Genomic DNA, 54,677 nt, shown 5'->3' with positions numbered 1-54,677 from the left:
TAGGGCTCACTTCCCTGGCGCTTGTCGAATTTGTCGCCCGACGGGGCTTCGCCCTTGCCACCTTGCACCTTGTAGCGGCGCTGGCGATTGTATCCGGTGCCCTTGGATGGCTCGTCTCCGCTCTTGGAACAGAGCATCAGGATGCCCTCTCCCATTTCATGGTTTTTGGCACCGTGTTTATCCTCGGTGCGAATTTGTTCTTCAACTTCCGGTTTTGGCTTTCGGCCATTGCCTCCGCGACAGTCGCCGCAAGCTTTGTGTGCGCCGCGCTCTTCTTCCTCCAGGGCGACATCGTGGGCCGGGTCGTGCTGTCGGCCTATTTCGTGAATTGTCTGGTGTTGTCGCTGTATCTTTCCTGGCGACTTAGCCTGGAGCGGTACCAGACTTTCCTGCACGCACTTCGGGCACAGTTCCAGGAGCAGGCTGCGATAAGGAAGGGGCAGAAGCTAACCGAGATCGCGGACACGGATCCGCTCACGGGGATGAAAAACCGGAGAGCGATCATTCGAGAGTTCTCGGAGCTGCGCGAAGACTGGGTCGCGGACGACGACGAGATAGGCCTCATTCTGATCGACGTCGACTACTTCAAAAGGTTCAATGACGGACTTGGTCATCAAGCCGGCGACGATTGTCTGATCAAACTCGCCCAGGTCCTTTCCGAAATAGCGGCTTCGAACAACGCCGTCGCGGCACGCTATGGCGGAGAAGAATTCGTCATTCTCTGCAAGGTCACCGGACGGGCTCACCTTCACGAAATAACGCAGCAATTTTGTCGCGCTGTGGAGGACTTGGACATCTACCACCCTGATCGGGGTGACAAGCTCAACATTGTCACGATCAGTGCCGGAGCCTCGTTGACGCGCGCCGATCAGAGCATAGAACTTCGAATCCTGCTGCAGGAAGCTGACCGCGCGCTCTACGCGTCCAAGTTTGCGGGTCGGGCTACGTTCACAATTTACGACCCGCACGCCACCGGCCGGGATCGCTCCGGCGAAAATCTCTCGGAACTGCTGAAGCTGGCAGTTTCCAATCAGCTCGTTTCTGTCGCCTACCAGCCAATTTGCGACCTGGCGTCTGGACGAGTGCTGGGCCACGAGACGCTGATGCGGGTATGTGACTTCGACGGTACCATGATCAGTCCGTCCGTATTCATACCCGTTGCCGAGCAAACTGGCGCGATAGTGGAACTGGGTACGTGGCTGGTCGATCGAGCCTGCGGTGACATGGCCGAATACGGATTGGGCTCGGTCGTGACCGTGAACGTATCTGTTTTTCAGCTCAAGGTTCCTAACTTTTCACTCCGGATCACCGAAATCCTTGGTCGGCACGGCCTCGCGCCACAGAAACTGGCCATCGAAATTACCGAAGGCAGTGACATCTTTCTGGAGGCGCAAGCGGTAAGAAACGTGGAGCGGCTGCGAAAATTGGGCGTTCAAATCTGGCTGGACGACTTCGGAACGGGATTTGCTGGCCTTACATGGCTCCGCCGTTTCAAATTCGACGTGGTCAAGATCGACCGCAGCTTCCTCCACGATTGCCAGACGTCTCATGGCCTTAGCCTGTTGAGGGACATGGTCGGACTGCTTCGCAATCTCGGCCATGTCGTGCTCGCCGAGGGCGTTGAAACGGAAGAGCAGTACATATTGCTGCAGCGCCTGGGGGTAGATTTGATGCAGGGCTTCCTCACCGGGCATCCGGTCCCGATCGAAGAGGTAAACCAAATCAGGCAAGGCCTCGTCGCCTAGCAAGCGCCGATCGGGCGCTGGCTGCTACGCAACAAGGCGTCACTGCCGCCCGGTCATTTCGGGCCATAGCTCGACAAGTAGGAAGGGCTTTCCCGCGGTATGGCGTTGCAGTGCATGGCGCCCACAGGCGGGCACACCGGGATGCGCGGAGGGCTTCGCGGGCGTAGGAGCCCCGCCGGCCGCCTGGCGGGCCTATTGCGCCCTCTGTCTCTTGGCTTGTGCGGCAATAGCGCAGAGGAAAGCCAGTGCGGCAGCGTCGCATGCCGTCCGCGACGGTCCTTTGGCGAAGAGCACGGCGTCCGCAATTGGGATCGTAAGGCCGTACTTTTGGGCGAAAGAGGTGATTTCGTACGGCTGATCGTCAGACGGATGGCGGATGTCGAATTCGAAATCCATGTGTCTAGTTCCTCCCAGTTCGTGACCCTTCCACTCCTTGGCCTGATGCAAAAATTAAACTACCGACGCATCGCGCGAGTCCAGCAATTGGAAATTGAGTAAAACGATACACTTTCCGGTCGCGCCAACATTGGCAGACAGCGGTCGGCATAAATGCGCGCTGGCGAGGCTACCGGCGGCCCAGCGGTCAAGGGCGGGGGGCTTGGGGTTTGACCACCGGGCCTAACCGGCAATGGGTGCCGGCTGGCAAGAGATCATACGCCGATATAACGTGTTGTAGAATGGGCTCCTTCCGTTCTGCACGCAAGCCGGTTCCCCCGACGGGAGAGCTTTACGATTTCGGCAAGGTAGCGGGGGAAATCCTGCTATAATCCCGCATGGCCGTCCGAATAGTGGCTGTCTTGGCGCTTCTTTTCGCCTTCGCCTACGGATTCGCAAAACTGGTGGAACGTTATGGCGGAGTTGGCGATCGGCCTCCTGCGTGTGAGCAATTGTCTGATTGCCCCGACCCGAACGCGCCGCCTCCTGAACCTGGGCTTAAGCCTTACTGAAGCCTGACGTCTGCTGCCCTGAGTGACAGACCGTGCTTCTCGGCAAAATCCGCCGTGTCGTACGGGTATTTGAGGCAGGATCGGTAGAACTTTGGGGCTTGCTCATTGGGACTTCTTTCTTGGAGGGAGACCTAAGCCGGTCCGCTGAACCTCGGCGAAAGAGCGAGCGTAGAATTCACTCTCAAAACTGCTGATACTTGCTTTGCCGTTTCGCACGACGAGGACAAACCACTCGCCGTGGCAATCGGTGATCTCAACGGAATCAGGACCTGGGTCCGGGGCAACTTCAACCATGGCTTTCTATCCCTGGCGGGGCGAAAGCACCTGAGTTGGCTCCCAAGCGTCCACATGCCGGTGGAAGCGGACGACGAGCGACCTTACACCCTCAACAGCATGATCGCAGCATCATTTGTTATGCGGGAGTCCAAGGCACGGGGACCGTCCTCATCTGTTCGGCCGATGTGCCGGGCAAAGGAAGGCGTTAAATTGCACATGTGATCCTCCCCGGGTCACACCGCCGAACAGCCCTTCAGCTAGTCCCTAAGTGGGCTGTTCCAAGAGCCCCACCGGCTGATTCCGGTGGGGCATCTTGCTATCCAGGCCTCAGCCAGGCGGCGCGTCAATATTTGATTTTTCTCGATCCCATAGGGCCAATCCCATCCGACACACGTCTCGCGACGTCCTGACCAAATGATGGATCGCACTCGGCTCATGCGTCGCGTATGCCGTGAAGAATTCCATCGACTGTGCGACCTGATAAATCTCGCGGAGGTTCTGGGACATCAGCTCGTCATTATCGTCGAACGGATTCAACATGACATGTTCCATTCGCTCCACGGCGTCCGGGAACCTCGCGACGTAGGCTTTTAGGAATTCCTCGATCTGTTCGTCGCGGAAATGCTTGCCCATGGTCTCCTCACGAAAAGGCGCCAGCGAAACAGCATATGGGCGCCCATGCCGGCCATCAGGAGGCAAGCGGCTGCTCCGAGCGGGACGAGGTTCAATCGTCAACCAAGGACGTTAGCGCGAAAGTGATCCACGATCTGAGCCGTCCTCACTGCGATCGCCCGAGTCGTCTGATCGTCGCTCAACGCCATGGCCTCAGACGGCTGAGCCGCGAGATCAAACACCTGCTCCAAAAACTCGCGCGACGTGCCAGACTTTTTCAGCATGATGAGAAGCGCCTGAAGGATCTGTTGCGCTCCTGTTGCCAGCGCCCAAGCATTTGCGAGTATCTCGTGCTCACGTTCGGTCATCGCCGCCGCCTCCCAAATTGATGCGCTAAAGCACGATGGGCAAGCTTCGCCCCCGCAAGGGCGCGCTTGGCGATTTCAGCCCCGGCAGCGACAGGGCGCCGAGCCTATGGCTCGCTACAGGGCCAATCTTCAGGCTTCGTCAAGCCAGAAGGCAACTTGGTCCGGGCGTCTCCGCAAGCCATGTTGAGCTGCCACTGGGATAGACCCGCCGAATTGGAAAGATCGAGGCCCTCGATACGGGTCAGAAAGAAAAAAGCGCGGTCAAAGTCTATCGGCGCGGTGAACGTCGCTCCTCGGAAGTCCGCCCGCGCGAGATTGGCAAACGAAAAGCGGCTGCCGCTGATATCGGCGTCATGGAACTGCGCTCGCCCCAATTCCGCCTTTGTGAAATCAACATTGGTCAGATTGGCGTCCTCGAAATTCGAACGCTGCACTTCCGCGCCCGTAAACACAGCGCCCTGCGCGTCCATATGGCTGAAGTCGGTCCTGTAGGCCTCGATTTTGTCGAACCGGGCGCCTTTGGCGGTCGAGTCGGCCAGGGAAGCACGCACAAGCGTTGCCTTCTCAAAATTTGCCGCAAGGAGGTTGCTGTTCCTGAGGTCGGTCGAAGTGAAATCAACACCGATCAGGTTCGCCCCGCTCAGGTCCTCTCCTTTTAGGATGAGAAGCTTTTTGTCACAGTCCTGCCAATTGACGCCAGGCGTCGCGGCTGCGTCGCAATTTTGAGCGACAGCGGCGTTCTGCCAAGCAAATACAATGCAAACCGCTAGAACCAAGCCGGATGTGCCGTAGGCTCTGGTTCGTCTCAAAGTCATTGTGCTGGACCTCTGCTACTCGCCGACAATCAACCTTACCACATCTGCTGACACTCGAAAGCGATGGCATTTTGCCCGCTAATCCCGCTAGTCCCCACCGCCAAATGAAAAGCCCGCAACCGTTGAGGCAGCGGGCTAAAATGGTGGGCGTCGGACCTATTGAATGCAAGTGTCATTTCCAGTCCTCCTTCGGGTTGCAGTCAATTGGGAACTGCATTGGGAAGGAGGCATGTGGCGTCGAAAACTATCCTACAAAATCAATCTGTTAGGAGAGAAATCTGGCGGAGCTGGCGGAGAGGGAGGGATTCGAACCCCCGATGGGCTTGCACCCATGCCGCATTTCGAGTGCGGTGCATTCGACCACTCTGCCACCTCTCCGCGGTCATGGTCGGCCGTTGCCGGCGCGGCGCACTAGATAACGGCTGGACGGGCAGGTTACAAGGCCAAATCCGCGGGGAAATTCAGCTTCCTGTGCGGGCCTTGCCTGATCAGGCATTGGCGGCGTCGACAGGCGGCGTCAGCCCGCGTTCTGGAGCAAGGACCGGAGCAGCAGGGAATCGGGCCGTTTGCCTTGACTTCAGCCAAACCTTCGGTTAGGGGAAGCGCGCAATCGGCGTGGGGGGTTCTTCCGCGCCGCTTGTTTTTTGAACCCGCAGACTGACAAAAAGACGGCCGAACCGCCAGAGGCGGTTCATCAAGGCCGACCGAACAGCGAAAGGCAAAAAATGTTCGCAGTCATTAAAACGGGCGGTAAGCAGTATCGCGTTGCCGCCAACGATCTCCTGAAGATCGAAAAGCTCGAAGCCAATGTCGGCGATATCGTCGAAATCGGCAGCGTTCTCGCGCATGGCGAGGGCGAAAATGTCACCTTCGGCGCACCGTTCGTCGATGGCGCTCTGGTCACGGCGGAAGTCGTCGAGCAGGGCAAGAACCGCACTGTCATCGCTTTCAAGAAGCGCCGCCGGCAGAATTCGCGCCGCAAGATCGGCCATCGCCAGCTTCTGACCACGGTCAGGATCGCCGAGATCCTGCTGGGTGGCGCCAAGCCTTCCAAGAAGGCCGCAGCCAAGGTCGAAGCCAAGGCGCCGGAAGCCAAGGCAGAGGTCGCACCCGAGGCGAAGGCCGAGGCCGCGCCGAAGGAAGCCAAGGCCAAGAAGGAAGCCAAGGCAGAGGCTGCCCCGAAGGCAGAGGCCAAGGCCGAGACCGCCGTCGCTGCGCCGCTGTTCAAGGCGCCGAAGGGCGAGCCGGACGACCTGACCGTGATCAAGGGCATCGGCCCGGTCGCCGCCAAGGATCTGGCCGAGCAGGGCATCATCACCTTCGCGCAGCTGGCCAAGCTGACCGACAAAGATGTCGCCAAGATCGACGAGCACATGCCCTTCAGCGCCGACCAGATCAAGGACTGGCGCGAGCAGGCCAAGGAACTGGCGAAGAAGTAATTTTTCCGGCGACAAGATCGCCGGATCGGACTTGAAACGGAACGCGAACGCGTTCATAAGACCATTCAAGCGCCTCTCGAGGCGCATCGGAGTTAGTTAGATGGCACACAAGAAAGCTGGCGGCTCGTCGCGCAACGGTCGCGACTCGCATTCCAAGCGCCTGGGCGTGAAGAAGTTCGGCGGCGAAGCCGTCATCCCGGGCAACATCATCATCCGTCAACGCGGCACCACCTGGCATCCCGGCGTCAATGTCGGCATGGGCACGGACCACACCCTTTTTGCGCTCGAGACCGGCGCAGTCACCTTCAACAAAAAAGCCAACGGCCGAACCTACGTATCGGTCAATCCGATTACCAAAGCCGCGGAGTAGCCGGTTCCGCACTACAAAACCGGCGCCCATCTCGGGAACCGGTGTCTGGCCAACCAGTGAATGGATCAGCCAGGAAAAGGATCAGGGGAGATGGGTTTTCCATCTCCCCTTTTTTCTTGCCTGGAGGACTAAAATGGTTGCCGAAGCGGAAGACACCGAAGACGAAAGTTACGCGATAGACTGCCCGGTCCTGGCCACCGAGCGGCTGGTGATGCGGGCGCCCTGCGAAGCCGATATCGCGCAACTGATCGAGCTTGCCGACAACCGTCACGTCGCCGAAATGCTGGCCCGCATGCCGCACCCCTATGGCGAGGCCGAGGCGCGCGCCTTCCTGGCCATGACAAGATCACGCCGGGCCGGTATTGCCTATGCCCTGACGCTGGCCGGTACCGACACCTTCGTCGGCTGCGCCGGCCTCAACATGACCGACCGCGGGCTGGAACTCGGCTACTGGATCGGCGAGCCCTACTGGAAGCGCGGCTATGCGACGGAGGCAGCGCACGCGTTGGTCGACCTCGCCTTCCAGCGGACGTCGACGCAGGTGCTGCAGGCCTCGACCCGGGTGATCAATCCGGCCTCGCGCCGGGTCATCCACAAGTGCGGCTTCCAGTATGCTGGCCAGGGCATGCTGAACTCGATCGTCGCCGGTCAGGTGCCGGTCGAGCGGTACAGGCTGGATCGCAAGACGTGGATAAGTCTGCGAAACTGGGTCCACTTCTAGGTGTATTGATATTCAGGTGAGGCCGGTCTGCGAATGGCGGCTTCCTGTGCTTCCGGTGCTCACGTACTTAAGTACGCTCCGCTCCGGTTCTCGGAAGCCACCATTCTCGACTCGGCCTGACCTGAATCTCAACACACCTAGGCGTGTGGCTCCAAACGACAGGTTTGGAAACGTCGGTTGTGGATCGGGCTTAGCTCAGCCCATTTCGACCCAGACCGGAAGGTGGTCCGACCCGACGGCTTTCTGGTCGACCCACAAGCGCTTCAACGATCCGGCGAGCGAGGCCGAGGTGAAGATGTAGTCGATCCGCTTGTGGCGGCTTGTGTCTTGCGGCCGGTTGGGATCGACCCAGGTGACGATGTCCGGCGCGTTGAGGCGCTGGGCGACATCGACGGCGAGATCGGCGGTCAGCGGCATGCCGAACTCATGGTCCGGGCGGCCGACGAGTTCGACATACTCCGAGGAGCCGGGCAGCATGTTGAAGTCGCCCATGACGATGAAGGCTTCGGGATAGGGCAGGTCCGGCAGGCCGATCTCGGGGATGCCGGAGAGACCGCCGCCTTCGAGAGCATAGTTCAACAGGCGCTGGCGCAGAAAACGGATCTGGCTGGCGCGTTCAACAGGACTGCGATGGTCGAGATGGGTGGAATAGAAGCGGACGAAGCCGAGCGGGGTCTCGATCAGCGCCTCGAGCGCGCCGCGCTGGAAGTTCATCGCCTCCAGGCTGCGGCTGCGTGGCAAAAGCAGATTGCGCGACAGTTGGATGGGTGTCTTCGACAGCACCATGTTGCCGAGCTGGAAGGTGGTGGTGATGGCGCGGCCGGCTTCCAGAAGCGAGCCGACATTGACCTCGAAATTGCTGCCATAGGCGGCAAAATACTCGGGCAGCGCCTCGCCGATCTCGGCCACCATGTCACGGTTGCCGTTCCGCGGGTTGTTGCGGGTCACTTCCTGCAGCGCGATGACGTCGGCGCCGCGCACCGCATCGGTGATGCGGTCGAGATCGTAGCGGCCATCGAGACCGATGCCGTACTGGATGTTATAGGTGACAACCTTCATTCCCGCGCCCCCCACGCTCCGTCCCGCGCACACTGCTACCGCGTCCCCGGCAAAAGGGCATCCGGCGCTTTAGTCGCAAATCGGCCTCGCCCTTCGGTCCGCCTTGGTTTAGAGCAAGGCGCAAGGTTAGAGCAAAGCCGCAAGGCCAACGGCAGAAACTGCGTAGTCCAATGAAATTTCTCGATCAAGCCAAGGTCTATATCCGCTCCGGCGACGGCGGCGCCGGTTCGGTGTCGTTCCGGCGCGAAAAATTCATCGAGTTCGGTGGCCCGGATGGCGGCGACGGCGGCCGCGGCGGCGATGTCTGGCTGGAGGCCGTCAACGGGCTGAACACGCTGATCGACTATCGCTACCAACAGCATTTCAAGGCCAAGACCGGCGTCCACGGCATGGGCCGCAACATGACCGGCGCCAAGGGCGCCGACGTGACGCTGAAAGTGCCGGCCGGAACCCAGGTGTTTGCCGAGGACAATGAGACGCTGATCTGCGACCTGACCGTGGTCGGCCAGCGCTTCCTGCTCGCCAAGGGCGGCAATGGCGGTTTCGGCAACCAGCATTTCAAGACCTCGACCAACCAGGCGCCGCGCCGCGCCAATCCCGGCCTGCCCGGCGAAGAGATGAATATCTGGCTGCGGCTGAAGCTGATTGCCGATGCCGGGCTGGTCGGCTTGCCCAATGCCGGCAAGTCGACATTCCTGGCTGCGGTGACCGCGGCCAAGCCGAAAATCGCCGACTATCCTTTCACCACGCTGCATCCCGGCCTCGGCGTCGCCCGCATCGACGCGCGCGAGTTCGTCATCGCCGACATCCCGGGCCTGATCGAAGGCGCGCATGAGGGCGTCGGCATCGGCGACCGTTTCCTGGGCCATGTCGAGCGCACGCGGGTTTTGCTGCATCTGGTCTCGGCGCAGGAGGAAAACCCGGGCAAGGCCTACAAGACCGTGCGCGCCGAGCTCGAGGCTTACGGAAACGGTTTGACTGACAAGGTCGAGATCGTCGCGCTCAGCCAGGTCGATATCCTCGACGCCGATGCGCGCAAGAAGAAGGCGGCGTCGCTGAAGCGCGCCGCCGGCCGCGCGCCGATGCTTCTGTCGGCCGTCACCGGCGAAGGCGTCGAGGCGGTGCTGCGCGCGCTGATGGCGGTGGTAGGCGAAGCGCGCGACAGGGCCGCAGCTCCCGTCGAGACCCGCTGGAATTCATAACGATGACGGCGCAATCGCTTAAGAAATACCGGCGCATCACGGTCAAGATCGGTTCGGCTCTGCTGGTCGATCGCGCCAGCGGCCTGAAGCGCGATTGGCTGGCCTCGCTGGCCGACGACATTGCGGTGCTCGCCAATGGTGGCGCCGAAATCCTGGTTGTGTCGTCCGGCGCCATTGCACTCGGCCGCACCATTCTCGGTCTCGGCAAGCGGGCATTGAAGCTTGAAGAGAGCCAGGCGGCGGCCGCCGTCGGGCAGATCGCGCTGGCCGGCGCATGGTCGGATGCACTCGGCAAGGGCGGGCTGAAATCGGGCCAGATCCTGCTGACGCTCGGCGACACCGAAGAGCGCCGCCGCTATCTCAATGCGCGCGCGACCATCTCGACCCTGCTCAAGATGAAGGCGGTGCCGGTCATCAACGAGAACGACACGGTAGCGACCTCCGAAATCCGCTATGGTGACAATGACCGGCTGGCGGCGCGGGTGGCGACGATGATGGGCGCCGATCTTCTGGTGCTGCTCTCCGATATTGACGGGCTCTACACCGCACCGCCGGCGCGCGATCCGCAGGCGAGGTTCATCCCCGTGGTCGACCGTATCACGCCTGACATTGAGGCGATGGCGGGGGCGGCCGCGTCCGAACTGTCGCGTGGCGGCATGCGCACCAAGCTCGACGCCGGCAAGATCGCTACCGCCGCCGGCACCGCCATGATCATAACCTCGGGCACCAGGCTGTCACCGCTGATGGCGATCGAACGCGGCGAGCGCGCGACCTTCTTCAGGCCGAGCGCCAATCCGGTCAAAGGCTACAAGACCTGGATCGCCGGCCAGCTCGAACCCGCGGGGCGGCTCACCGTCGATGCCGGCGCCATCGGCGCGCTGCTGTCAGGCAAATCGCTGCTGCCGGCCGGCGTCAGGCTGGTCAGCGGCAATTTCTCGCGCGGCGACACGGTGGCGATCCTGTCGCCCGAGGGACGCGAGATCGCGCGCGGGCTGGTTGCCTACGATGCCGCAGATGCCGTAAGGATCGCTGGCCTGAAGACAGCCGAGATCGAAACCGTGCTCGGCTACGAGGCGCGCTCGGCGATGATCCACCGCGACGACCTTGTGGTGAGCGGCGCGGGTGACCAGATACGGGCTGCCGATCCGCTATGGGCCGGAGGCGACGTGAGCGGAGGATGAGCCATGCTGAAGCTGCATGAAAAATCCGGGGATGACACCATCGCGCTGATGGCCGATATCGGTCGCCGCGCCCGCGCCGCCGCCCGACCGTTGGCCATCGCCACCACCGCCGCCAAGAACGCAGCGCTTCTCGCCATGGCCGACGCGATCACCGCGCGCCAGCAGGAGATTCTCGACGCCAACGCCATCGATGTCTCGAACGGCAACGAATCGGGCTTGTCCGGTTCCTTCATGGACCGGTTGAAGCTCGATCCGGCGCGCGTCCGCGCCATGGCGGAAGGCATCCGTGAAATCGCAGAACTTAGGGATCCGGTTGGCGATGTCATCGCCGCCTGGGACCGTCCCAACGGCCTGCAGATCGAGCGCGTCCGCACGCCGCTCGGCGTCATCGGCGTCATCTATGAGAGCCGGCCGAATGTGACGGCCGATGCCGGCGCACTCTGCCTCAAGGCCGGCAATCCGGTGATCCTGCGCGGCGGCTCGGACTCGCTCAATTCATCCGCCGCCATCCATGCCTGCCTGGTCGAGGGGCTGAAAGCCGCCGGGCTGCCGGAAGACGCCATCCAACTGGTGCCGACCACAGACCGCGCCGCCGTCGGCGAGATGCTGAAGGGTCTCTCCGGCAATCTGGACGTCATCATTCCGCGTGGCGGCAAAAGTCTGGTCGGGCGGGTGCAGAGCGAGGCGCGGGTGCCGGTCTTTGCCCATCTCGAAGGCATCTGCCATCTCTACATCGACCGCTCGGCCGACCTCGACATGGCGGTGAAGATCGCCGTCAACGCCAAGATGCGGCGCACCGGCGTCTGCGGCGCCGCCGAGACGTTGCTGGTCGACCGTGCCGTGGCGTCGACCCATCTGGTGCCGATCCTCGACGCGCTGCGTGCGGCCGGCTGCGAAATCCATGCCGATCTCGAAGTGATGAAGCTGTTCTTCGACGCCAAGCCGGCGACCGATGCCGACTGGGTGACCGAATATCTCGACGCCATCATCGCGGTGAAGCTGGTCGACGGCATTGCCGGCGCCATCGACCATATCGAGACGTTCTCCTCGCATCACACCGAGGCGATCATCGCTGAAGACGCCAGGGCGGTGGAACGCTTCTTCAACGAGATCGACTCGGCGATTCTCTTGCACAATGCCTCTACCCAGTTCGCCGATGGCGGCGAGTTCGGCATGGGCGCCGAGATCGGCATCGCCACCGGCAAGATGCATGCGCGCGGACCGGTCGGCGTCGAACAGCTGACCTCGTTCAAATACCGCGTGCGCGGGTCGGGACAGGTGAGGCCTTGAGCGCTGGCCTTACCCTCCCCCTTGTGGGGAGGGTGGCGAGCGCAGCGAGCCGGGTGGGGGTACGACGCTGAATTCTGCAACACCCCCACCCCGCTCCGCTTCGCGGATCGACCCTCCCCACAAGGGGGAGGGTGGCGCGCCTATTTCTTCCCGCTACCTGCGCATGCCCCACGCCGAGAAGGGCCTTGCCGTCGGCCTGTTCGGCGGCTCGTTCAACCCGCCGCATGCCGGCCACGCGCTGGTGGCCGAGATTGCGCTGCGGCGGCTGGCACTCGACCAGCTGTGGTGGATGGTGACGCCTGGCAATCCGTTGAAGAGCACCAGGGAATTGGCGCCGCTCGCCGACCGGCTGGTTCAGTCGGAGCAGATCGCCAAGAACCCGAAAATCAAGGTCACGGCTTTCGAGGCGGCGCATCATATCCGCTTCACTGCGGACACGCTGGAGCTGGTCAAGGCGCGCAATCCCGGCGTCGATTTCGTCTGGATCATGGGCGCCGACTCACTTCGCGATTTCCACCGTTGGCAGCGCTGGCGCCAGATCGTCATGACCTTCCCGATCGCTGTCATCGACCGCCCGGGTGCGACGCTGTCCTTCCTGTCCTCGGTTGTCGCCAAGACCTTCGACTATGCCCGCGTCGACGAAGGCGATGCGCCCAGGCTTGCGCGGATGAAGGCGCCGGCCTGGACTTTTATTCACGGCCCGCGCTCCTCGCTGTCGTCGAGCGCTATTCGCAGGTCTGCGAAGGAGGGCTGACCTCCCTTTCTCCCACAGGGGAGAAGGGAAGACCTGCCGATGTCGCTTTTGCGGCGGCCTTTCGTTGCCGCGTAGGCGATGCTCTGCGGATATGGCCACGTTCGCAAGGACCCACATCGACCCGGACCATGGCGCCCCGCCGGCGCCGGTGATCGCCATTGCCAGTGTCGTCGTGTCGATGGCGCTGATTGCGGTCGGCAATGGGTTGATGTTTGCCTATATCCCGGTCCGGCTCGGTGTGGAGCATTTCGATCCGACATGGGCCGGGTTGATCATCACCGGCCTGTCGGCCGGTGGCCTTGCCGGCTGCATCTTGACAGGACCTCTCGTCAGAAGGGTCGGGCACGCCCGCGCGTTCATGGTGCTGTCGGCGCTGATTGCGCTCTCCAACGCCGCCATCGGCGCCGGCACCTTTCCGCTGCTGTGGATCGCGGCGCGCGCGCTTTACGGCTTTGCCATATGCGGTCTGTTCATCGTTGCCCAGAGCTGGCTCAACGATGCTGTAGCCAACGCCATTCGCGGCCGGGTGATGGCGGTGTTTTACGTCGCCTATGTCGCCGGGCTCGGCGTTGGCTATGCCCTGCTTGCGGCGGTCGACATCGCGTCGGCGCAGGCGCCGCTGATCGGCATTGCCTTCACCGCGGTGTCGATCCTGCCGGTGGGGATGACCCGTCTAGCTCAACCGCCACCACCTCGCGCGGCCTCGGTGGCGCTTGGGCGCGCCTGGCGAATCTCACCGGTCGGCGTGGCCGGCATGTTGGCCGTCGGCGGCCTGTCGATGGCGATTTCGGGCTTCGCGCCGATCCACGCCACGGCCAAGGGCTACAGCCAGGCCGATGTGGCGCTGCTGCTGTCGGCCATGCCGGTCGGCACGCTGATTCTGCAGATCCCGCTCGGTTGGATCTCCGACCGCACCGACCGCCGCTACGTGCTGGCCGGCGCTGCAGCACTCGCCATCGTCGCCGGCCTGCTCGCCATCGGCTTCGACGGCGGCGCGCTGGCGGTGCTGGTGGTGATCTACGTGATCTGGGACGGCGCGTCGGAATCGATCTATTCGCTGGCCAGCGCGCATGCCGCCGACCGCGCCGGCAAGGACGACATGGTGGCGTTGTCGAGTTCGCTGCTGTTTGCCTGGTCGCTGTCTGGTTTCATCGTGCCGGGCATCGTGACGGCGCTGTCGGCTGTCTATGGAACGCAGGCCTTCATCTATGTGGCGATCGTCATCGCCACGGGCTTCTGCCTGTTCGTGCTGTGGCGGGTGGCGACGACGCGCGCCGTGCCCGCCACGGAGACCGGCAGTTTCGCGCCAATGTCGGCACAGGCGCCGTTGCCGGTGGACCTCGCTTTCGCCCCTGAAGAGCAGCGCTAGACCGGTTCCACAAACCTACTGTCGGGTGGCGGAAGCCTCCTGCCGGGCCTCCGGCGGCGGCGCCGGAACCGAGATGGCTTCGGCATCGAACGCCTGCTTGACGCGTTTGGTGAGATCGATCTGGGTGGCGAAGAAATCCGCCGCTGACGTCCAGTAGCGCAAGGTGATGGCGACACTGGCGTCGCCCACGGTGGCGACGAAAGCGATCGGCACCGGCTCGCGTTTGATGCGGCGCTCGCTGCCAGCGACGCCCAGCATCGTCTTTTGCGCCAGGTCGATGTCGTTCCATGAGCCGATGCTCATCGTGATGTCGGTGCGGCGCACGCCGTTGCGGGTAAAATTGCGAACCGGCTGGTTCCACAGGGTCGAATTGGGCGCCAGCACGTAGACGCCGTCCGTCGTGCGCAGTCTGGTGGCAAACAGGCCGATCTCCTCGATCGTGCCAGCTATCGGCCCGACCTCGACATATTCGCCGATGCGGAATGGCCTGAGCGCCAGGAGCATGATGCCGGCGGCGATGTTCTGCAGCGTGCCTTGCAGCGCCAGGCCTATGGCAAGGCCTATGGCGCCGATCGCGGCAATGATCGAGGCCGTCTGCACGCCGAACTGGCCGAGCACCATGATGACGACCAGGATCAGGACGGCGTAGCGCACGATCTTGGAGAAGAAATGCCGCAGCGTCGCGTCGAAGCCATGGATATGGCCGAGCCCAGCTGAAATCGAGCGTTCGGCGAGACCAGCAACGAGGTAGCCGACAACCAGCAGGATGACGGCGCCGATGGCGGAGAAAGAATAGGAAACGATCAGGGTGCTCAGTTGCGCAAGGCCGGCCTGCACGGTGAGAAGCGTGTTTTGGGGGTCGATGGGCATCGGGAGAATCCGGTTGGGCGATGGGTCGATAACCCCTGCGGACGCCATGGGTTCCGATTTTTTTGAAGCCCGGCGGAACCGCAAGGTGGGCGCCACGTTCGCGCTGGCAGAGCCTGCGTCTTGAAACTGCAACCGAACTCTGCCTATCTATGGGGTGTCACCTGATTTTCATGGGTGATTTGGTTGTTCTTGCTGCGAAAGGAAATACACTGAGAACAGCACTGCGGAAGAAGGCCGACATCGTGCCTTCGCCGGCCAGGATCAGCGTAGACGACGCCGTATCCCGTGCCATCAAGACAGTCCTTGCCAGTCTGGAAGACTCCAAGGCCGAAAATATTGTCTCAATCGACATTCAGGGGAAATCGAGCCTCGGCGACTATATGGTCGTCGCGTCGGGTCGATCGCACCGTCATGTCTCGGCTGTCGCCGACCATCTCCTCAAGGCGCTCAAGGATGCCGGCCTCGGCATGGCGCGCGTCGAGGGGTTGTCCGGCGCCGACTGGGTCCTGATCGATTCAGGCGATATCATCGTCCATGTCTTCCGCCCCGAAGTCCGCGAATTCTACAATCTTGAAAAGATGTGGCAGGCGCCGGATCTCGAGGAAGAGACCCTCCACTAAGCCGCTCGCGCGGCTTATAGAGGCGCGATGAAAGTATTCGTTCATGCCGTGGGCCGGATGAAGACCGGCCCCGAGAGAGAACTCGCCGACCGCTATTTCGAGCGTTTCGCCAAGAGCGGCCCGGCGATCGGGCTCGAATTCTCCGGTGTCACCGAGATTGCCGAGGGACGCGCCCAGAACGCCAATGAGCGCCGCCGCGAGGAAGGCCAGAAGCTGCAGGCGCAGCTACAGCCGGGCACGGCGTTGTTCCTGCTCGACGAACGCGGCAAAAACTTGTCTTCAGACGATTTCGCCAGCCGCATCGGCCAGCTGCGCGATGGCGGCCGCAAGGCGCTGGTCATCGCCATTGGCGGCGCCGACGGACACGACCAGCCGCTGCGCGATCAAGCCGATCTGGTGCTGTCGTTCGGCGCGGCAACCTGGCCGCACCAGCTGGTGCGCGTCATGCTGGGCGAGCAGCTTTATCGCGCGGCGACAATTCTCTCGGGCCATCCGTACCATCGGTCGTAAACCGGTGGACGCTATCACCGTCATACCGATTTCCGCCCCAATGCACGGCTGTCTTATGCTAGGCTTCGGTTTCGATCATGGTTGATGGTTCGTTAACGAAGCCACGCATAGAGTCGGGCTTCAATGGCTGACAACGGGAAATCAGGAACGGGCTACGGGCGCGCGCGCTGCGGCATCGCTGTCGCGGCGCTGTTGCTATCGCTAGGGCTTGCGCGGGCGCAGAGCACACTCGATATCGCGCCCGACCCCGATCAGAGCCGGGCCGAATATGAGAAGGTGTCGGCCGAGATCACGCTGTCGTCCGAACGGCTGGCCAAGCTTGCCGCCGACATTGCGGCGGTCAAGAAGGACCATGCCTCGATCACCGCGGCGCTGATCCAGTCGGCGATGACCGAGCAGAAGCTCGGCCAGGACATCGAGGATATCGGCGCCAGGCTGGAAGGGCTGAAGGGCGAGGAACAGAAAATCCGCGTCTCACTGGCGGCGCGACGCGACGTGCTGGCTGAAGTGCTGGGCGCGCTGCAGCGCATGGGGCTCAATCCGCCGCCGGCGATCCTGGTCAAGCCGGAAGACGCGCTGTCGTCGGTGCGCAGCGCCATCCTGCTCGGCGCCGTGGTGCCGGAACTGCGCCAGCAGACCGACAAATTGCTGGCCGATCTCAAGGAGCAGACGCGGGTGACGGCCTCGATCGAGGCCGAGCGGACGCGGCTGACGGCGGCGGTCGGCGAGCAGACGGCGGAAAAGAAGCGGCTCTCCATGCTGCTCGAAGCCAAGCAGAAGCTCGAGGCCGACACCTGGACCGCGATGGTGGCGGAAAAGCAGCGCTCCCAAGCGCTTGCGGCCAAGGCCGGCAGTCTGAAGGAACTGATCGCCTCGCTCGAGGCCGACAAGAGCCGTAAGGCGGCGGATGCAGTTAAGGCAGGCGAGCAGAAGGCGGCTGACGGCGACAAGCCGGACGCGGATACCACTGCGTCGACAGAGCTTGCCTCTCTGCCAGTGCCGGAAGGCAACCGCCTCACCGCCTCGGCGCCGTTTTCGGCCCTTCAAGGCCAGGTCGCACTGCCGGTCACCGGCAAGATCAAGCGCCGTTTCGGGGCCGATGACGGTAACGGCGCGGTGATGCTTGGTGACATGGTTGCGACACAATCGGGAGCCATCGTCACGGCACCGGCGGACGGAAATGTGCTTTATGCGGGGCCTTTTCGCTCCTATGGTCAACTCTTGATCCTCAATGCAGGAGACGGCTATCATGTCGTCCTGGCGGGGATGAGCAGAATCAGCGTCGCGTCTGGCCAGTCGGTGCTCGCAGGAGAGCCGGTCGGCGCGATGGGAGAGGCCCGGGTGGCAAGCACCTCGGCCTCGAAGAATGGAAATGCCACGCCGGAACTCTACGTCGAGTTCCGCAAGGATGGAAAACCCGTCGATCCGACCCCATGGTGGGCGGACCGCTTCTCTGGAAGGACGTGAAATGATGCGGAAACTGTCGCTTCTTATTGCCGGTGCGCTGATGGGCGCGTCAGCGATGAGCCTGGTCTATGGCGCGCCCGGCTCGACGGCGAACGCTGCAGGCTCCGAAACCTACAAGCAACTGGCGATCTTCGGCGACATTTTCGAGCGCGTGCGGGCGCAGTATGTGACGCCGCCGGATGACAAGTCGCTGGTGGAAAACGCCATCAACGGCATGCTCGCCTCACTCGATCCGCACTCCTCCTACATGAATGCCGAGCAGGCGCAGGACATGCGCGTGCAGACCAAGGGTGAGTTCGGCGGCCTCGGCATCGAGGTCACCATGGAGAACGACCTGGTGAAGGTGATCACGCCGATCGACGACACCCCGGCCGCCAAGGCAGGCGTGCTGGCCGGCGACTATATCGCCAAGATCGACGGCGAAGAGGTTCGCGGCCTGACGCTGAACGACGCGGTCGAGAAGATGCGCGGCCTGGTCAACACGCCGATCAAGCTCACCATCCTGCGCCAGGGCGCCGACAAGCCGATCGAGCTGACCGTCGTGCGCGACATCATCAAGGTCAAGGCGGTCAAGTTCCGGGTCGAGAACGACATCGGCTACATGAAGATCACCTCCTTCACCGAAAAGACCTATGACGACCTCGAGAACGCCATCGACACCATCAAGAAGCAGGTGCCGAACGACAAGCTCAAGGGCTATGTGCTCGATCTGCGCCTCAACCCGGGCGGCCTGCTCGACCAGGCGGTGAGCGTGTCCGACGCCTTCCTCGACCGTGGCGAGATTGTCTCGACCCGCGGCCGCGACCCGAAGGATGTCACCCGCTTCGACGCCAAGGCAGGCGACGACATCGGCGCCAAGCCGCTGATCGTGCTGGTCAATGGCGGTTCGGCCAGTGCTTCGGAAATCGTTGCCGGCGCGCTGCAGGACCTGCGCCGCGCCACCGTGGTCGGTACGCAGTCCTTCGGCAAGGGCTCGGTGCAGACCATCATCCCGCTTGGCGAGAACGGCGCGCTGCGCCTGACGACGGCGCTCTATTACACGCCGTCGGGCAAGTCGATCCAGGGCAAGGGCATCACGCCCGACATCAAGGTCGACCAGCCGCTGCCCCCCGAACTGCAAGGCAGGGACCTGACGCGCGGCGAATCGGACCTCAAGGGTCACATCAAGGGCGCCGACGAGAGCGATACCGGTTCGGGCTCGGCTGCCTATGTGCCGCCGGATCCTAAGGACGATCTGCAACTGATCTACGCCGAACAGCTGCTGCGCGGCCAGAAGACCGATCCGGCGTTCCCGCCGAATCCGGAGAAGGCCGTGCTCAACCAGTAAGTCGACCGGCGGGACTCTTTGTTTGGATGCATGTCGATGTCCCAAAACCGGGACCACTTTTGAGCGACATGCATCTGGCTGCCTGATCGAAGCAATGCAATGCTGCCGGGACCGCAAGGTTCCGGCAGTTTGATTCGGAGGCAGTGGCTGGAGAGCGGGGCCTCAAAAGGCGCCGAGGACGCGCCGTCAGTTTTGGATCTGCGCATGGCGAAAAGGTATCGCTGATCATGCGCCCGGGGATACGGCTTGGCTGACATCGGCAAGGACATAGAACGCCCGCTCGGACAGACCGTCCGGCCGCGCGCTGCGTCGCGCGGGTTGAGCGCCCGTACTGTCGCGACGACGCTGGTCGTCCTGGCCGCGCTAGGCATCTCCGGCGCGATCGCGCTGCGCGAAAAGCCGTTCCGCAAGCCCGAACAGGCGGCGGTCTCGACGCCGAAGGTGACGGCGGCGGAGCCTGCCGCGGCGGCACCGACCGCCGCGCCCGCCGCGCCGAAGGCGGAAGCGCCGCCCAAGGCTGCCGGGCCGCAGATCATTCATATGCAGACCCAGGAGGGCGACGGTCCAGCGAATGCGGCGATCGTCATTCATGACCCGTCGACGATCGGTCAGAATCTGAAGATCGCGCATATTCCTGATAAGGCGCTGATCGAGGCCAGCGACACCGGCCCGCTGCCGGTACGTGCCGCCGACGGCAGGCGGCCGTTCGACGTCTATGCGCGGCCGTGGTCCGGGTCGCGCGGCGCCCGCGTGGCGATTGTCATCGGTGGGCTTGCCGTGTCGCAGACCGGCACGCAGGCGGCGATCGCCAAGCTTCCGGCAGAAGTGACTTTGGCCTTTGCGCCGCAAGGCAACAGCATCGGCCGCTGGATGCAGGCCGCACGGCAGAGCGGGCATGAGGTCGTCATGCAGGTGCCGCTCGAACCGTTCGACTTTCCCAACGTCAATCCCGGCCGTAACACGCTGACGGTGGCGGCGAGCCCGGACGACAACCTGAAGAGCCTGCGTTGGGCGCTGTCGCGGACCACCAATTATACCGGTGTCATGAACTATATGGGGGCGCGCTTTTCCGCCGACGCGACGGCGATGGGACCGTTCATGGCCGAGCTCGGCAAGCGCGGCCTTGCCTATATCGATGACGGCTCGTCCGCGCGGAGCTTGGCGCCCGATCTCGCCTTGAAGGACGGCGTGCCGTTTGTCGCCGGCGATATGGCGATCGATGCCGTGCAGGATCGCGGCGCCATCCTGAAAAAGCTCGACGCGCTGGAAGCCACAGCGCGCGCCAAGGGCTCCGCCGTCGGCATCGGCTCGGCCTTCGACCTCACCGTCGACACGGTTGCGGCGTGGGTGCTCGAGGCGAAAAAGCGCGGCATCGAGATCGTGCCGATCTCGGCGGTGGCCACCGACCCGGAAAAAAATTAGCGCGAACTCCCGAAACGGCTGGACCTGACTGATGGCTAAAAAGATCGATCCCGAGACGCTGCCCTACCGCCCCTGCGTCGGACTGATGATCCTCAATGCCGACGGGCTGGTCTGGGTCGGCCATCGCATCGCCGAGCCGGACAGCGAATTTGCCGGCACGAAGCAGCTCTGGCAGATGCCGCAAGGCGGCATCGACAAGGGCGAGGAGCCGCTGCAGGCGGCCGGGCGCGAGCTCTATGAGGAGACCGGCATGCGCTCGGTCACGCTGCTGGCCGAGGCGCCGCACTGGATCAACTACGATCTGCCGGCCGATCTGGTCGGCATCGCCTTCAAGGGGCGTTATCGCGGCCAGACGCAGAAATGGTTCGCCTACCGCTTTCACGGCGAGACCAGCGAGATCCAGATCAATCCGCCGCCCGGCGGCCATACCGCCGAATTCGATGAATGGGCCTGGCGGCCGATGCAGGACCTGCCCGACTTGATCGTGCCGTTCAAGCGCAAGGTCTATGAGGATGTGGTGGCGGCATTCCGTCACTTATCGCCTTCATCGTGATTTGATCACAGGAGGCGCCTTGGCGATTTCTGCAAGGTCCAACTCAAGCAGAGTGTCGGATGTTTCCTCGGGCCATGCACCAACGGTAAAGCCTCCCCATACCATCAGGTCGAGAACGGCAACGCCTTCGCTGTTGGGGCGTATCGAGAATTCGTTCTTGGGAAACGTCTCGTCGATGTAGAAGCGGACCGGAGCCGTAAGATTTTTGTCCTTGCACTGGACTTGAAGCCTGACCCGAACCAGATCGCCGCCATTGTGTTTGGACGGGAAGCTCGCGGACAGGACGTAGCCGCCTACGCTGCTCTGCCCTCCAAAGCGACCCTTTTGGGTATCGCTGCCATTTGTTGGCGGCGGTAGTTTGGGCGGGGTCCTCGGAGCCTCGCTTGCAACCGCCGGAGCCTCCTCCATCGGGCCGGCCTCGGCGATCGTTGAGCATTTTTTGATGTGGCTGATCTCCTCGCGGAGATCGCTGATTTTTTTCTCGAAAGCGAGCATGCTTTCGCTGATGGCTTTGCCATTGTCGCCGGACAGGCCGATTTCGGCGCCGCCGAACTTGAGCGTAATCAACCGGGGCAACAAAATGCCCACCACGGCAATTCCCAGGAGTTTGACGATCGCCCCGAACTCCTTCGGATCCTTCGCGTCGACCTTCCAGAAAGTGGTCACCGCCAGGACAAACCCGACAATAATCAAGACGGTTGGCGAATAACTCTGGACCCACTCAATGAGCTTCTCGAAGAAGTTTTTTATTTTGATACCAGCGCCTGAGAGCTTCGTTCTATGCGCTTCATCAGATTTGAACGCCATAGTATCCCCCACCGTTACTCAAGTGCCCCATGAGAAACGATAGTATAAATCAACGGCTATTCCCATCGATATCTTCTCGTGGTGTGCGCTTGGGTGCTCGGCTGATGGTTGCGGCATGGCGAGGCCGGCCCTAAAGATTGACGAGCAACCGAATGGACCCGGCATGAATCAGGCTTCCGCAACGTCCAGGCCGAAAGTCGTGACCGGCGTCAGCGAAGCAGCGGCCGGCGCCATCCTGACCATCGATCTCGGCGCGGTCAGGGAGAACTACCGCCGGCTGAAGGCGAAGCTTGGTGGCGTGCGCTGCGCCGGCGTCGTCAAGGCCGACGGCTACGGGCTCGGCGCGCGGCAAGTGGCGGCCGCGCTGGTTGCCGAAGGCTGCGACATCTTCTTTGTCGCGCATCTCACTGAGGGTGTGGCGCTGCGCGACGCACTCGGGCCACGGCCGCAGATCCATGTGCTGAACGGCTTGCCGCCGGGATCGGAGCCGGAAGCGGTTGCGGCGGATCTTGTTCCGGTCATCAACAGCGCCGGGCAACTGAAGGCATGGAGCGAGGCCGGCCAGAAGGCTGGCCGCAAGTTCAAGGCGGCCATCCAGGTCGATAGTGGCATGTCACGGCTGGGGATGGCGCCGTCGGAGGTCGAGGCGCTTGCCGCCGATGCCTTCGCCGGCGTTGACGTTGTCCTGGTCATGAGCCATCTGGCCCGGGCCGACGAACCCACCAATGCAGCCAATGATGCGCAACTCGGGGAATTCGAACGGTTGCGCAAAATGCTGCCCAAGGCGCCGGCGTCGCTCGACAATTCCTCTGGAATCTTTCTCGGGCCGCGCTATCGGTACGACCTCGCCCGCCCAGGTGCTGCGCTCTACGGCATCAACCCGACGCCAAGCGAGGCGAACCCGATGCTGCCGGTGGTGCGGCTCGAGGCAAAGATCATCCAGACGCGCAGCATCGAAAAGGGTGTGGGCGTCGGCTACGGCCATGCCTTTCTGGCCAGCGGTCCTTTGCGTGTGGCGACGATCTCGCTCGGCTACGCCGATGGCTGGCACCGGCGCGCCGCATCGGCCGCCTGGTTCGAAGGTGTCAGGCTGCCCTTTGTCGGACGCGTGTCGATGGATTCGATCATCCTCGACATCTCGGCGCTGCCGGCCGACCGCTTGCGCGAGGGCGACCTTGTCGAGTTGCTCGGGCCATCGCAGGGCGTTGATGAGGCGGCCGGCCATGCCGGCACGATCGGCTATGAAATCCTGACCAGCCTCGGCCCCCGCTTTCATCGCCGCTACATCAACGAATAGAAGCGCGACACGCCGCCCCTTGGCGGACGCGGCAAAATCCGGCAGACAGGAGGCGACGGCTTCAGGCTCGGATAAGATGTCGTCGTGGAGAGTGATGCGATGAAGATCTTCGTGTTGGGCGGCGGCGTTATCGGGGTCACCACAGCCTACTACCTCGCCGAGGCCGGCCACGAGGTCACGGTGTTCGATCGCCAGAAGGGGCCGGCGCTGGAAACCAGCTTCGCCAATGCCGGCGAGGTGTCGCCCGGCTATGCCTCGCCCTGGGCCGGTCCCGGCATTCCGCTGAAGGCGATCAAATGGCTGTTGATGAAGCATGGTCCGCTTGTGGTGCGACCGGCCTTCGATCCTTACATGTGGACGTGGCTGCTCAAGATGCTGCGCAACTGCACGGCCGATCGCTATGCCATCAACAAGGCGCGCATGGTGCCGCTCGCCGAATACAGCCGCGACACGCTGAAGGCACTGCGCGAGGCGACCGGCATCGCTTATGACGAGCGCACCAAAGGCACGCTGCAGCTGTTTCGTACGCAAAAGCAGCTCGACGGTACCGGCGGCGATGTCGAGGTCCTGAAGAAATACGGCGTGCCCTACGAGTTGCTCGATCCCGATGGCTGCGTCGCGGCCGAGCCGGCGCTGGCCGGCGTGCGGGAAAAGTTCGTGGGCGGCCTCAGGCTGCCCGGCGACGAGACCGGCGACTGCAAGATGTTCACCGACAGATTGGCCGAGCTCTGCGTGGCGCGCGGCGTCACCTTCGAATACGGCACGCAGATCAGGCGCTTCACCAAAAACCGCAATCGCATCGTCAGCTTCGGCACCGACCAGCGCTCGCGCGCGGCCGACGCCTATGTGCTGGCGTTGGGCAGCTATTCGGCGCGCTTCATGCGACTGCTCAGGCGTCCGATCCCGGTCTATCCGGTCAAGGGTTACTCGATCACCGTGCCGATCAAGGACGCGGCGGCTGCACCGGTATCGACGGTGATGGACGAAACCTACAAGGTGGCGATCACCAGGCTCGGCGACCGCATCCGCGTCGGCGGCACGGCGGAGATTTCCGGCTTCGACCTCAGGCTGCATGAATCGCGCCGGCGCACGCTTGAACATTCGGTCGGCGATCTGTTCCCGGATGGCGGCGACCTCAAGGCCGCGTCGTTCTGGTGCGGACTGCGGCCGATGACGCCGGATGGGCCGCCGCTGGTCGGCCGCACCGAGTTTTCCAACCTCTATCTCAACACCGGCCACGGCACGCTTGGCTGGACCATGGCCTGCGGCTCGGCCAAGGTGCTGTCCGACATCATCTCCAGCAAAGTGCCCGACATCGACGTGCGCGAGTTGGGGCCGGAGCGGTATTTGCGGTAGGGATCAGAACGCCTCCTTCACCCAGCCCTTCGAAAACAGCCACCGGTAGGCCCACGTGATCGTCACCTTGGTCGGGACCGGGTTCGAATGGGCGACATAGTCGTCATAGACCGGTTTCATTCTGGCGTAGAAGGCGGGGTCGAGCACCATCATGCCGTTCTCCAGGTCGTGGAAGAAGCTGCGGTTGTTGAGGTTGACCGACGAGATCGTCACCAGCCTTTCGTCGATCATCATGATCTTGGAATGCAGCACGACCTCGGGTGCCTTGAATTCGCGGATGTTGATGCGGTCGCCATATTTCGCGACGAACAGCTTGTTGAGCGCGGTCAGCAACTTGCCGCCAATGTCGCCCTTGAGGTCGATGCGGCCGACAATGTCGATCCTGACGCCGCGGGCCAGAGCCCGCTCGATGGCCAGTCTGAGCTCCGGTGTCAGATTGAGGTAGGGATTGACGATCTCGATATGGTGCTTGCGGTGTCGATCAGCTCGACGAAATAGGTCTCCAGCGCGTGGTTGTCCTCATAAGGCGCAGCCTACACGAACAGCCCGCGTTCGCGTTCCACCGCCTTGGTGATGAAGTTGGCGACGATCTGGACACGGCGCAGCGGCCTGACCGATTCATGATAGACCAGCCAGTAGGCGCGGCGGATCGGAGCCACGATGTCGACGGGGATCAGCTCCGGCATCGAGCGGGCGACGAAGGTGTGCAGGATGCCAATGCCGGCACCGGAGCGCACCGCCTCGGCCTGGCCGAGGGCCGAGGAAATGGCAAAGCTGGTGCGCCAGTCCGGGCTGAACTCGGCGGCATAGTCGAGCGATGGGCTGACGATGAGGTCCGGCACATAGCCGATCAATGTATGCTGGCTTAGTTCCGCTGATGTCCGCGGCAGGCCATGCGCCTCGACATAGCCGCGAGATGCAAACAGGCCGAGCGTATAGTCGACCAGCTTTCCCGCCACCAGCCTGCCTTCGCTCGGCCGCTCGACGGTGATGGCGATGTCGGCCTCGCGCCGCGACAGCGAGAAGGAACGCGGCACCGGCACCAACTGGATGGTCAGTTCGCGGTGCAGCGCCGTCAGCGCACCGAGACGCGTGGCGAGGAAGGCGACGCCGAATCCGTCGGGCGCGCCGATGCGCACCGTGCCCGAGATGTCGTCGCCTTCGCCTGACACAGTGGAGCGCGCGGCAATCATGTCGCTCTCCATGCGCTCGGCAATGTCGAGGAAGCGCTCGCCGGCCGGCGTCAGTTCGCTGCCGGTGGTAAGCCGGCGAAAGAGTTTCGTCCTGAGCGCATCCTCGAGCGCGGCGATGCGGCGCGAGACCGTGGCGTGGTTGAGCTCCAGCCGTTTGGCAGCGCCAAGGATCTGACCCGCGCGGGCCACGGCGAGAAAGATGCGGACGTCATCCCAGTTCATGGGGACGGCCTTGATGACAATGACCGGCGCTGCGATCCTTCACACCCCGCCTCTGTCCTGCCGGACATCTCCCCCTCAAGGGTGGAGATCGGCAGCTTCGTCGGCAGCTTTCTTTCTGCGACGTTGAATATTGGCGAAAGCAGCCATGAGAGCTCAATCTCCCCCCTTGAGGGGGAGATGTCCGGCAGGACAGAGGGGGGTGTGACGAAGCTCAACTTTGAGAAGTCCTGCAAAGATAGGCACGCGCTGTCATTTGCGGCAATTAATGCACACCGGGTCGCCGTTGTCTAATTCCTGCACAACGGTTGCGTTCTCCCTCGCGTTGCCTTCGCGCCGGCAAAGGCGTTGAATGCGTCATCACAAACTCAGGGAGAGAAACCATGATCGAATACGGTCATTTCATCGGCGGCAAGCATGTCGCCGGGACTAGCGGGCGTAAGCAGGACGTGATGCAGCCGATGGACGGCACGGTGCGCGGTACGGTGGCGCTGGCTTCGCCGGCGGAACTGCGCGCGGCGGTCGAGAACGCCAAGGAAGCGCAGCCGAAATGGGCCGCCACCAACCCGCAGCGGCGCGTGCGCGTCTTGATGAAGTTCCTCGAACTGGTGGCCAGGGACTATGACGAGCTGGCCGACATACTGGCGCGCGAGCATGGCAAGACCATCGCCGACGCCAAGGGCGACATCCAGCGCGGCCTCGAAGTGGTCGAGGTCTGCATCGGCGCGCCGCACATGATGAAGGGCGAGTTCACCGACGGCGCCGGCCCCGGCATTGACGTCTATTCGATGCGCCAGCCGCTCGGCGTTGTTGCCGGCATCACGCCGTTCAATTTCCCGGCTATGATCCCGCTGTGGAAGATCGCGCCGGCAATCGCTTGCGGCAACGCGTTCATCCTGAAGCCTTCCGAGCGTGACCCGGGCGTGCCGATGCGCATCGCCGAACTGTTCATCGAGGCCGGCCTGCCGGCCGGCATCCTCAACGTCGTCAATGGCGACAAGGATGTCGTCGACGCCATCCTCGACGATGCCGACATCAAGGCCATCGGCTTTGTCGGCTCGACGCCGATCGCGCATTACATCTATTCGCGCGGCACGGCGGCGGGAAAACGCGTGCAGTGCTTCGGCGGCGCCAAGAACCACATGATCATCATGCCCGACGCCGACATGGACCAGACGGTCGATGCGCTGATCGGCGCCGGCTACGGCTCGGCCGGTGAGCGCTGCATGGCGATCTCGGTGGCGGTGCCTGTCGGCAACGACACCGCCAACCGGCTGATGGAAAAGCTGGTCCCGCGTGTCGAAAGCCTCAAGGTCGGCCCGTCGACCGATTCCTCCGCTGATTTCGGCCCGCTGGTGACGCGCCAAGCTCTGGAGCGGGTCAAGGGCTATGTCGACATTGGCGTCAAGGAAGGCGCCAAGCTGGTCGTCGACGGCCGCGGCTTCTCTATGCAGGGCTACGAGGACGGCTATTATATGGGCGGCTGCCTGTTCGACAACGTCACCGCCGACATGCGCATCTACAAGGAAGAGATCTTTGGTCCGGTGCTCTCGGTGGTGCGCGCGCCGACCTATGAGAACGCCATCAAGCTCGCCAACGACCACGAAATGGGCAATGGCGTCGCCATCTTCACCCGCGACGGCGATGCCGCGCGCGACTTCGCTTCCCGTGTCCAGGTCGGCATGGTCGGCATCAACGTGCCGATCCCGGTTCCGATCGCCTACTACACGTTCGGCGGCTGGAAGGCGTCGTCCTTCGGCGACCTCAACCAGCACGGCCCGGATGCGTTCCGCTTCTACACCAAGACCAAGACGGTGACATCGCGCTGGCCGTCCGGCATCAAGGACGGCGCGGAATTCGTCATCCCGACGATGAACTGACGTCTGGTACTTGTTCCACGATCAGGGGCGCAACTTAGTTGCGCCCCTGATTTTTTGCATGACGTCACACCGTCGGAATCGTGCCGCCGTCGATGACGTATTCGGCGCCGTGGATCGCCGAGGCGCGGTCGGAGACAAGGAAAGCCACCAGTTCCGCAACCTCTTGCGGCCATGCCGGCCGGCCGATCGGGATGCCGCCCAGCGCATCCATGATGCCCTGGCGGGCGGTTGCCTCGTCCGAACCCGAGTGGGATGCCAGCCGCTTCACCATGGCTTCTGAAGCGGTGGTGTGGATCCAGCCCGGCGCCACGGTGTTGACGCGAATCCCTTTCGGCCCGAGCTCCTTGGACAGCGCCTTGCTGTAGGTCGATAGGGCCGCCTTGGCCGCCGCATAGGCGATGGTGGATTCGTGCAGCGGCAGGCGGCGCTGGATCGACGATATATGGACGATGGCGCCGGAGCCTTGCTCGATCATATGCGGGACAAGCAGGCGATCGAGCCGCACCGCCGCCAGCAGGTTGAGGTTTAGTTCATCTTGCCAGGCCTGCTCCGACAGTCCGGCAAATCCTCCCCCTGGGCTCTTCGAGCCACCGACGCTGTGCACGACGATGTCGATGCCACCCAGCTGCTCCAACACACTTGCGGCGACTGTCTCGGTGCCTGCCAAGGTGCTTACATCGGCCTGCACGAACATCTGCGTCGATGGCGCGCCAGGGCTAGCAGAGCGGGCGGTCGTCAGAACGGCCGCACCTGCCGCCGTAAGCCGGTGAACGATGGCTAGGCCAGCACCCTTGGTGCCGCCAGTGACCAGAACCCGCTTGCCGGCAAATTCCTGGGCGTCGACCGCAAATTTCTGGACGATGGTCATGCGCCGATCTCCAGCCGCGCGATCCGGTCGCCCGCCAGCGTGAAGTTGTAATGGAGCGTAGCGGGGCTGCCGGGGAAATTGCCTGAGACGAGGCCGGCGACCCGCCAAGCCTGACCATTGGCCGTCGCGTCGGCGACCTCGACCGTCACCCGGTATTTGCGTGTGGTTGCATCCATCCAGTCGCGGATGGCGGCCGACCCCTGATGGACTTCGCCTTCGTCGCGAACCGTCGCATCCGATGCGAAGGGGGTGAGCATGGCGTCGATGTCGTGCCGGTTCTTAGCAGCAAAATAATCCGCCAGCGGCTGGGGAAGTTTTACGGTCATGGATCTCGTCTCCGGTTCCGGTTGTCGCTCCACCGGTTCGACGTCGGCGGTGCTTGCTCGGTCCCTAAAGTGAGATATGCTGCGGAAATGACAAGAACCGACGAAAAGGTAAGGTACTTACCCGAAAGTAAGGTTGGGCCTGAAAGCAAGGACGAGCCGCTGACACCCTCATCGGCGGCAAGCGGCGTGGAGAATGTGCTGCGCATCCTCGAAGGCCGCTGGAAACTGGTGATCCTGTTTCACCTGTTCGGCGGCAAGGTGCTGCGCTTCTCCGACCTCGAACGGGCGATCCCGGCAATCTCGCAAAAAATGCTGATCCAGCAGCTGCGACAGATGGAGGCCGATGGCATCGTGCGCCGTATCGTGCATCACCAGGTGCCGCCGAAGGTCGAATATCGCCTGACCGACTGGGGTCAGGCCCTGTGCCCGGCGCTCGATGCCCTGCTGAAATGGGCAGCACTTCGCGAACCGGCGGAAGTCTGACGCCGACCGTTGTCCTGCAACGCGCCGCAAGCCCCGAAATGGTGCTTGTTTTCGGTTCGGGGCCTCACCATATCGATTCAAGGGAATGATAAATTTCCCTGACGACAGACCGGAAAACCAGAAGGAGTGACGTGATGAAGACGTCGAACCCGGCCTGGAACGTTTCGGTATATTGAGGCTGCCCCATGTGCCTCCCTTTGCCGGAACGCCAAGGCGAAGGAGGTGCCCATGGCACACAAATTTTCGTTTCGATGGATCAGGATAGCCGCGATCGGCACCGCGCTGGCGCTGTCGACGCCATCGGCGCAGGCGCAATTTATCTGCGGTGGCCACAGCGACCTCGTCGCGGGGCTGGCGCAGGCCTTTCAGCAAAAGCAGATCGGCTACGGTGTGGTCGGCGAGGCCGCCATTGTCGAGATCTATGTTGCGGCAAATGGGACCTGGTCGATGCTGGTGACCGACGTGAAGGGTCGAAGCTGCATCTTCGCGACCGGTGACGGATGGGAGAATACCGCCATCGCCACCGCGCAAGGGATCTGATCGCCCGTTCAGCGCGTCGCCGCCGTCTCGGCATGGCCACGTAGCAGCGCCATCAGGCGCTCGGCGTCCTTGGCGGCTGCTTCCTCGTCGCCGTCCAGGATCGAGCGGATCAGCGCGACGTGGTGCTCGGCGGATTCGGCAAGGCCAGTGTCGGCCTTGTAGCGGAACCAGAAGCGGCGGCTGTGGGTCTGCAAGGGCGCGGCCAGCCGCGCCGCGAACGGGTTGTCGGCAGCCTGCGCCAGCGCCTCGTCGAGCGCCTTGTCGGCCTGGATGAAGGCCAGCACGTTGCCCGAGATGACCGCCTTCTGCATGGCAAGTGCTGCATCGTGAAACATGTCGGCGGCCTCGCGGGTGACGAAACGGGCGGCTGAGCGTGCCAGCACCACCTCGACGCCGCGGCGCGCGTCAAGCACGCGCAGCCAGTCGCCGGGGTGCAGCGGGGCAATGGCGATGCCGGCGCGTGGCCTTATGTCGAGCAAGCCTTCCCAGGCCAGGCGCTGGATCGCCTCGCGCACTGGCGTGCGGCCGAGGCCGAGCCTTTCGATCAGGGCGCCCTCGGTGACAAAGCTCGCCGGCGCCAGTTCCAGCGTCACGATCATATGCTCGAGCGCGCGGTAGGCCTTGGCGGCAGCCGGTTCGGGTGTCGTTCCCGGATCAATGGATATCAAAGGTTCGCTCCTGATATATTTTAGATATATCATAGCAGATTCCGCATTGACAGCAGATTTCTCAGCAGATATATGGCTGATATATCAGATGGAGAGACAGCTATGTGGACCGGAGTTTTCCCCGCCGTCACGACCAAATTCACCGCCGACGACCGCCTCGATCATGCCGAGATGGAGCGCTGCTTTGCATTGCAGATGGAGGCCGGCTGCGACGGCATCATCGTCTGCGGCTCGCTCGGCGAAGGCCCGATGCTGTCGCATGACGAAAAGATCGAGGTGCTGAAGACGGCACAGAAAGTCGCCGGGAACAAGCCGGTGCTGCTGACGGTCAACGAGGCCGGCACCCGCGAGGCGGCAAGCATCGCCAAGCGCGCCGCCAAGGAAGGCGCCAACGGGCTGATGGTGGTGCCGAGCCCGATCTATCACACCAACCCGGAAGAGACGGTCGCCGCCTTGCGCGCCGTCGCCCAGGCCGGCGACCTGCCTGTGATGATCTATTCCAACCGGCTCGCCTACCGCGTCGACGTCACCGTCGACCAGATGGAGGAATTGGCCGCCGACAAGCGCTTCGTCGCCATCAAGGAATCGTCCGACGATATCCGCCGTTCGACCGAGATCATCAACCGCTTCGGCGACCGCTACGACCTCTTCACCGGCGTCGACAATCTCGCCTTCGAGGCGCTGTCGGTCGGCGCCATCGGCTGGGTGGCAGGTCTGGTCACCGCCTTCCCGCGCGAGACCGTCGCCATCTACCAGCTGATGAAGCGGGGCCGCCGCGAGGAGGCGCTTTCGATCTACCGCTGGTTCCGGCCGCTGCTCGATCTCGACGTGTCTACCTATCTGGTGCAGAACATCAAGCTTGCCGAAGTGTTCGCCATCCAGACCAACGACCGCGTGCGCATGCCGCGCCAGCCGCTGTCGGGCGAGCGCCGCAAGGCGGTCGAGAAGATCGTCAGGGACGCGCTGGCGGTACGGCCGAAGCTGCCGACGTTCTGAATTGTCAATGCTGCAGGCCCCCTCATCCGGCCGCTTCGCGGCCACCTTCTCCTCGTTGGGGAGAAGAGACTCGCGCCGGCGTTGGCGAACTCTTCTCCCCTCGGGGAGAAGGTGGCCCGAAGGGCCGGATGAGGGGGCTGGCTCGGATCACCGAGATTGGCCATTTTGCATGGCGCGCGGTCATGAATAGCGATGCTGCAATCGACATCGCCATTGTCGGTGGCGGCATTGTCGGTATCTGCGCCGCAGCCCTGCTGGCTGAGGCGGGGCGCAGCGTTACCATCTTCGACCGCACCGGCATCTGCGAGGAAACCAGCTCCGGCAATGCCGCCGCCTTTGCCTTTTCCGACGTGCTGCCGATGGCGCATAAGGGCATGATGCGGCAATTGCCGAAATGGCTTGCCGATCCGCTCGGACCGCTCAGCATCCCACCGGCCTATCTGCCGAAGCTCCTGCCATGGCTGTTCCGCTTCTGGCGCGCTGGCGCGCCGCGGCATTATGAGGCGAGCCTTGTGGCACAGGCGGGCATGATGAGGCTCGCCGAGGCCGAATGGATGGGGTTGCTCCAGCGGTCCGGCACGCGGCCGATGCTGTACGAGGATGGTTCGCTGGAACTTTACGAAAGCGAGGCAGAGTTCCAGGCCGGACTGTCGGGCTGGGCGGCGCGAGAGCGCTTCGGCATCGGCTTTCGCCATGTCGAAGGCGAGGAACTGGCGCGGCTGCAGCCTGGGCTGTCGCCGCGCTTCATCAAGGGCACGTTCGTGCCGGGATGGAAGACGGTTGCCGACCCGAAACTGCTCGGCAAGGCGGTGTGGGCCTATGCCGAAGGGTTGGGCGCGCGTTTCGAGAAAGCGCGCGTCGAGCGCATCGCCGCCGATCATGCCGGCGTGACGCTGACGCTGGCCGACGGCACGACCAGACAGGCGAGACACCTCGTCGTTGCTGCCGGCGCATGGTCGCATCTGCTGGCCAAGAACCTCGGCGACATTATCCCGCTGGAGACCGAGCGCGGCTACAACACGACATTGCCGAAGACCGCCTTCGCCGTGCAGCGGATGCTGATCTTCTCCGGCCACGGTTTCGTCATCACGCCGCTCGACACAGGCTTGCGCGTCGGCGGCGCCGTCGAGTTGGGCGGACTCGACCGGCCGCCGAATTTTGCGCGCTCGAAGGCGATGCTGGAAAAAGCCAAACAATTCCTGCCGGGGCTGGACCCGTCAGGCGGCCGCGAATGGATGGGCTATCGTCCGTCGCTGCCGGATTCGCTGCCGGTCATCGGCACGGCGCGCACTGCGCCCAACGTTGTCTACGCCTTTGGCCATGGCCATCTCGGCCTGACCCAGGCGGCGGCCAGCGGCCGCTTGATCCGCGATCTCGTTCTCGGGCAGACTTCGCCGATCGATCTTACCCCCTTCGGCCCGCAACGGTTTTGAGTTCGAGGAAATCATGGCCAAAAAATCCTTCTTCTGCATCGACGGCCATACTTGCGGCAATCCGGTGCGGCTGGTCGCAGGCGGCGGTCCCTTGCTCGAGGGGTCGACGATGATGGAACGGCGGGCGCATTTCCTGGCGGAGTATGACTGGATCCGCACCGGGCTGATGTTCGAGCCGCGCGGCCATGACGTGATGTCGGGCTCGATCCTTTATCCGCCGACGCGCGAGGATTGCGACATCGCCATCCTGTTCATCGAGACATCGGGCTGCCTGCCGATGTGCGGCCACGGCACGATCGGCACGGTGACGATGGCGATCGAACATGGGCTGATCAAGCCGAAAACGCCGGGCGTGCTCAGGCTCGACACGCCGGCCGGGCTGGTCATCGCCGAATACAAACAGGTCGGCGACTATGTCGAGGAGGTGCGTATCACCAATGTGCCGTCCTTCCTTTACGCGGAAGGGCTGACGGTGGAGTGTCCGCAGCTTGGCGAGATTACCGTCGATGTCGCTTATGGCGGCAATTTCTACGCCATCGTCGAACCGCAGGCGAATTACCGCGACATGGCTGATTACTCCGCCGGCGATTTCATCGCCTGGAGCCCCGTGGTGCGGCAGCGGCTCAACGAGAAGTATTCGTTCGTGCATCCGGAAAATCCTGAGATCAACCGGCTGTCGCACATGCTGTGGACGGGCAAGCCGACGGTGGCGGGCGCCGATGCGCGCAATGCCGTCTTCTATGGCGACAAGGCGATCGACCGCTCACCCTGCGGCACAGGCACCTCGGCGCGCATGGCGCAGCTTCATGCCAAGGGCAAGCTCAAGGCCGGCGACAGCTTCGTCCATGAATCGATCATCGGCTCGCTGTTCAAGGGCAAGGTCGAAAAGGACGTCACCGTTGCCGGCAAGCCGGCCATCATCCCTTCGATCGGCGGCTGGGCGCGGATGACCGGTCTGAACACCATCTTCATCGACGACCGCGATCCGTTCGCGCATGGGTTCGTTGTCAAGTGAGGTTGCTGGGCGGCTGATCATCCGGCCCGACAGAAACCTCACGACGGAACCAGTCGGCGAAGGTGAGTGCGGCGGGGGAGGCATTCGCCGCCATGGTCAGGAAGTAAGCCTTGTCGCGGTTCGTCGATATGTCGGACAGGACCACGAGGTCGCCGCGCTTCAACTCGTCACGGAAAACATCGACCGGACACAGCGCCACGCCGTGGCCGGCGATGACGGCGGTGGCAAGAATATTGAAGTCGGCGAAGACCGGTCCGTTGCCGACATCGACCTTGGCCAGTCCGGCCTCGGCAAACCACTCGCTCCAGCCCTGGCGGTTCTCGTCGTGCAGCAGGTCGGCGCCGGCGATCCCGGCAGGTGTCCTGAGATGCTCCCTGCCGGCCAGATAGTAGGGGCTGCACACTGGGCGGTTGAGGCGCGAAAACAGTTTCAGGCTTGTGACGCCGGGCGTCGGATCGGCGCCGAGCGTGATCAGCACGTCATTGTCGCCGTCGCCAAGCCTGTCCTCGGCTTTGGCATAGGCGACGCGCATGCCGATGTCGGGGTGACTGGCGGTGAAGGCTGGCAGGCGGGGCACGAGCCAGCGGCTGGCGATGGACGGGATGCAGCCGACAGAAATCGTCGCCGCCGCGGCATTGCGCCGGATGCGCCGGCAGGTGGCGCCGAGTTCGGCAAGGGTAGCGCTCGCTGACGCCTGCAGGGTCACGCCGGCATCGGTCAGCCTTACCTTGCGCGCGTCGCGGTGGAAGAGAGACACGCCCAGCCACTCTTCAAGGCGCCTTATCTGGTGGCTGATCGCCGGATGGGTCACATGCAGCTCTTCGGCGGCGGCGGAAAAGCTCAAGCGGCGCGAGGCAGCCTCAAAGGCGCGGATGGCATTCAGCGGAATGTAGTCCATCTGTAAGATTTACTAACATGATCAGTGAGAAGCAATCATTTGAAAGCCCGCCCGGCATGCGGCATCTCTGCCGTGGATCACCAATCCATCCGCAACTTCCCAGTCCTTGGCCGGTATCCGCAGGGAAATCGACATGTTCACCAGACAATTGGCTGATGTAGAAAAATCTGACTTCTTCGTGAATTGGGGCAATGGCACCAGCCACCGGCTGCTGACCCAGCAGGACGGCATGGGCTTCACCGTCTGTCACACCGTCGTGCGCGCCGGCAGCGAATCGCGCCTTCAGTATCGGCGGCATTTCGAGGCCTGCTACTGCATCGCCGGCACCGGCGAGGTCGAGGACATGTCCGGTGCGGTGCACCGCATCGAACCGGGTACGATCTATGTGCTCAATGAGCATGACGAGCATTATCTGCGGGCCGACGCCGCAGGCGACATGATCCTGGTCAGCGTCTTCAATCCACCCTTGAAAGGCACGGAACGGCATGCGCTGAGCGAGGACGGTGGATCCGCCTACTGATCACAGACGGGCAGTCGCTTCCTTGTCCGGCGGCCGGGCCTGGAAGCTCGGGTTCAACAGGGTCTTTTATCGGCCATCGCGGCCGACTCGATCAACGCTTTGTGGCTAGGCAGCAAGAATCTTGCCTCTGCGGAAAGGAATGTGGCTAAAAAACGAAGCCTGTCAGCAACGCAACGAATCGTCTCATCACCTAATTTTGACGGCGATTTCTTCGAAACGGGGTGCATGGTCCGGCTGAATCGTCAAAGACATTGCGTTATGCCAATGATAGGGTCCGCGATAGTCCAGGGGTCGGGAGCAAAAAAACGGGCAATCGGACGGCGTGCCGGCAAAACACGCACGACGTTTGAAAAATCACGTTGCAATCCGGGCTCGAAACTTTACGACTAGGGGAAATACGAAAAGGAATGCGTCTGCATGGGCGACATTCCAGGGGAGCCATGTACACATGCAGTACTTTGTCCAGCAGCTTATCAATGGGCTGACGCTGGGATCGATCTATGGGCTGATCGCAATCGGCTACACGATGGTCTACGGCATCATCGGCATGATCAACTTCGCCCACGGCGACATTTTCATGGTCGGGGCCTTCGCCGCCCTCGTCGTTTTCCTCATCCTCGGCGCCTTGTTCTATTCGGTGCCGATCGTCCTGGCGCTGCTGATCATGATGATCGTGGCGATGCTGCTCACCAGCCTCTACAACTGGACGATCGAGAAGGTGGCCTACCGGCCGCTGCGCGGTTCGTTCCGGCTGGCGCCGCTGATCACCGCCATCGGCATGTCGATCGCGCTGTCGAACTTCATCCAGGTGACGCAGGGTCCGCGCAACAAGCCGATCCCGCCGATGGTCAGCCAGGTCTACAACATCAACGGCATCAGCGTGTCGCTGAAGCAGATCATCATCGTCATCGTCACGGCGCTGCTGCTCGCCTTGTTCTGGTACCTGGTCAACAGGACCTCACTGGGCCGGGCGCAACGGGCGTGTGAGCAGGACCGCAAGATGGCCGCACTTCTCGGCGTCGATGTCGATCGTACGATCTCGATCACCTTCATCATGGGCGCAGCGCTTGCGGCCGTCGCCGGCACGCTGTTCCTGATGTATTACGGCGTCATCGCCTTCTCCGACGGCTTCGTGCCGGGGGTCAAGGCCTTCACCGCGGCCGTTCTCGGCGGCATCGGGTCTCTGCCGGGCGCCGTGCTTGGCGGGCTTTTGATCGGCTTCATCGAAAGCATGTGGTCGGCGTATTTCTCGATCGACTACAAGGACGTCGCGGCGTTCTCCATCCTGGCGATCGTGCTGATCTTCCTGCCTTCCGGCATTTTGGGCCGGCCAGAAGTCGAAAAGGTCTGAGACAATGGCGGTTACCGTATCCTCGGAGCGCGACACCGTCGCCTCCCCCGTGCAGCGCGCATTTCGTGAGGCGCTCTATGCCGGTGCCATCTCGCTGGGCCTGTTCGTTCTGTTCATCGGCCTGAAGACCGACCAGAACATCAGCAACCAGCTGATCCTGGTGACGCGCTGGTGGCTGCTCATCACCGTGGTCGTGCTGACCATGCTTGGCCGCTTCTTCTACATTGCCTATGGCCAGCCCTTCATGGCCAATCAGAAGATCGCCAATGTCGCCACCGGCCTGTTGCCGGCCAGCGTGGCGTCGCGCTTCTTCCTGCTTCCGGCCTTCATCGGGGCCATCGTGCTGGCAGCGATACTGTTTGTGTTCGGCGGCGCCTTGCCGGGGCTGGTGGGCGATGGTCTGGCCGGCTATCTGCAGTTCCTGCGCGCGCTGGCCGTCATCTATGCGCTGGCCTGTGTGATCTTTTACTTCCGCGCCTACATCCATGACAATTTCACCAAGCTCGGGGTCACCGCATTGGTGCTCTATCCGATCCTGGTCGTTGGCGTGTTGTCGCTGATGTCGTGGTCGTTCGTCGGCGGGCTGCAGGGCTCGCTGAAGTGGATCGACAATTTCGGCATCCAGATCCTGATCTATGTGATGCTAGCCTGGGGGCTGAACATCGTCGTCGGCCTCGCCGGCCTGCTCGATCTCGGCTACGTCGCCTTCTACGCGGTCGGCGCCTATGCCTATGCGCTGCTCGGCTCTCACTACGGCCTGTCGTTCTGGATCCTGCTGCCGACAGCCGGCGCCATGGCCGCCTTCTGGGGCGTGATGCTCGGCTTTCCTGTGCTCCGGCTGCGTGGCGACTACCTGGCGATCGTCACTCTGGCCTTCGGCGAGATCATCCGCCTGGTGCTGATTAACTGGCGCGATGTCACCAACGGCTCGGCCGGCATCTCCGGTATCCCGAAGGTCACGTTCTTCGGCCTGATGACGTTCAATTCGACGGACCCGAACTATATCGGCAAAGTGCTGCACATCGCCCAGTCGAGCGCCTACTACAAGATTTTCCTCTACTATCTGATCCTGGCGCTGGCGCTGCTGACCGCCTTCGTCACCATCAGGCTCAGGCGCATGCCTGTCGGCCGCGCCTGGGAGGCGCTGCGCGAGGACGAGATCGCCTGCCGCTCGCTTGGCATCAACACCACCACCACCAAGCTCACCGCCTTTGCCACCGGCGCCATGTTCGGCGGTTTTGCCGGCGCGTTCTTCGCCGCACGGCAAGGTTTCGTCAGCCCTGAATCCTTCGTCTTCCTGGAATCGGCGATCATCCTGGCCATCGTCGTGCTCGGTGGCATGGGCTCGCTGGTCGGCATTGCGGTCGCCGCAATGGTGATGATCGGCGGCACCGAAGCGCTGCGCGAACTCGACTTCCTCAAGCAGGTCTTCGGCAAGGACTTCACGCCGGAGCTTTACCGCATGCTTCTGTTCGGCATGGCCATGGTTATCGTCATGCTGTGGAAGCCGCGCGGCTTCGTCGGCAGTCGTGAACCGACAGCCTTCCTCAAGGAGCGAAGAGCGGTCTCCAGTTCCTTCACCAAGGAAGGACACGGCTGATGAATGCGAGTTCGATTCAGAAGGCCAATGCGGGCATGAAAGACGCGATCCTCCAGGTCGAGCATCTGTCGATGAAGTTCGGCGGCCTGGTCGCCATCGGCGACCTGTCCTTCCAGGCCAAGCGCGGCGAGATCACCGCGCTGATCGGACCCAACGGCGCCGGCAAGACCACCGTCTTCAACTGCATCACCGGCTTCTACAAGCCGTCGGAAGGCATGATCACGCTCAACGGTGCCGACGGCTCGAGTTTCCTGCTCGAACGGCTGCCTAACCACGAGATCCCGGCGCGCGCCAAGGTGGCGCGTACCTTCCAGAACATCCGGCTGTTCTCCGGCATGACGCTGCTGGAGAACCTCCTGGTTGCCCAGCACAACAAGCTGATGAAGGCATCGGGCTATACGATCCTGGGCCTGTTCGGGATCGGCGGCTACCGCAGGGCCTCGGCCGAATCGGTGGAGCTTGCCAAGCACTGGCTGGAGAAGGCCGATCTCGTCGATCGCGCCGACGATCCGGCCGGGGACCTGCCCTATGGCGCGCAGCGGCGCCTCGAGATCGCGCGCGCCATGTGCACGGGGCCTGAGCTTCTGTGTCTCGACGAGCCGGCGGCCGGCCTCAATCCGAAGGAATCGGCCGCGCTCAATTCGCTGCTGATGGACATCAAGAGCAGCACCTCGATCCTGCTGATCGAGCACGACATGTCAGTGGTCATGCAGATTTCCGACCATGTCGTGGTGCTCGAATATGGCCGCAAGATTTCCGACGGCAGCCCGCAATCGGTGCGCACCGACCCGCGCGTCATCGCCGCCTATCTCGGCGTCGACGACGAGGAGGTCGAGACGGTGCTGACCGAAGTCGGCGATGAAGACGTCATCGAGCAGCTGGACATTGGGCCTGACACGGCGCACGGACCTGGCTCGTCGTCTTCCTATCTCGCCGGCCCGGTGAGCGACACGATCGGCCACAGCGAGGGCGAGCGGGTCACGGTGTCGAAAGGCGCCTCGAAGGCAGCCCAACTCGATGCAAAGGCCAACGTCGCGCCGAGAAAACCGACCGAGCGGGCCACGGCCAAGCCCGCCGGGAAATCCCCGACATCAAAGCCGCGCGGAGGGCGTAAGTGATGGCCGAGACAACGCTGCTCGATATCAGGGGCGTCGAGACCTACTACGGCAACATCAAGGCGCTGAACGGCGTCGATGTCCACGTCAACCAGGGCGAGATCGTCGCGCTGATCGGCGCCAATGGCGCCGGCAAGTCAACGCTGATGATGACCATTTTCGGGGCGCCGCGGGCCCGTGTCGGCACCATCACTTTCGCCGGTACCGACATTACCCAGATGCCGACGCACGAGATCGCGCGCTTGCGCATCGCGCAGTCGCCGGAGGGCAGGCGCATTTTCCCGCGCATGACGGTGATGGAAAACCTGCAGATGGGGGCCGGTCTCGACAACCTCAAGCACTATGACGAGGATGCCGAGAAGGTGTTCACGCTGTTCCCGCGCCTCAAGGAGCGCATCGCCCAGCGCGGCGGCACGCTGTCGGGCGGCGAGCAGCAGATGCTGTCGATCGGACGCGCGCTGATGGCGCGGCCGAAGCTGCTCCTGCTCGACGAGCCGTCGCTCGGCCTGGCGCCGCTGATCGTCAAGCAGATCTTCGACGCCATCCGCGAGCTGAACCGCACGCAAGGGCTGACCGTGTTCCTGGTCGAGCAGAACGCCTTCGGCGCGCTCAAGCTCGCCACGCGTGGCTATGTCATGGTCAACGGCAACGTGACCATGAGCGGCACCGGCAAGGAATTGCTCGCTAATCCGGAAGTGCGCGCGGCCTATCTCGAAGGCGGCCACCACTGATTTCAGGAGTCTTCACCATGCAAGGCATTCTTCACGAAGAACCTTCCATCTGGCAGTTCTTCTTCGTCACCTGTCTGCTCGGCGGCTGGGCGGCATGGATGACCGGCAAGGCCAGCGCCCAGACATGGCGCAGCCTGCCGGTGCTGTTCGTCTACCTGCTGGGGCTCGGCATCGGCATAAGGTTCATTCATCATGCCCTGTTCGGCGGCACGATGTTTTCACTGCAATACTATGTCGTGGACACAATCGTGCTCATGATATTGGGGTTTGTCGGCTATCAATACACGCGCACCAACCAAATGGTGACGCAGTATAATTGGCTTTACGAACGGGCTTCGATCTTAAGCTGGAAACCGAAAGGCTGACGTTCATCATTAACGCCGTTTCGGGGATGAATCGGCGTGACAAGGGCCTGAAAATCGGCAAAGTACGCTTTCTGCGATAAGGGTGGGCATCGCATGAAAGTATCATCCACGCCCACCTCGTAAATGGGAGCGTTTAAATGAAGAAATCACTTTTGTCCGCCGTTGCCCTGACCGCGCTTGTCGCGTTCGGCGGTAACGCATGGGCTGACGTCCTCGTCGGCGTCGCCGGTCCGATCACCGGTCCGAATGCGGCTTTCGGTGCGCAGCTGCAGAAGGGTGCGGAAGCGGCCGTCGCTGACATCAACGCAGCAGGCGGTATGAATGGCGAGCAGATCAAGCTTGAAGTCGGCGACGACGTCTCCGATCCGAAGCAAGGCATCTCGGTCGCGAACAAGTTCGTCGGCGACGGCGTCAAGTTCGTGGTCGGCCACTTCAACTCGGGCGTCTCGATTCCGGTGTCGCAGGAAGTCTATGTCGACAACAACATCGTCGAAGTGACCCCAGCGGCGACCAACCCGAAATTCACCGAGCGCGGCCTGTGGAACGTGTTCCGCACGTGCGGACGCGACGACCAGCAGGGCGGCATTGCCGGCGCCTATATCGCGGCCAACTTCAAGGACGCCAAGGTTGCCGTCATCCACGACAAGACCCCCTACGGTCAGGGCCTTGCCGACGAAACCAAGAAGACGATGAACGCAGCCGGCCTGACGGAAGTCATGTACGAAGGCGTCAATGTCGGCGACAAGGACTTCTCGGCGCTGATCGCCAAGATGAAGGACGCCGGCGTCACCCTGATCTATTGGGGCGGCCTGCATACGGAAGCCGGCCTGATCATCCGCCAGTCGGCTGACCAGGGCCTCAAGGCTACCCTGATGTCGGGCGACGGCATCGTCACCGACGAGCTGGCTGCGATCGCCGGCGACGCGGTTATCGGCACGCTCAACACCTTCGGTCCGGATCCGCGCCTGATCCCCGAGAACAAGGCACTGGTCGAGAAGTTCCGCGCCCAGGGCTTTGAACCGGAAGCCTACACGCTCTACGCCTACGCTGCCATGCAGGTGATCGCGGAGGCCGCTGCCGTGGCCAAGACGAACGACCCGGTGGAAGTGGCCAAGGCGCTGCATGAGAAGGGTCCGTTCAAGACCGTTCTGGGCGACCTCGCCTATGACGAGAAGGGCGATCCGAAGCTCCCGGGCTACATCATGTACGAGTGGAAGAAGGGTCCGGACGGCAAGATCACCTGGCTGCCGAAGACCTGATCGGATAACGCAATCCCTACGAAATGCCCGGCGCTTGCGCCGGGCATTTTTCTTTGACCTGCCGGAGCGCGTAGCGACGGCATTGGCTAAAAAAGAACCATTAGCCGGGAGCGGATTGTGCGCGGGATGACAATTCGCGTCACTTCGCGACGCCATTCGCACGCAGTCTTTCGCTTTGCAGTGCTAGAATTCATTTAAATCGGTTTAATCGCCTCCCGATTTTGGTTGCACTGCAGCATTTTCGCGTTAATCATTGCTGAGCCCCATCCCTCCCTGTCCGGAGCCTTCTTCCTTGGCCATCACGAAGATCCTCGTCGCCAACCGGTCCGAAATTGCCATCCGCGTCTTTCGCGCGGCCAACGAACTCGGCCTCAAAACCGTGGCAATCTGGGCCGAGGAGGACAAATATTCGCTGCATCGGTTCAAGGCCGATGAAAGCTACCAGGTGGGGCGCGGGCCGCATCTGGCCAAGGACATGGGACCGATCGAAAGCTATCTGTCGATCGAGGAAGTGATCCGCGTCGCCAGGTTGTCCGGCGCCGACGCCATCCATCCGGGCTATGGCCTTTTGTCGGAAAGCCCTGAATTCGCAGATGCCTGCGCCGAGGCCGGCATCACCTTTATCGGCCCGAAGCCAGACACGATGCGCCGGCTCGGCAACAAGGTCGCCGCGCGCAATCTCGCCATCGAGGTCGGCGTGCCGGTGATCCCGGCAACCGACCCGCTGCCGGACGACATGGACACGGTCAAGAAATTGGCCAAGGAAATCGGCTATCCGGTGATGCTCAAGGCATCGTGGGGCGGTGGCGGGCGCGGCATGCGCGCCATCCGCGCCGAGGCCGATCTGGTCCGCGAAGTCACCGAAGGCAAGCGTGAGGCCAAGGCCGCCTTCGGCAAGGACGAGGTCTATCTCGAAAAGCTGATCGAGCGCGCCCGCCATGTCGAGGTCCAGGTGCTTGGCGACACGCACGGCAATGCCGTGCATCTGTTCGAGCGCGACTGTTCGATCCAGCGCCGCAACCAGAAGGTCGTCGAGCGGGCGCCGGCGCCCTACCTCAGCGAGGCATTGCGCCAGGAGCTTTGCGGCTATGCGCTCAAGATCGCGCGCGAGACCAGCTATATCGGCGCCGGCACGGTGGAATTCCTGCAGGACGCCGACACCGGCAAATTCTACTTCATCGAGGTCAATCCGCGCATCCAGGTCGAGCACACCGTCACCGAGCAGGTGACCGGCATCGACATCGTCAAGGCGCAGATCCACATCCTGGACGGCTTTGCCATCGGCACGAAAGAGTCGGGCGTGCCGGCGCAGGCCGACATCAGGCTGAACGGCCACGCGCTGCAGTGCCGCATCACCACCGAGGATCCGGAGCACAGTTTCATTCCGGATTACGGCCGCATCACCGCCTATCGCGAAGCCGCCGGTTTCGGCATTCGCCTCGACGGCGGCACCGCCTATTCGGGCGCGGTCATCACCCGCTTCTACGATCCGCTGCTGGAGAAGGTGACGGCCTGGGCGCCGACACCGGCAGAGGCGATCGCCCGCATGAACCGGGCCTTGCGCGAGTTCCGTATCCGCGGCGTGGCCACCAACCTCACCTTCCTCGAGGCGATCATCAACCACCCGCGCTTCGCCGACAATTCCTACACGACCCGGTTCATCGACGCGACGCCGGAACTGTTCGCGCAGGTGAAGCGGCAGGACCGCGCCACCAAGCTGCTCAACTATCTGGCCGACGTCAGCGTCAATGGCCATCCCGAGACGCGCGGCCGTCCGATGCCGAAGGCCGATGCGGCGGCGCCCGTCGTGCCCTATCTCAACGGCAATGTGCCGGGCGGCAGCAAGCAGAAGCTCGACGCGCTGGGGCCGGAGAAATTCGCTGCCTGGATGCGTGAGCAAAAAGAGGTGCTGGTCACCGACACGACGATGCGCGACGGCCATCAGTCGCTGCTTGCCACCCGCATGCGCACGCATGACATTGCCGGCATTGCCGGCACCTATGCGCGGGCGCTGCCGCGGCTGCTGTCGCTGGAATGCTGGGGCGGCGCCACCTTCGATGTCGCAATGCGCTTCCTCACCGAGGATCCGTGGGAGCGGCTGAGCAAAGTGCGCGAGGCCGCCCCCAATCTTTTGCTGCAGATGCTTCTGCGCGGCGCCAACGGCGTCGGCTACACCAATTATCCCGACAATGTCGTACAGCATTTCGTCAAACAGGCAGCAAGTGGCGGCGTCGACCTGTTCCGCGTCTTCGACTGCCTGAACTGGGTCGAGAATATGCGCGTCGCCATGGACGCGGTGGGCGCCGAGGGCAAGCTGGTCGAAGCGGCGATTTGCTACACCGGTGACATCCTCGATCCGGCACGCGCCAAATACGATCTCAAATACTATGTCGGGCTGGCGAAGGAATTGCAGGCCGCCGGCGCCCACATCATCGCCGTCAAGGACATGGCGGGATTGTTGAAACCGGCCGCTGCACGCGTGCTGTTCAAGGCACTGCGCGAGGCGACCGATTTGCCGATCCACTTCCACACCCACGACACGTCAGGCCTGTCGGCGGCGACGGTGCTGGCGGGCGTGGAAAGCGGCGTCGACGCCATCGACGCGGCGATGGATTCCTTCTCCGGCAACACCTCGCAGCCTTGCCTCGGCTCGATCGTCGAGGCGCTGAAGGGAACCGAGCGCGATCCCGGCCTCGATCCGCAATGGATCCGCAACATCTCCTTCTATTGGGAAGCGGTGCGCAACCAGTACGCTGCCTTCGAAAGCGACCTCAAGGGGCCTGCCTCGGAGGTCTATTTGCACGAGATGCCGGGCGGCCAGTTCACCAACCTCAAGGAACAGGCGCGCTCGCTCGGGTTGGAGACGCGCTGGCACGAGGTGGCCCAGGCCTATCACGACGTCAATCTGATGTTCGGGGACATCGTCAAGGTGACGCCGTCATCCAAGGTGGTCGGCGACATGGCGCTGATGATGGTGAGCCAGGACCTCACTGTCGCCGACGTCGAAAACCCGGCCAAGGACATCGCCTTCCCGGACTCGGTCGTCTCGATGCTGCGCGGCGATCTCGGCCAGTCGCCCGGCGGCTGGCCTGCGAAGCTGCAGAAGAAGGCACTGAAGGAAAGCAAACCGATCACCGTGCGGCCGGGCTCGCTGCTCAAGCCGGCCGACCTCAAGGCCAGCCGCAAGGAGATCGAGGAGAAGCTGGAGCGCAAGCTTTCGGAGTACGAATTCGCGTCCTGGCTGATGTATCCGAAGGTGTTCACCGACTTTGCCGCCGCGCAGGAGACCTACGGGCCGGTCAGCGTGTTGCCGACGCCGACCTATTTCTACGGCATGAAGTCCGAGGACGAGATCTTCCTCGACATCGAAAAAGGCAAGACGCTCGTGGTGCGCTGTCTTGCCATCGGCGATGTCGATGAGAAGGGCATGGTCACCGTGTTTTTCGAGCTCAACGGCCAGCCACGCCGCGTCCGGGTGCCGGACAGGGCGCATGGCGCCTCGGCGGCCAAGGCACGGCGCAAGGCCGAGCCCGGCAACGAGGCGCATGTCGGCGCGCCGATGCCGGGCGTGGTCTCCGCGCTCGCGGTTGCCGCCGGCCAGGCGGTCAAAGCCGGCGATGTGCTGTTGTCGATCGAAGCCATGAAGATGGAGACGGCGCTGCATGCCGAGCGCGACGGCACGGTGGCCGAAGTGCTGGTCAAGGCCGGCGATCAGATCGACGCGAAGGATTTGCTGATCGCCTTTGGGTGATGCGGATCGATCACATTGGGGACGGCTGGCAGCAGTCGTTCACCAGGCATCGATAATGGCTTGACCCGCCGCGCCCGCTCGGGCATCGAACCCGCTCCAATTTTGCCGCGCCAGAATCGCGGCGCCTAAAAAGAAGCGGAGAAAAACATGGCCGACGACATCACCGAGACCAGCCAGACTGTTGCCGCCGGCCAGTTGCGCGCCTTCATCGAGCGCATCGAGCGGCTCGAGGAAGAAAAGAAGACCATCGCCGACGACATCAAGGAAGTGTTCGCCGAGGCCAAGGGCACCGGCTTCGACACCAAGGCGATGCGCTCCATCATCCGGCTGCGCAAGAAGGACCAGGCCGAGCGGCAGGAAGAGGAAACCATCCTCGATCTCTACAAGGCCGCGCTCGGCATGGTGTAAGACTGTCTGGAAATTCTACTCCGGCGGCCATCTGATGGCGTTTTCTGCGCTTCCGTTGCGCACGGACCCAAATGTCCGCTACGCTACGGGTTCTCAAAACGCCATCAAATGACTCGCCAGAACGAATTTCGAAACGGTCTCGGGCAGCGGGGCAGCCGGCCATGAGCGAATTCGACTTCGGCGCCCGCCGCGCCTCTGAATTCCGCCAACGCAGCTTCTGGGCGCTGTTCGCCGAACGGCATCCGGAGGAACGCGCATCCATGGCGCGGCGCGGACCCTGGTTCTGGCAGCGCGGGCTGCCGGACTTCGCCCTTGTCCTGTCCATGTATGTCGCGCCGGCGCAGAACCATGTCGGCGTCTTCTTCGGCCGCAACGAGAAGTTCGGCGCCACCGAAGCCTGGTCGCGGCTGAAGCCTTTCCAGCCGGCGATCGAAGACAGGCTGAAACTCAGGCCGGAACAGAGCTGCGAAGGACTCGGCATCAATTCGATGTGGCGGGTGAACTGCTTTGCCGAGGACAACTGGCCGGCCATGGCCGACTGGCTGGTGACGGAATGCTCGCGCTTCGAGCACGCCGTTACTGAGGTGCTGGGACAGGTTGAGACCGGCTGGCGCTAAAAATTCGGCTTCGGCGCGTCGCGGCCGATCTCATCCAGATGCTGCTGCAACGCCATGTGGTCCAGCGCGTCCATCGGCAGGTTGGTGAACAGCGATATGCGGTTGTTGAGCATGCGATAGGCATCGGCGAAGGCCAGATGCATTTCGGCGTCGGTGCCTTGTGCCTTGGCCGGATCCGGTATCGCCCACAGTGCGGTCATCGGGTGACCGGGCCAGACCGGGCAGGTCTCGTTGGCGGTGCTATCGCATACGGTGAAGACGAAATCCATTTCCGGCGCGTCGGGCTTTGCAAACTCGTCCCAGCCTTTCGAGCGGGCGAAGCCGGTGTCGTAGTTGAGGCTCTCGAGCAGCTGCAGCGCGTAGGGATTGACGGTGCCCTTCGGTTGCGACCCGGCGGAGAAGGCCTTGAATTTCTCAGCGCCAATGCGGTTCAGGATGGCTTCGCCCATGATCGAGCGCGCCGAATTGGCATTGCATAAGAACAGGACATTGTAGCTTTTGTCGCTCATCAAAGACCTCCCTGGCTGGCGACCGGGATGAAGGAACGGCACGGTCAGCAAATTAGCTTTGCGGCGGATGCAGGCAAGGGCCATCCGGAAAGATTTTGCGATTGTTTGACGGCGATCGCCAAGCCATATGCTTCTACGCGATCATCGTGCGCGCATGCCGCGCTCGGGATCGCTCAGAATGAAAGAGTTGAGCTGATGCCAGGACCCGCGGGGAGCGAAGGTGGCAAGACGGACGGAACGGCCGGCTTCTTCCGCTCGCGCTGGCACGGTGCCGTGTCGCTCGATCGCCTGTTCTGGCGCGACATGGTCGTTGTCGGCACCGCGATCAACGTCGCGTCGTCGGTGGTCGCGCTCGCCCTGCTCGGGCTGAAGCTGCCGCTGGCCGTGGTGCTGGCCGTGCATTTCGCACCGGTGCCCTACAACATATTCCTGACCCTGGCCGTCTGGCGAATCGCCGAAAAGGCCGGCGGCGCCAAGGCCTCGTTGATGATGCTGGGCTCGGCGCTATGGTTGATCCTGGTGGTCGTTGTCTGAGACGCCGGCGGGGCACGAAAGAGGGCGGCCGGAGCCGCCCTGTGCAAGAGATGATGACCGGGTTTAAGCCGCCGGCTCGAATTTCAGCGCCACGCCGTTGATGCAATAGCGCAGGCCGGTCGGCGGCGGACCGTCGTCGAAGACATGGCCGAGATGGCTGCCGCAGCGCGAGCAGTGGCATTCGGTGCGGACCATGCCGTAGCTGCGGTCGACGGTGTTTTCGACCGAACCCGGCACCGGGTCGTTGAAGCTCGGCCAGCCGGTGCCGCTCTCGAACTTCAGCTTGGATTCGAACAGCGGCTGGTCGCAGCCGACGCAGGAAAAGGTGCCGGCGCGCTTTTCGTAGAGCAGGGCGCAGCTTCCGGGCCGTTCGGTGCCGTGGCCGCGCATGACGGCATACTGCTCCGGCGTCAGCCGGGCACGCCATTCGGCGTCAGTGCGGGTAACGGGGTAGGTGTGGGTATCCATCTAATCTCCTCAGCCTTGGCGGCTTGTTGTTGGTTGCAGCCAGTATTCGCACCAACATAAGCATTTGTTACACGCCTGCCCAGCGCAGAGGCGTGTTTGGGGCTCAATGCTTGCGTGAGAGCTGCTTGGTCGCGGCTTCGAGCCCGGCCAGCGTCAGCGGGAACATGCGGCCGCCGAAGATATCGCGGATCATGGCGATCGAATGGGTGAAGCCCCAATTCTCAGGGTTTTCCGGATTTAGCCAGACCGCATTCGGCCATTGCTGCAGCATCCGTCCGAGCCAGACGGCGCCGGCTTCCGGGTTCCAGTGTTCGACCGAACCGCCGGGGTGCGCAATCTCGTAAGGGCTCATCGCGGCGTCGCCGACGACGATCACCTTGTAGTCCGGGCCGTATTTGTGAAGCAGGTCGAAGGTCGAAATCACCTCGGCATGGCGGCGGCGGTTGTCCTTCCACACGCCCTCATAGAGGCAGTTGTGGAAGTAAAAATATTCGAGCTGGCGGAACTCGGCGCGGGCGGCCGAAAACAGCTCCTCGACGCTTTTGATGTGATCGTCCATCGAGCCGCCGACATCGAAGAACATCAGAAGCTTCACGGCATTGCGCCGTTCGGGGCGCGTCTGCACGTCGAGATAGCCGTGCTCGGCGGTGGCATGGATGGTGCCGGGCAGGTCGAACTCTTCCTCCGCGCCCTCGCGCACCCAGCGGCGCAGCCGCTTCAGCGCCACCTTGATGTTGCGGGTGCCGAGCTCGACGGCGTCGTCGAAATTCCTGAACTCGCGCTTGTCCCAGACCTTCACCGCGCGGCGGTTGCGGCTCTCATGCTGGCCGATGCGTACGCCTTCGGGATTGTAGCCATAGGCGCCGAAGGGCGAGGTGCCACCGGTGCCGATCCATTTCGACCCGCCCTGGTGCCGGCCTCTTTGTTCCTCGAGCCGCTGCTTCAGCGTCTCCATCAGCTTGTCGAAACCACCGAGCGCCTCGACCAGTTTTTTCTCTTCCTCGGTCAGGTGCTTTTCGGCGAGCCGGCGCAGCCACTCCTCAGGGATGTTGGCGACATCGACCGCATCCGGTCCGCCCAGCGCTTCAATGCCCTTGAAGACATGCGCAAACACCTGGTCGAAGCGGTCGATATGACGCTCGTCCTTCACCAGAGCGGCGCGGGCGAGGTAATAAAAACCCTCGACGTCATAATCGACCAGACCGGCTTCCAGCCCCTCCAGCAGCGACAGATATTCCCTGAGCGAAACGGGTATCCGCGCGGCCTTCAGTTCGAGGAAGAAGGGGATGAACATGGTCTACAGCAGATCGTACTCGATGAAGCCAGTCCGCCGGGCAACGCGGTCGTAGAGCTTGCGCGCGGTGGTGTTGGTTTCGTGGGTCATCCAGTAGACGTTCTTGACGCCAATCTTGCCGGCCTCCTGCTTTACCGCTTCGATCAGCGCCGCACCCACGCCCTTGCCGCGCACATCAGGGTCGGCGAACAGGTCCTGCAGGTAGCAGTTGTTTTTTTCGGACCAGCCGGAGCGATGGTAGAGATAGTGGGTCAGGCCGACCGCCTTGCCGTCGAGCGTGGCGATAAAACCCTTCGGCTCGAATTCTCCGTCCGTGAACAGCCGTTTCCAGGTGATGTCATACACCTCGTCAGGGAGCTTGGTTTCGTAGAAGGTGAGGTAGGCAGTCCACAGACGCCGCCAGTCGGCATGGTCGGCCTGCGCCAGCGGGCGGACGGTGATCTCGGTCATGAAATGCTCTCCATGTGATAGGTCAACTTCGGCAATGCCCGTCAGCACGACAAGGGTCCACGCACAGATACCTTCTAATCCTGGGAGCCGCCTTGGCTTGACGGGCCTGCCCGCAAAAGCTGGCTGGCAAAGACTTGGAAGCGACTGACCTCCTCAATCGATTCCACATACCACGGTCGAGACGTATCAATTTCCGCTATCGAACGGCCTTCACTATCCTGGCTCTGAGACAGCACCCGGCAACGCAAGCTGCCGGGCTGTGGATAGATGTTGCCAGCACCTAACCATGTGTTCGAAACGAGGGCTTGTTTCTCGCGGAAATGCCATTGGCGACCAAATCGGTCGCTGAACTCAAATTCGACAATCCCCGGCTGCGGCTCGTCGTCGATCCAGCGAACGATGGCAACCTCAAGCTCCGCGTGATCTTCTGACACGGCCTAACCTTGCCGTCTGGCCATAAAAGCCAGGCGTTCGAACAGGTGCACGTCCTGCTCGTTCTTCAGCAATGCGCCATGCAGTTTGGGCAGTGCGTTCTTGGGGTCGGCGCGCAAATCCTCGGGTGCGATGTCGTCGGCGACCAGCAGGCGGATCCAGTCGAGTGCCTCGGAGGTCGAAGGTTTCTTCTTCAGACCCGGCACCTCGCGGATCTCGTAGAACTGGGTGAGTGCCGCGCGCACCAGATTCTGCTTGATGCCGGGATAGTGGACGTCGACGATTTTGTGCAGCGTGTCGACGTCGGGAAAACGGATGTAGTGGAAGAAGCAGCGGCGCAGGAAGGCGTCGGGCAGTTCCTTCTCGTTGTTGGAGGTGATGATGACGATCGGCCGGACCGCGGCGCGAATGGTCTCGCCGGTCTCGTAGACGAAGAACTCCATCCGATCGAGTTCCTGCAACAGATCGTTGGGGAACTCGATGTCGGCCTTGTCGATCTCATCGATCAAAAGCACGACCTTCTTGCCGGCCGCGAACGCCTGCCACAGCTTGCCGCGCTTGATGTAGTTCCTGATGTCGTTGAAGCGCTCGTCGCCGAGCTGGCTGTCGCGCAGCCGCGAGACCGCGTCATATTCATAGAGTCCTTGCTGCGCGCGCGTCGTCGACTTGACGTGCCATTCGATGAGGTCGAGGCCGAGTGCTGAGGCCACCTGGCGGGCGAGTTCGGTCTTGCCGGTGCCGGGCTCGCCCTTGACCAGCAAGGGCCGCTCCAGCGCGATCGCCGCATTGACCGCCACCATCAGATCCTTGTCGGCGACATAGGCCGCCGTGCCTTCAAAACGCATGCTTGCTCCTCGGTTGGTCATCGCGACCGTAAGGACGCCGCCCGGCCTGTGCAAGGGCGAGCCGGTCGCCACGAAAAGGGCGTGCATCCGAAATGGAAACATCGGCTCGTGTCACTGGCGCTGAACCGACCAGCGGCCTATATTGGGGGGGACGGTCTGTGCTTCCCGGCAGGAGAACATTTTCCCCGGGGCCTTAACGATCCTTAGGGAGCTGTCCCTGGGAAGACCCGTGGGTTTTCTCATACGGCGCCCACCTACTTTGTAGGTTCCCGGGATCGCTCTCTCCACCGGTTGTGTGGATCGTCACTTCTTGCCTGCATCCACGCATTTGGTGGATGATGCGGTAGAAAACGTCGCTCCTAAAACGCCGCCAGAAACCGACCTTTTCTATCGTTCAGCGCATGACATCCTTAAAAGACCTGAAGAAACAACTGCGCCGCGAAGCTCTCGGCCGCCGCGATGCGCTCGATCCGATGTGGCGGGTGGAGATCGCGCTTGAGATGGCCGAGACGGCGCGCGATCACCTCGCTATCGAGCCTGGCCAGATCGTTTCAGCCTTCTGGCCGATGCGGTCGGAAGTCGACGTAAGGCCGCTGATGTTTGCCTTGCGCGAGAAGGGAGCCAGGCTTTGCCTGCCGGCCATTCTCGACAAGACCACAATCGTCTTTCGCGAACTGGTGCGCGGCGCGCCGATGGTCGAGATGGGATTCGGCACGGTCGGTCCGCATGAGGAGGCCGAGGTGCTCGACCCCGCGGTGATGCTGGTGCCGCTCGCCGCCTTCGACAACCGTGGCCATCGCATCGGCTACGGCGCCGGCTATTACGACCGCGCCATCGCCAGGCTGATCGACAAGGGCTTGCCGCCACGGCTGATCGGCATCGCATTCGACTGCCAGGAGGTGGCGCTGGTCCCGGACGAGCCACATGACGTCATCATCCAGGAAATACTCACCGAGAGCGGACTGCGCCGTTTCGCTTAAAAGTTCGCGATCTTAGTTTGATGTATGTCGTTATCTCAAAACCGGGACCACTTTTGAGCGACATGCATTAACGCGTTTCCAAGACATGCCGGATAGTATTCTCCGCAATACAATCTGAGCCGATGGCGGTCGTCATGTTTGTCTTAGCACGCTACCTGCTGATGCCGTTCGTCCTCATCGCGGTGACGCTGTTCGCGATGGGCTTGCACATTGTCGGAACCGCCCTGCATCACCAGTTCGCCTGGCATCAGACGGTTGCCACCGTGACGGACGTCAGCCCCTATGCCGAAACGCAGAAAAACGGCCTGGCCATGAAAGGCATCAATGTCGCCATCGCCTATGTCGCCAACGATGCACCGATGAGCTGGTCCGGCAAGGGAAAGGACATTGGTCTCTACACCGCGTCCAAAGGCGACCAGGTGGAATTGTACTACGACCCCGCCGATCCATCGTCCCTCGATACCGCCGCTATGAAGGGCTGGCGCGGCGGGTTGCTGCTCTTTGCCGTTACGGGCGGGTTCACCGCTTTCTACGTCTGGTTCTTCTGGTTGCGCGGACGCAACGCGCCGCCGGCGTCGCGTGTTCGCGTTGCGGGCGCGAATGCAAAGCCGCTCCACCAGCAGCGCGATACTTTCGGCCGGCGTTAGCGCCAATCGCCGGGGTAGCGCTTGCCTAGCGTCCTCGCCTCTGGATAGAAGTGGGCATGAGACTTCTCTTCCTCGGCGACATGGTGGGCAAATCGGGACGTACGGCAGTGTGGGAACAACTGCCCGGCCTGATCTCCGACTTCAAACTCGATTTCGTCATCGTCAATGGTGAGAACGCCGCCGGCGGTTTCGGCATCACCGAAGACATTTTTCGCGACACCATCGCCGCCGGCGCCGATGTCGTCACCACCGGCAACCATGTCTGGGACCAGCGCGACGCGCTGATCTTTGCGCCGCGCGAGGAACGTTTCCTGCGTCCGTCCAATTTTCCCAAGGGCACGCCGGGGCGCGGCTCCGGCGTCTACATCGCTAAAAACGGCGCGCGCGTGCTGGTCGCCAACATTATGGGCCGGGTGTTCATGCATCCCGAACTCGACGATCCGTTCCAGGCCGGCGAGCGCGAGCTGGCCGCCTGTCCGCTGGGCGAGCAGGCCGATGCCGTGGTCATCGACTTTCACGCTGAGGCGACTTCGGAGAAAATGTGCTTCGCGCATTTCGTCGACGGTCGTGCCAGCCTCGTCATTGGTACCCACACGCACCAGCCGACCGCCGATCACCAGATCCTCAATGGCGGCACGGGCTACATGTCCGACGCCGGCATGTGCGGCGACTATGATTCCTCGCTCGGCATGGACAAGGAAGAACCGCTCAACCGGTTCCTGTCGAAAGTGCCGAAAGGCCGGTTCGAGGCGGCGACCGGACCCGCGACATTGTGTGGCATCGGCGTCGATATTTCCGACCGCACCGGGCTGACCGAGAAGATCGCGCCGTTTCGTCGCGGGCCGCGGCTGGAGGAAACAGCGCCGTCCTTCTGGTCGTGACATTGATATAGACGCACGCAGTACCTAACTGGCGGCGACACCTGCTTCAGATCGTAGAGGGGACGACCTCCATGCAGCTCATCGAATTCCTGGCGCCGCATTTTCAATTTGTCTCTGACCCCACCGCCTGGGTCGCGTTGCTGACGCTGATTGTGCTCGAGGTCGTGCTCGGCATCGACAATCTGATCTTCATCTCGATCCTGACCAACAAATTGCCGGAAGCGCAGCGCGCACGCGCCCGCCGTCTCGGCATCTCGGCGGCGCTGGTCATGCGGCTGGTGCTGCTCGCCACCATCTCGATCATCGTTCAGCTGACGACGCCGGTGTTCACCGCTTTCGGCCACGGCTTTTCCTGGCGCGACCTGATCCTGATTGCCGGCGGCCTGTTCCTGGTGTGGAAGGCGACCAAGGAAATCCATCACACGGTCGATCCGGAGGATCACAAGGACACGATGCTGGGCGAGACGCTGCAGATCTCGCTTGCCGGCGCCATTTTCCAGATCCTGCTGCTCGACCTCGTCTTCTCGATCGATTCGATCATCACTGCCGTCGGCATGACCGACGAGATCGCCATCATGTATATCGCCGTGATCGTGGCGGTGAGCGTGATGATGCTGGCGGCCGGGCCGCTGGCCAATTTCATCGCCAAGAACCCGAGCATCGTCATGCTGGCCTTGGGCTTCCTGCTAATGATCGGCATGACGCTGATCGCCGACGGCATGGGCTATCATGTTCCCAAGGGCTACATCTATGCCGCCATGGGTTTCTCGGCGTTGGTCGAAGGACTCAACATGCTGGCGCGGCGGCGCAGGAAATCCGGTGGTGGGCATTGAAGCTGCTCGCCGGGGCGCTGTGAACGCCGTGTCTGGACGAATTGAGCCGATTTATCTATAAGCCGGCCATTCCGACAAAGAGCGCCGTATGCCTTCGCAGGCATGCGAGAGACGTTCTGAAATTAAATTCGAGCATTTGCGGGAAGGCCGGGTATCGTCGCCTCGCTTCGTAATGCTCTAGCCGAAGACGA

The 54,677-nt window shown here is 62.7% G+C and carries 56 protein-coding genes, 1 tRNA gene, 1 other RNA gene and 1 pseudogene (1 of these 59 running past the window's edge); 39 read left to right on the top strand and 20 right to left on the bottom strand.

The genetic code is table 11. The features are described 5' to 3' along the window. Positions 1-1,745, top strand: the 3' portion of a protein-coding gene (locus tag AC1DXM_RS19285; RefSeq protein ID WP_477235225.1) for a putative bifunctional diguanylate cyclase/phosphodiesterase. The gene continues 235 nt to the left of window position 1, outside the view; the window shows 1,745 of its 1,980 coding nt (coding positions 236-1,980); its start codon lies off the left edge, out of view; its stop codon occupies positions 1,743-1,745. Between the two features lie 192 nt (positions 1,746-1,937). Here the strand turns inward: AC1DXM_RS19285 and AC1DXM_RS19280 are convergent, their stop codons facing one another. The 5 genes from AC1DXM_RS19280 to AC1DXM_RS19260 form a co-directional block, all read right to left on the bottom strand. Further along, entirely contained in the window at positions 1,938-2,141 is a 204-nt protein-coding gene (locus AC1DXM_RS19280; RefSeq protein ID WP_112559831.1) for a hypothetical protein, read from the bottom strand. A gap of 1,154 nt (positions 2,142-3,295) precedes the next feature. Continuing rightward, positions 3,296-3,601 carry a hypothetical protein gene (locus tag AC1DXM_RS19275; RefSeq protein ID WP_477235223.1) on the bottom strand — a complete coding sequence of 102 codons (306 nt, stop codon included), beginning with the start codon at positions 3,599-3,601 and terminating at the stop codon, positions 3,296-3,298. 98 nt (positions 3,602-3,699) lie between these two features. Then, on the bottom strand, positions 3,700-3,948 hold the full coding sequence (locus tag AC1DXM_RS19270) for a hypothetical protein (RefSeq protein ID WP_477235221.1): 249 nt from the start codon (positions 3,946-3,948) through the stop codon (positions 3,700-3,702). 104 nt (positions 3,949-4,052) lie between these two features. Continuing rightward, a complete protein-coding gene (locus AC1DXM_RS19265; RefSeq protein ID WP_477235219.1) occupies positions 4,053-4,763 on the bottom strand; it encodes a pentapeptide repeat-containing protein in 711 nt (236 codons plus the stop codon). 288 nt (positions 4,764-5,051) lie between these two features. After that, positions 5,052-5,141: transfer RNA gene (locus AC1DXM_RS19260), tRNA-Ser, on the bottom strand. A 347-nt stretch (positions 5,142-5,488) separates the two neighbouring features. On the opposite strand from AC1DXM_RS19260, the gene AC1DXM_RS19255 reads away from it, so the two are divergent. The 3 genes from AC1DXM_RS19255 to AC1DXM_RS19245 all read left to right on the top strand — a co-directional run bounded on the left by AC1DXM_RS19255 (position 5,489) and on the right by AC1DXM_RS19245 (position 7,293). Further along, a complete protein-coding gene (locus AC1DXM_RS19255; protein ID WP_142869831.1) occupies positions 5,489-6,202 on the top strand; it encodes a 50S ribosomal protein L21 in 714 nt (237 codons plus the stop codon). Positions 6,203-6,302: 100 nt separating this feature from the next. Beyond that, positions 6,303-6,572, top strand: a complete 270-nt coding sequence (gene rpmA, locus AC1DXM_RS19250; protein WP_015315190.1) for a 50S ribosomal protein L27 — start codon at positions 6,303-6,305, stop codon at positions 6,570-6,572. Positions 6,573-6,705: 133 nt separating this feature from the next. Then, complete coding sequence (locus tag AC1DXM_RS19245) at positions 6,706-7,293, top strand: GNAT family N-acetyltransferase (protein WP_477235216.1); 588 nt, start codon at positions 6,706-6,708, stop codon at positions 7,291-7,293. A gap of 195 nt (positions 7,294-7,488) precedes the next feature. On the opposite strand, the gene AC1DXM_RS19240 is transcribed toward AC1DXM_RS19245, so the two are convergent. After that, positions 7,489-8,352 carry an endonuclease/exonuclease/phosphatase family protein gene (locus AC1DXM_RS19240; RefSeq protein WP_477235214.1) on the bottom strand — a complete coding sequence of 288 codons (864 nt, stop codon included), beginning with the start codon at positions 8,350-8,352 and terminating at the stop codon, positions 7,489-7,491. Positions 8,353-8,522: 170 nt separating this feature from the next. Between AC1DXM_RS19240 and obgE the strand changes: the two genes are divergently transcribed. The 5 genes from obgE (at position 8,523) to AC1DXM_RS19215 (ending at position 14,148) form a co-directional block, all read left to right on the top strand. Continuing rightward, positions 8,523-9,554: a GTPase ObgE gene (obgE, locus tag AC1DXM_RS19235; RefSeq protein ID WP_477235212.1), complete on the top strand. Its 1,032-nt coding sequence runs from the start codon at positions 8,523-8,525 to the stop codon at positions 9,552-9,554. A 2-nt stretch (positions 9,555-9,556) separates the two neighbouring features. Beyond that, complete coding sequence (gene proB / locus AC1DXM_RS19230) at positions 9,557-10,735, top strand: glutamate 5-kinase (RefSeq protein ID WP_477235210.1); 1,179 nt, start codon at positions 9,557-9,559, stop codon at positions 10,733-10,735. A gap of 3 nt (positions 10,736-10,738) precedes the next feature. Next, positions 10,739-12,025 (top strand): glutamate-5-semialdehyde dehydrogenase, encoded by a 1,287-nt coding sequence (locus AC1DXM_RS19225; RefSeq protein ID WP_477235208.1) that lies wholly within the window; start codon positions 10,739-10,741, stop codon positions 12,023-12,025. Positions 12,026-12,188: 163 nt separating this feature from the next. Further along, positions 12,189-12,779, top strand: a complete 591-nt coding sequence (locus AC1DXM_RS19220) for a nicotinate-nucleotide adenylyltransferase (RefSeq protein WP_477235206.1) — start codon at positions 12,189-12,191, stop codon at positions 12,777-12,779. A gap of 91 nt (positions 12,780-12,870) precedes the next feature. After that, positions 12,871-14,148 (top strand): MFS transporter, encoded by a 1,278-nt coding sequence (locus AC1DXM_RS19215; RefSeq protein WP_477235204.1) that lies wholly within the window; start codon positions 12,871-12,873, stop codon positions 14,146-14,148. 15 nt (positions 14,149-14,163) lie between these two features. Here the strand turns inward: AC1DXM_RS19215 and AC1DXM_RS19210 are convergent, their stop codons facing one another. Next, a complete protein-coding gene (locus tag AC1DXM_RS19210) occupies positions 14,164-15,018 on the bottom strand; it encodes a mechanosensitive ion channel family protein (RefSeq protein ID WP_477235202.1) in 855 nt (284 codons plus the stop codon). 242 nt (positions 15,019-15,260) lie between these two features. Here AC1DXM_RS19210 and rsfS point away from each other — a divergent pair, with 242 nt between their 5' ends. The 6 genes from rsfS to AC1DXM_RS19180 all read left to right on the top strand — a co-directional run bounded on the left by rsfS (position 15,261) and on the right by AC1DXM_RS19180 (position 20,917). Further along, a complete protein-coding gene (gene rsfS, locus AC1DXM_RS19205; RefSeq protein ID WP_112559829.1) occupies positions 15,261-15,638 on the top strand; it encodes a ribosome silencing factor in 378 nt (125 codons plus the stop codon). A 27-nt stretch (positions 15,639-15,665) separates the two neighbouring features. Then, on the top strand, positions 15,666-16,148 hold the full coding sequence (rlmH, locus tag AC1DXM_RS19200) for a 23S rRNA (pseudouridine(1915)-N(3))-methyltransferase RlmH (RefSeq protein WP_477235200.1): 483 nt from the start codon (positions 15,666-15,668) through the stop codon (positions 16,146-16,148). A 123-nt stretch (positions 16,149-16,271) separates the two neighbouring features. Continuing rightward, positions 16,272-17,615: a murein hydrolase activator EnvC family protein gene (locus AC1DXM_RS19195; RefSeq protein WP_477235198.1), complete on the top strand. Its 1,344-nt coding sequence runs from the start codon at positions 16,272-16,274 to the stop codon at positions 17,613-17,615. Between the two features lies 1 nt (position 17,616). Then, positions 17,617-18,942, top strand: a complete 1,326-nt coding sequence (locus AC1DXM_RS19190) for a S41 family peptidase (protein ID WP_192252503.1) — start codon at positions 17,617-17,619, stop codon at positions 18,940-18,942. Between the two features lie 246 nt (positions 18,943-19,188). Then, on the top strand, positions 19,189-20,364 hold the full coding sequence (locus AC1DXM_RS19185; protein ID WP_477235196.1) for a divergent polysaccharide deacetylase family protein: 1,176 nt from the start codon (positions 19,189-19,191) through the stop codon (positions 20,362-20,364). A gap of 31 nt (positions 20,365-20,395) precedes the next feature. Next, the gene (locus AC1DXM_RS19180) at positions 20,396-20,917 is read left to right on the top strand and encodes an RNA pyrophosphohydrolase (RefSeq protein WP_477235194.1); all 522 of its coding nucleotides are present in this window, start codon (positions 20,396-20,398) and stop codon (positions 20,915-20,917) included. Here AC1DXM_RS19180 and AC1DXM_RS19175 read toward each other — a convergent pair. Beyond that, positions 20,909-21,724, bottom strand: coding sequence for a pYEATS domain-containing protein (locus AC1DXM_RS19175; RefSeq protein ID WP_477235192.1), 816 nt, complete (start codon positions 21,722-21,724; stop codon positions 20,909-20,911). The genes AC1DXM_RS19180 and AC1DXM_RS19175 overlap by 9 nt on opposite strands. Before the next feature lie 163 nt (positions 21,725-21,887). Between AC1DXM_RS19175 and alr the strand changes: the two genes are divergently transcribed. Next, positions 21,888-23,021 (top strand): alanine racemase, encoded by a 1,134-nt coding sequence (gene alr / locus AC1DXM_RS19170; RefSeq protein WP_477235190.1) that lies wholly within the window; start codon positions 21,888-21,890, stop codon positions 23,019-23,021. 99 nt (positions 23,022-23,120) lie between these two features. After that, positions 23,121-24,377, top strand: coding sequence for a D-amino acid dehydrogenase (locus AC1DXM_RS19165; RefSeq protein ID WP_477235188.1), 1,257 nt, complete (start codon positions 23,121-23,123; stop codon positions 24,375-24,377). 3 nt (positions 24,378-24,380) lie between these two features. On the opposite strand, the gene AC1DXM_RS19160 is transcribed toward AC1DXM_RS19165, so the two are convergent. Continuing rightward, a complete protein-coding gene (locus AC1DXM_RS19160) occupies positions 24,381-24,788 on the bottom strand; it encodes a phospholipase D-like domain-containing protein (protein ID WP_477235619.1) in 408 nt (135 codons plus the stop codon). A gap of 122 nt (positions 24,789-24,910) precedes the next feature. Further along, positions 24,911-25,792: a LysR family transcriptional regulator gene (locus tag AC1DXM_RS19155; RefSeq protein ID WP_477235186.1), complete on the bottom strand. Its 882-nt coding sequence runs from the start codon at positions 25,790-25,792 to the stop codon at positions 24,911-24,913. 380 nt (positions 25,793-26,172) lie between these two features. Here AC1DXM_RS19155 and AC1DXM_RS19150 point away from each other — a divergent pair, with 380 nt between their 5' ends. Further along, on the top strand, positions 26,173-27,669 hold the full coding sequence (locus AC1DXM_RS19150) for a CoA-acylating methylmalonate-semialdehyde dehydrogenase (protein WP_436261839.1): 1,497 nt from the start codon (positions 26,173-26,175) through the stop codon (positions 27,667-27,669). A 64-nt stretch (positions 27,670-27,733) separates the two neighbouring features. Here the strand turns inward: AC1DXM_RS19150 and AC1DXM_RS19145 are convergent, their stop codons facing one another. Together AC1DXM_RS19145 and AC1DXM_RS19140 are read right to left on the bottom strand one after the other, a co-directional pair. After that, positions 27,734-28,537, bottom strand: a complete 804-nt coding sequence (locus AC1DXM_RS19145) for an SDR family oxidoreductase (RefSeq protein WP_477235184.1) — start codon at positions 28,535-28,537, stop codon at positions 27,734-27,736. Further along, the gene (locus AC1DXM_RS19140; protein WP_477235182.1) at positions 28,534-28,863 is read right to left on the bottom strand and encodes a nuclear transport factor 2 family protein; all 330 of its coding nucleotides are present in this window, start codon (positions 28,861-28,863) and stop codon (positions 28,534-28,536) included. The genes AC1DXM_RS19145 and AC1DXM_RS19140 overlap by 4 nt, the downstream gene beginning before the upstream one ends. Before the next feature lie 159 nt (positions 28,864-29,022). Between AC1DXM_RS19140 and AC1DXM_RS19135 the strand changes: the two genes are divergently transcribed. Both AC1DXM_RS19135 and AC1DXM_RS19130 read left to right on the top strand, forming a co-directional pair. Beyond that, the gene (locus AC1DXM_RS19135; protein ID WP_477235617.1) at positions 29,023-29,346 is read left to right on the top strand and encodes a winged helix-turn-helix transcriptional regulator; all 324 of its coding nucleotides are present in this window, start codon (positions 29,023-29,025) and stop codon (positions 29,344-29,346) included. 228 nt (positions 29,347-29,574) lie between these two features. Then, positions 29,575-29,886, top strand: a complete 312-nt coding sequence (locus AC1DXM_RS19130) for a hypothetical protein (RefSeq protein WP_477235180.1) — start codon at positions 29,575-29,577, stop codon at positions 29,884-29,886. Positions 29,887-29,894: 8 nt separating this feature from the next. On the opposite strand, the gene AC1DXM_RS19125 is transcribed toward AC1DXM_RS19130, so the two are convergent. After that, entirely contained in the window at positions 29,895-30,587 is a 693-nt protein-coding gene (locus AC1DXM_RS19125) for a GntR family transcriptional regulator (protein WP_477235178.1), read from the bottom strand. A gap of 69 nt (positions 30,588-30,656) precedes the next feature. Between AC1DXM_RS19125 and AC1DXM_RS19120 the strand changes: the two genes are divergently transcribed. The 3 genes from AC1DXM_RS19120 (at position 30,657) to AC1DXM_RS19110 (ending at position 33,998) form a co-directional block, all read left to right on the top strand. Further along, complete coding sequence (locus AC1DXM_RS19120) at positions 30,657-31,550, top strand: dihydrodipicolinate synthase family protein (protein ID WP_477235176.1); 894 nt, start codon at positions 30,657-30,659, stop codon at positions 31,548-31,550. A 182-nt stretch (positions 31,551-31,732) separates the two neighbouring features. Next, positions 31,733-32,983 carry an NAD(P)/FAD-dependent oxidoreductase gene (locus AC1DXM_RS19115; RefSeq protein ID WP_477235174.1) on the top strand — a complete coding sequence of 417 codons (1,251 nt, stop codon included), beginning with the start codon at positions 31,733-31,735 and terminating at the stop codon, positions 32,981-32,983. A 13-nt stretch (positions 32,984-32,996) separates the two neighbouring features. Continuing rightward, a complete protein-coding gene (locus tag AC1DXM_RS19110; protein ID WP_112559714.1) occupies positions 32,997-33,998 on the top strand; it encodes a 4-hydroxyproline epimerase in 1,002 nt (333 codons plus the stop codon). Here the strand turns inward: AC1DXM_RS19110 and AC1DXM_RS19105 are convergent. Next, positions 33,991-34,896 carry a LysR substrate-binding domain-containing protein gene (locus AC1DXM_RS19105; RefSeq protein ID WP_477235172.1) on the bottom strand — a complete coding sequence of 302 codons (906 nt, stop codon included), beginning with the start codon at positions 34,894-34,896 and terminating at the stop codon, positions 33,991-33,993. The two genes, AC1DXM_RS19110 and AC1DXM_RS19105, sit on opposite strands and share 8 nt — an antisense overlap. 133 nt (positions 34,897-35,029) lie before the next feature. Here AC1DXM_RS19105 and AC1DXM_RS19100 point away from each other — a divergent pair, with 133 nt between their 5' ends. The 10 genes and pseudogenes from AC1DXM_RS19100 to AC1DXM_RS19055 all read left to right on the top strand — a co-directional run bounded on the left by AC1DXM_RS19100 (position 35,030) and on the right by AC1DXM_RS19055 (position 46,613). Beyond that, complete coding sequence (locus AC1DXM_RS19100; RefSeq protein WP_477235170.1) at positions 35,030-35,416, top strand: ectoine synthase; 387 nt, start codon at positions 35,030-35,032, stop codon at positions 35,414-35,416. A 448-nt stretch (positions 35,417-35,864) separates the two neighbouring features. Then, positions 35,865-36,767 carry a branched-chain amino acid ABC transporter permease gene (locus AC1DXM_RS19095; RefSeq protein WP_352556727.1) on the top strand — a complete coding sequence of 301 codons (903 nt, stop codon included), beginning with the start codon at positions 35,865-35,867 and terminating at the stop codon, positions 36,765-36,767. A 4-nt stretch (positions 36,768-36,771) separates the two neighbouring features. Continuing rightward, entirely contained in the window at positions 36,772-38,367 is a 1,596-nt protein-coding gene (gene livM / locus AC1DXM_RS19090) for a high-affinity branched-chain amino acid ABC transporter permease LivM (protein WP_477235167.1), read from the top strand. Beyond that, positions 38,367-39,473, top strand: a pseudogene (locus tag AC1DXM_RS19085) (ABC transporter ATP-binding protein); the annotation flags it as partial. The gene livM and the pseudogene AC1DXM_RS19085, both read left to right, overlap by 1 nt. A gap of 11 nt (positions 39,474-39,484) precedes the next feature. Then, positions 39,485-40,213 carry an ABC transporter ATP-binding protein gene (locus AC1DXM_RS19080; protein WP_477235165.1) on the top strand — a complete coding sequence of 243 codons (729 nt, stop codon included), beginning with the start codon at positions 39,485-39,487 and terminating at the stop codon, positions 40,211-40,213. A 17-nt stretch (positions 40,214-40,230) separates the two neighbouring features. Beyond that, positions 40,231-40,578 carry a DUF6867 family protein gene (locus AC1DXM_RS19075; protein WP_477235163.1) on the top strand — a complete coding sequence of 116 codons (348 nt, stop codon included), beginning with the start codon at positions 40,231-40,233 and terminating at the stop codon, positions 40,576-40,578. Between the two features lie 137 nt (positions 40,579-40,715). Next, positions 40,716-41,837: a branched-chain amino acid ABC transporter substrate-binding protein gene (locus tag AC1DXM_RS19070; RefSeq protein WP_477235161.1), complete on the top strand. Its 1,122-nt coding sequence runs from the start codon at positions 40,716-40,718 to the stop codon at positions 41,835-41,837. Between the two features lie 292 nt (positions 41,838-42,129). Further along, complete coding sequence (gene pyc, locus AC1DXM_RS19065) at positions 42,130-45,588, top strand: pyruvate carboxylase (RefSeq protein WP_477235159.1); 3,459 nt, start codon at positions 42,130-42,132, stop codon at positions 45,586-45,588. 147 nt (positions 45,589-45,735) lie between these two features. Then, positions 45,736-45,996: a DUF2312 domain-containing protein gene (locus tag AC1DXM_RS19060; RefSeq protein WP_023800031.1), complete on the top strand. Its 261-nt coding sequence runs from the start codon at positions 45,736-45,738 to the stop codon at positions 45,994-45,996. Positions 45,997-46,157: 161 nt separating this feature from the next. Then, complete coding sequence (locus AC1DXM_RS19055; protein ID WP_477235156.1) at positions 46,158-46,613, top strand: hypothetical protein; 456 nt, start codon at positions 46,158-46,160, stop codon at positions 46,611-46,613. On the opposite strand, the gene AC1DXM_RS19050 is transcribed toward AC1DXM_RS19055, so the two are convergent. Continuing rightward, positions 46,610-47,122, bottom strand: coding sequence for an arsenate reductase ArsC (locus AC1DXM_RS19050; protein WP_477235154.1), 513 nt, complete (start codon positions 47,120-47,122; stop codon positions 46,610-46,612). The two genes, AC1DXM_RS19055 and AC1DXM_RS19050, sit on opposite strands and share 4 nt — an antisense overlap. Positions 47,123-47,317: 195 nt before the next feature. On the opposite strand from AC1DXM_RS19050, the gene AC1DXM_RS19045 reads away from it, so the two are divergent. After that, positions 47,318-47,656, top strand: a complete 339-nt coding sequence (locus AC1DXM_RS19045) for a hypothetical protein (RefSeq protein WP_477235152.1) — start codon at positions 47,318-47,320, stop codon at positions 47,654-47,656. Positions 47,657-47,719: 63 nt separating this feature from the next. Here AC1DXM_RS19045 and msrB read toward each other — a convergent pair whose 3' ends face one another. From msrB to AC1DXM_RS19020, 5 genes are all read right to left on the bottom strand, one after another. Beyond that, positions 47,720-48,124, bottom strand: a complete 405-nt coding sequence (gene msrB, locus AC1DXM_RS19040; protein ID WP_142869739.1) for a peptide-methionine (R)-S-oxide reductase MsrB — start codon at positions 48,122-48,124, stop codon at positions 47,720-47,722. Between the two features lie 103 nt (positions 48,125-48,227). Beyond that, positions 48,228-49,418, bottom strand: a complete 1,191-nt coding sequence (locus AC1DXM_RS19035; protein ID WP_477235149.1) for a vWA domain-containing protein — start codon at positions 49,416-49,418, stop codon at positions 48,228-48,230. A gap of 3 nt (positions 49,419-49,421) precedes the next feature. After that, entirely contained in the window at positions 49,422-49,868 is a 447-nt protein-coding gene (locus AC1DXM_RS19030; protein WP_203280531.1) for a GNAT family N-acetyltransferase, read from the bottom strand. A 74-nt stretch (positions 49,869-49,942) separates the two neighbouring features. Beyond that, entirely contained in the window at positions 49,943-50,302 is a 360-nt protein-coding gene (locus tag AC1DXM_RS19025) for a hypothetical protein (protein WP_477235147.1), read from the bottom strand. Between the two features lie 3 nt (positions 50,303-50,305). After that, positions 50,306-51,145: an AAA family ATPase gene (locus AC1DXM_RS19020; RefSeq protein WP_477235146.1), complete on the bottom strand. Its 840-nt coding sequence runs from the start codon at positions 51,143-51,145 to the stop codon at positions 50,306-50,308. Between the two features lie 150 nt (positions 51,146-51,295). Here AC1DXM_RS19020 and ssrS point away from each other — a divergent pair. The 5 genes from ssrS (at position 51,296) to AC1DXM_RS18995 (ending at position 54,486) form a co-directional block, all read left to right on the top strand. Continuing rightward, positions 51,296-51,451, top strand: a non-coding RNA gene (gene ssrS / locus AC1DXM_RS19015) — 6S RNA. A 95-nt stretch (positions 51,452-51,546) separates the two neighbouring features. Next, positions 51,547-52,125 carry a 5-formyltetrahydrofolate cyclo-ligase gene (locus AC1DXM_RS19010; RefSeq protein WP_477235144.1) on the top strand — a complete coding sequence of 193 codons (579 nt, stop codon included), beginning with the start codon at positions 51,547-51,549 and terminating at the stop codon, positions 52,123-52,125. A gap of 122 nt (positions 52,126-52,247) precedes the next feature. Beyond that, positions 52,248-52,772, top strand: a complete 525-nt coding sequence (locus AC1DXM_RS19005) for a hypothetical protein (RefSeq protein ID WP_477235142.1) — start codon at positions 52,248-52,250, stop codon at positions 52,770-52,772. A gap of 56 nt (positions 52,773-52,828) precedes the next feature. Continuing rightward, positions 52,829-53,653, top strand: a complete 825-nt coding sequence (locus AC1DXM_RS19000; protein ID WP_181057751.1) for a TIGR00282 family metallophosphoesterase — start codon at positions 52,829-52,831, stop codon at positions 53,651-53,653. Between the two features lie 71 nt (positions 53,654-53,724). Then, positions 53,725-54,486, top strand: coding sequence for a TerC family protein (locus AC1DXM_RS18995; protein ID WP_142869731.1), 762 nt, complete (start codon positions 53,725-53,727; stop codon positions 54,484-54,486). Positions 54,487-54,677: the final 191 nt, after the last annotated feature.

The sequence above is a fragment of the Mesorhizobium sp. P3_A2 genome, assembly GCF_056403115.1.
The sequence above is the reverse complement of the archived record's forward strand: the minus strand, read 5'-3'. Positions and strand labels throughout refer to the sequence as shown.

What these genes read in the sequence shown, in the direction of transcription:
- AC1DXM_RS19280 (WP_112559831.1), bottom strand. Translation starts at nt 2,141, where the DNA reads ATGGATTTCGAATTCGACATCCGCCATCCGTCTGACGATCAGCCGTAC.
- AC1DXM_RS19275 (WP_477235223.1), bottom strand. Translation starts at nt 3,601, where the DNA reads ATGGGCAAGCATTTCCGCGACGAACAGATCGAGGAATTCCTAAAAGCC.
- AC1DXM_RS19270 (WP_477235221.1), bottom strand. Translation starts at nt 3,948, where the DNA reads ATGACCGAACGTGAGCACGAGATACTCGCAAATGCTTGGGCGCTGGCA.
- AC1DXM_RS19265 (WP_477235219.1), bottom strand. Translation starts at nt 4,763, where the DNA reads ATGACTTTGAGACGAACCAGAGCCTACGGCACATCCGGCTTGGTTCTA.
- AC1DXM_RS19255 (WP_142869831.1), top strand. Translation starts at nt 5,489, where the DNA reads ATGTTCGCAGTCATTAAAACGGGCGGTAAGCAGTATCGCGTTGCCGCC.
- rpmA (WP_015315190.1), top strand. Translation starts at nt 6,303, where the DNA reads ATGGCACACAAGAAAGCTGGCGGCTCGTCGCGCAACGGTCGCGACTCG.
- AC1DXM_RS19245 (WP_477235216.1), top strand. Translation starts at nt 6,706, where the DNA reads ATGGTTGCCGAAGCGGAAGACACCGAAGACGAAAGTTACGCGATAGAC.
- AC1DXM_RS19240 (WP_477235214.1), bottom strand. Translation starts at nt 8,352, where the DNA reads ATGAAGGTTGTCACCTATAACATCCAGTACGGCATCGGTCTCGATGGC.
- obgE (WP_477235212.1), top strand. Translation starts at nt 8,523, where the DNA reads ATGAAATTTCTCGATCAAGCCAAGGTCTATATCCGCTCCGGCGACGGC.
- proB (WP_477235210.1), top strand. Translation starts at nt 9,557, where the DNA reads ATGACGGCGCAATCGCTTAAGAAATACCGGCGCATCACGGTCAAGATC.
- AC1DXM_RS19225 (WP_477235208.1), top strand. Translation starts at nt 10,739, where the DNA reads ATGCTGAAGCTGCATGAAAAATCCGGGGATGACACCATCGCGCTGATG.
- AC1DXM_RS19220 (WP_477235206.1), top strand. Translation starts at nt 12,189, where the DNA reads ATGCCCCACGCCGAGAAGGGCCTTGCCGTCGGCCTGTTCGGCGGCTCG.
- AC1DXM_RS19215 (WP_477235204.1), top strand. Translation starts at nt 12,871, where the DNA reads ATGGCCACGTTCGCAAGGACCCACATCGACCCGGACCATGGCGCCCCG.
- AC1DXM_RS19210 (WP_477235202.1), bottom strand. Translation starts at nt 15,018, where the DNA reads ATGCCCATCGACCCCCAAAACACGCTTCTCACCGTGCAGGCCGGCCTT.
- rlmH (WP_477235200.1), top strand. Translation starts at nt 15,666, where the DNA reads ATGAAAGTATTCGTTCATGCCGTGGGCCGGATGAAGACCGGCCCCGAG.
- AC1DXM_RS19195 (WP_477235198.1), top strand. Translation starts at nt 16,272, where the DNA reads ATGGCTGACAACGGGAAATCAGGAACGGGCTACGGGCGCGCGCGCTGC.
- AC1DXM_RS19190 (WP_192252503.1), top strand. Translation starts at nt 17,617, where the DNA reads ATGATGCGGAAACTGTCGCTTCTTATTGCCGGTGCGCTGATGGGCGCG.
- AC1DXM_RS19180 (WP_477235194.1), top strand. Translation starts at nt 20,396, where the DNA reads ATGGCTAAAAAGATCGATCCCGAGACGCTGCCCTACCGCCCCTGCGTC.
- AC1DXM_RS19175 (WP_477235192.1), bottom strand. Translation starts at nt 21,724, where the DNA reads ATGGCGTTCAAATCTGATGAAGCGCATAGAACGAAGCTCTCAGGCGCT.
- alr (WP_477235190.1), top strand. Translation starts at nt 21,888, where the DNA reads ATGAATCAGGCTTCCGCAACGTCCAGGCCGAAAGTCGTGACCGGCGTC.
- AC1DXM_RS19165 (WP_477235188.1), top strand. Translation starts at nt 23,121, where the DNA reads ATGAAGATCTTCGTGTTGGGCGGCGGCGTTATCGGGGTCACCACAGCC.
- AC1DXM_RS19155 (WP_477235186.1), bottom strand. Translation starts at nt 25,792, where the DNA reads ATGAACTGGGATGACGTCCGCATCTTTCTCGCCGTGGCCCGCGCGGGT.
- AC1DXM_RS19150 (WP_436261839.1), top strand. Translation starts at nt 26,173, where the DNA reads ATGATCGAATACGGTCATTTCATCGGCGGCAAGCATGTCGCCGGGACT.
- AC1DXM_RS19145 (WP_477235184.1), bottom strand. Translation starts at nt 28,537, where the DNA reads ATGACCATCGTCCAGAAATTTGCGGTCGACGCCCAGGAATTTGCCGGC.
- AC1DXM_RS19140 (WP_477235182.1), bottom strand. Translation starts at nt 28,863, where the DNA reads ATGACCGTAAAACTTCCCCAGCCGCTGGCGGATTATTTTGCTGCTAAG.
- AC1DXM_RS19130 (WP_477235180.1), top strand. Translation starts at nt 29,575, where the DNA reads ATGGCACACAAATTTTCGTTTCGATGGATCAGGATAGCCGCGATCGGC.
- AC1DXM_RS19125 (WP_477235178.1), bottom strand. Translation starts at nt 30,587, where the DNA reads ATGATATATCTAAAATATATCAGGAGCGAACCTTTGATATCCATTGAT.
- AC1DXM_RS19120 (WP_477235176.1), top strand. Translation starts at nt 30,657, where the DNA reads ATGTGGACCGGAGTTTTCCCCGCCGTCACGACCAAATTCACCGCCGAC.
- AC1DXM_RS19115 (WP_477235174.1), top strand. Translation starts at nt 31,733, where the DNA reads ATGAATAGCGATGCTGCAATCGACATCGCCATTGTCGGTGGCGGCATT.
- AC1DXM_RS19110 (WP_112559714.1), top strand. Translation starts at nt 32,997, where the DNA reads ATGGCCAAAAAATCCTTCTTCTGCATCGACGGCCATACTTGCGGCAAT.
- AC1DXM_RS19105 (WP_477235172.1), bottom strand. Translation starts at nt 34,896, where the DNA reads ATGGACTACATTCCGCTGAATGCCATCCGCGCCTTTGAGGCTGCCTCG.
- AC1DXM_RS19100 (WP_477235170.1), top strand. Translation starts at nt 35,030, where the DNA reads ATGTTCACCAGACAATTGGCTGATGTAGAAAAATCTGACTTCTTCGTG.
- AC1DXM_RS19095 (WP_352556727.1), top strand. Translation starts at nt 35,865, where the DNA reads ATGCAGTACTTTGTCCAGCAGCTTATCAATGGGCTGACGCTGGGATCG.
- livM (WP_477235167.1), top strand. Translation starts at nt 36,772, where the DNA reads ATGGCGGTTACCGTATCCTCGGAGCGCGACACCGTCGCCTCCCCCGTG.
- AC1DXM_RS19080 (WP_477235165.1), top strand. Translation starts at nt 39,485, where the DNA reads ATGGCCGAGACAACGCTGCTCGATATCAGGGGCGTCGAGACCTACTAC.
- AC1DXM_RS19075 (WP_477235163.1), top strand. Translation starts at nt 40,231, where the DNA reads ATGCAAGGCATTCTTCACGAAGAACCTTCCATCTGGCAGTTCTTCTTC.
- AC1DXM_RS19070 (WP_477235161.1), top strand. Translation starts at nt 40,716, where the DNA reads ATGAAGAAATCACTTTTGTCCGCCGTTGCCCTGACCGCGCTTGTCGCG.
- AC1DXM_RS19060 (WP_023800031.1), top strand. Translation starts at nt 45,736, where the DNA reads ATGGCCGACGACATCACCGAGACCAGCCAGACTGTTGCCGCCGGCCAG.
- AC1DXM_RS19055 (WP_477235156.1), top strand. Translation starts at nt 46,158, where the DNA reads ATGAGCGAATTCGACTTCGGCGCCCGCCGCGCCTCTGAATTCCGCCAA.
- AC1DXM_RS19050 (WP_477235154.1), bottom strand. Translation starts at nt 47,122, where the DNA reads ATGAGCGACAAAAGCTACAATGTCCTGTTCTTATGCAATGCCAATTCG.
- AC1DXM_RS19045 (WP_477235152.1), top strand. Translation starts at nt 47,318, where the DNA reads ATGCCAGGACCCGCGGGGAGCGAAGGTGGCAAGACGGACGGAACGGCC.
- msrB (WP_142869739.1), bottom strand. Translation starts at nt 48,124, where the DNA reads ATGGATACCCACACCTACCCCGTTACCCGCACTGACGCCGAATGGCGT.
- AC1DXM_RS19035 (WP_477235149.1), bottom strand. Translation starts at nt 49,418, where the DNA reads ATGTTCATCCCCTTCTTCCTCGAACTGAAGGCCGCGCGGATACCCGTT.
- AC1DXM_RS19030 (WP_203280531.1), bottom strand. Translation starts at nt 49,868, where the DNA reads ATGACCGAGATCACCGTCCGCCCGCTGGCGCAGGCCGACCATGCCGAC.
- AC1DXM_RS19020 (WP_477235146.1), bottom strand. Translation starts at nt 51,145, where the DNA reads ATGCGTTTTGAAGGCACGGCGGCCTATGTCGCCGACAAGGATCTGATG.
- AC1DXM_RS19010 (WP_477235144.1), top strand. Translation starts at nt 51,547, where the DNA reads ATGACATCCTTAAAAGACCTGAAGAAACAACTGCGCCGCGAAGCTCTC.
- AC1DXM_RS19005 (WP_477235142.1), top strand. Translation starts at nt 52,248, where the DNA reads ATGGCGGTCGTCATGTTTGTCTTAGCACGCTACCTGCTGATGCCGTTC.
- AC1DXM_RS19000 (WP_181057751.1), top strand. Translation starts at nt 52,829, where the DNA reads ATGAGACTTCTCTTCCTCGGCGACATGGTGGGCAAATCGGGACGTACG.
- AC1DXM_RS18995 (WP_142869731.1), top strand. Translation starts at nt 53,725, where the DNA reads ATGCAGCTCATCGAATTCCTGGCGCCGCATTTTCAATTTGTCTCTGAC.